This window comes from Klebsiella sp. C283 (assembly GCF_048822555.1).
Taxonomy (GTDB): Bacteria; Pseudomonadota; Gammaproteobacteria; order Enterobacterales; family Enterobacteriaceae; genus Klebsiella; species Klebsiella quasipneumoniae.
The window spans coordinates 56,249-111,082 of the sequence record NZ_JBMEZS010000004.1; the positions used below are offsets into that span (position 1 = coordinate 56,249).

Here is a 54,834-nt window from a genome sequence, read left to right on the forward strand (position 1 = left end):
CGCGCTGACCCAGCGGTAGGCCAGATGTTCGGTAAAGGTAATTTCCCGCTCATGAGGCAGCGCAAGACAGAACCAAAATTCCGTATTACGCTCCACTCCCGGCGCATAGCGATGACGCAAATGAGAAAATATCTCGAACTCCACCGTGCGCTGACAGTCGATTAAGGTCAGTTGCTCGCAGGCAACGTCAATGGCGACCTCTTCCTTTACTTCACGCGCGGCGGCCTGCAGCGCGGTCTCTCCTGCTTCCAGGCTGCCGGTGACCGACTGCCAGAACGCGGGATCGTCGCGCCGCTGCAACATCAGCACCCGTTTGGTATCTTCGGCGTAAATCACCACCAGCACCGAAACGGGCAGCTTAAATGACATATTACTTGTTCTCCAGAGACGCTTTTGCCTCTTTCTCCACAACCTGAATACCCAGTTCACTGAGCGCCGCCGGATTGGCGAAGCTTGGCGCTTCGGTCATCAGGCAGGCGGCCGCGGTGGTTTTCGGGAAAGCGATAACGTCGCGGATGTTATCGGTGCCGGTCAGCAGCATGGTCAGACGGTCAAGACCGAACGCCAGGCCCGCATGCGGCGGGGTACCGTATTTCAGCGCATCGAGCAGGAAGCCGAATTTCTCACGCTGTTCCTGTTCGTTAATGCCCAAAATACCAAATACCGTCTGCTGCATGTCGCCGCGGTGGATACGCACCGAACCGCCGCCAACTTCATAACCGTTAATGACCATATCGTAGGCGTTGGCCACGGCCTCTTCCGGCGCGGCTTTCAGCTCGTCCGCCGTCATATCTTTCGGCGAGGTGAACGGATGGTGCATCGCCGTCAGGCCGCCTTCGCCGTCGTCTTCGAACATCGGGAAGTCGATCACCCACAGCGGCGCCCACTTGCTCTCGTCAGTCAGGCTCAGATCTTTGCCCAGCTTCAGACGCAGCGCGCCCAGCGCGTCGGCCACCACTTTCTTGTTGTCGGCGCCGAAGAAGATCATGTCTCCGTCCTGCGCGCCGGTGCGGTCGAGGATCGCTTCCACGATTTCAGCGGTCAGGAATTTGGCCACCGGGCTGTTGATCCCGTCCATGCCTTTGGCACGTTCGGTCACTTTAATATAGGCCAGCCCTTTCGCGCCGTAGATCTTGACGAAGTTGCCGTATTCGTCAATCAGCTTGCGGGTCAGAGAAGCCCCGCCCGGCACGCGCAGCGCCGCCACGCGCCCTTTCGGATCGTTGGCCGGGCCGGCAAAGACCGCGAACTCCACTGATTTCAGCAGGTCGGCGACGTCCACCAGCTCCATCGGGTTACGCAGGTCCGGTTTATCGGAGCCGTAGCGACGTTCGGCTTCGGCGAAGGTCATGATCGGGAAATCGCCCAGATCGACGCCTTTAATCTCCAGCCACAGCTGACGCACCATCGCTTCCATGATCTCACGCACCTGCGGCGCGGTCATAAAGGAGGTTTCCACGTCGATCTGGGTAAATTCAGGCTGACGGTCGGCACGCAGGTCTTCATCGCGGAAGCATTTGACGATCTGATAGTAGCGGTCGAAGCCGGACATCATCAGCAGCTGTTTGAACAGCTGCGGCGACTGCGGCAGCGCGTAGAATTTGCCTTTATGCACGCGGGAAGGCACGAGGTAATCGCGGGCGCCTTCCGGGGTGGCTTTGGTCAGCATCGGGGTTTCGATGTCGAGGAAGCCATGGTCATCCATAAAGCGGCGCACAAAGCTGGTGATTTTCGCGCGGGTTTTCAGACGCTGCGCCATTTCCGGACGACGCAGGTCGAGGTAGCGGTATTTCAGACGCGCTTCTTCGGTGTTGACGTGATTGGAGTCCAGCGGCAGCGATTCTGAGCGGTTAATGATCGTCAGATCGGAAGCCAGCACTTCGATAGCGCCGGTGGCCATGTCCGCGTTGATGTTTTTCTCTTCACGCGCGCGAACGGTGCCAGTGACCTGAATGCAGAACTCATTACGCAGTTCAGAGGCTAACTTCAACGCATCCGCACGATCCGGATCGAAAAACACCTGAACGATGCCTTCGCGGTCGCGCATATCGATAAAAATGAGGCTACCGAGATCGCGACGGCGGTTGACCCAACCACACAGAGTCACCTGCTGCCCAACGTGGGACTGTCGAAGCTGTCCGCAATATTCTGTACGCATGAGATATCCCTTAACTTAGCCGTCGGCGGATTGTCGTCTGCCCTGCAGGCGACGAGGTCGCAGCTTTAGCTGATGTCACAACTGAATGAAAAAAGGCGGCTATTATACTGGAAATTCTGTCGTTCGATAAGTCCGACGCACGATGTACGCTGCTTTGCTGCGCGCTTAACGTCCACACTCACATAAATTAACAAAATTTGTTACCCTTTTGCTGAAGCCGCAAAGGTATTGTAGCCGCCTGACAACAGATGAAGATACGGGGATACCATGTTAGAACTCAATGCGAAAAACACGGCGCTGGTGGTGATCGATCTGCAGGAAGGCATTTTGCCTTTTGCCGGCGGCCCACATCGGGCTGACGAGGTGGTGGCGCGCGCCGCCCGCCTGGCAGACAAGTGCCGACAACAGGGTTCGCCGGTCATCATGGTCCGCGTCGGCTGGTCGGCCGATTTCGCCGAAGCGCTGAAACAGCCTGTCGACGCGCAGGCCGGGGCGCATACGCTGCCTGAGAACTGGTGGACCTATCCGGCCACGCTGGGTAAGCAGGAGAGCGATATCGAAGTGACCAAACGCCAGTGGGGCGCGTTCTATGGCACCGACCTTGAGCTTCAGCTGCGTCGCCGCGGTATCGACACCATTATTCTCTGCGGCATCGCCACCAACATCGGCGTCGAATCCACCGCCCGCAACGCCTGGGAGCTGGGTTTTAACCTGGTCATTGCCGAAGATGCCTGCAGCGCCGCCTCCGCCGAGCAGCATCAGGGCAGCATGACGCATATTTTCCCGCGCATCGGCCGCGTGCGCAGCACCGAGGAGATCCTCGCCGCGTTATGATTTATATTGGGCTTCCCCAGTGGTCGCACCCGAAATGGGTGCGCCTTGGCATCACCAGCCTTGAAGAGTACGCCCGCCACTTCAATTGCGTCGAGGGCAACACCACCCTGTATGCGCTACCGAAGCCGGAGATTGTCGCCCGCTGGTACGAGCAGACCCACGATGACTTCCGCTTCTGCTTTAAATTTCCGGCGACTATCTCGCACCAGTCCGCCCTGCGCCACTGCGACGATTTAAGCCGTGAATTCTTCACCCGCCTGGCGCCGCTGGCCTCGCGCATCGGCCAGTACTGGCTGCAACTGCCGGCGACCTTCGGCCCTCGCGATCTCCCGGCGCTATGGCATTTTCTCGACGCACTGCCGAAGGATTTCACCTACGGCGTCGAAGTTCGTCACCCCGAGTTCTTCGCCAAAGGGGAAGCGGAACAGCAGCTCAACCGCGGGCTGCACCAGCGCAACGTCAACCGCGTGATCCTCGACAGCCGCCCGGTCCATAGCGCCGCGGCCACCAGTCCGGCGATGATCGACGCGCAACAAAAGAAACCGAAGGTGCCGGTGCATGCGGTGATGACCGCCCGGCAGCCAATGGTGCGCTTTATCGGCGGCGACGATATGGTCCATAACCGGGAACTGTTTCGCGTCTGGCTGCAGACGCTGCCGAAATGGCATCAGTCAGGGACGCCGTGGCTGTTTCTGCATACTCCCGATATTGCCTACGCGCCGACGCTGGTAGATACCCTGTGGGGCGATCTGCGCGCCGCCCTGCCGGCGGCAGGAAATGCGCCGTCGATTCCGCAGCAATCTTCTCTTTTCTGATATCCTGCTATCATATCCGGAGCCATCTGCCAGAGTTAAAGGGAGTTTTCGTATGGTCAGCGCGCTGTATGCCGTTTTAGGTGCGTTATTGTTAGTGAAGTTCTCATTTGACGTGGTGCGTTTGCGCACCCAATACCATGTAGGCTACGGCGACGGCGGCTTCAGCGAGCTGCAGGTCGCCATCCGCGTTCACGGCAATGCCGTCGAATATGTGCCGATTGGCCTCATTTTACTGTTATTTATGGAGATGAACGGCGCCCAGACCTGGATGGTGCACGTTTGCGGCATTTTATTGATCGTCGGACGACTGATGCACTCCTGGGGTTTTCATCACCGCGTCTACCACTGGCGCCGCTCCGGCATGAGCGCCACCTGGTGCGCGTTGTTGCTGATGGTGCTGGCCAATCTCTGGTATATGCCCTGGGAGTTGGTTTTCTCCCTCCGTTAGCGCACAATACGCCGTTTTCGTTTTTTCGGGTTTAACGTTATGTCTCACCGCGATACGCTTTTTTCCGCGCCGATTGCCAGCCTCGGCGACTGGACCTTTGATGAACGGGTTGCTGAAGTCTTCCCCGATATGATCCAGCGTTCTGTGCCTGGCTACTCCAATATCATCTCGATGATCGGCATGCTGGCCGAGCGCTTCGTTCAGCCCCACACCCAGGTTTACGATCTTGGCTGTTCGCTGGGCGCCGCCACCCTCTCCGTGCGCCGCAATATTAGCCATCCGGGATGTCGCATTATCGCCATCGACAACTCCCCGGCGATGGTGGAGCGCTGCCGTCGCCATATTGACGCCTATAAAGCGCCGACGCCGGTCGAGGTGATTGAAGGGGATATCCGCGATGTGGCCATTGAAAACGCCTCGCTGGTGATCCTGAACTTTACCATTCAGTTCCTTGAGCCGGGCGATCGTCAGGCGATCCTGAATAAAGTCTATCAGGGGCTGAATCCCGGCGGCGCGCTGGTGCTCTCGGAGAAATTCAGCTTCGAAGACGCCCACGTCGGTGAGCTGCTGTTCAATATGCATCATGACTTTAAGCGCGCGAACGGCTACAGCGAGCTGGAGATTAGCCAGAAACGCAGCATGCTGGAAAACGTGATGCTGACCGACTCTGTGGAAACCCATAAAAAACGCCTGCGTCAGGCGGGGTTCGAACATGCTGAACTGTGGTTCCAGTGCTTTAACTTTGGCTCGCTGGTGGCAGTAAAATCCGGGGAGCAGGCATGATCGACTTCAGTAACTTTTATCAGCTGATCGCCAAAAGCCCGCTGTCTCACTGGCTGGAGACGCTGCCTGCCCAGGTAGCCGCCTGGCAGCGCGAGGCCCTGCACGGCAAGTTTCGCGAATGGGAGCGCGCCGTTGAGTTTCTTCCGGAATTAACGCCCTGGCGTCTGGACCTCCTGCACAGCGTCACCGCCGAAAGCGAAACGCCGCTCAGCGAAGGTCATCGGCTTCGGGTAGAAAACCTGCTTAAAAACCTGATGCCATGGCGCAAAGGCCCTTATTCGCTGTACGGCATCAACATCGATACCGAATGGCGCTCCGACTGGAAATGGGAGCGCGTCCTGCCGCATCTGTCCGATCTTAGCGGACGGACCATCCTCGACGTGGGCTGCGGCAGCGGCTATCACATGTGGCGGATGATCGGCGCGGGCGCGCATCTGGCGGTCGGCATCGATCCCACCCAGCTGTTCCTGTGCCAGTTTGAAGCGGTGCGTAAGCTGCTTGGCAACGACCAGCGGGCGCATCTCCTGCCGCTGGGCATCGAGCAGCTCCCGGCGCTGGAGGCCTTTGACACCGTGTTCTCGATGGGCGTGCTCTACCATCGCCGCTCACCGCTGGACCACCTGTGGCAGCTGAAAGATCAGCTGGCGCCGGGTGGCGAGCTGGTACTGGAGACGCTGGTGGTCGAAGGCGATGAAAATACGGTGCTGGTTCCGGGCGACCGCTATGCGCAGATGCGCAACGTCTATTTTATTCCCTCAGCGGCGGCCCTGAAAATGTGGCTGGAGAAGTGCGGGTTTATCGATGTGCGCATCGTCGACGCCTGCGTCACCTCGACGGAAGAGCAGCGGCGCACCGAATGGATGACCAGCGAATCGCTGGCCGATTTCCTCGACCCACAGGATCAGCGCAAAACCGTGGAAGGCTATCCGGCGCCGCTGCGCGCGGTGATTATCGCCACCAAACCGGAAACGCAGCAGTCGCTGGCGAAGAAAGCGAGATAAAAAAAGGCCCCTGTTTAATGGGCAGGGGCCTGGTACGGGCAATCATCATATTGGGCGACATGATGTGCAGCAAAAACCGTTTAACTTCTGTCAGCGGAAATTATCTTTTTCATCTCCGCCACCGCTGCGCCATTGACGGCGTAGCGTCTGTATTCGTCCGCATCGGGATCGGCTGACATCGAAACGCCTGGATGACGAAAGCGCATTTCCGATGGCAACCACTGGCCTGCAGAGCTATGAACCTCTTTCACCCCCGCCTGCAGAAACAGCGGCAGGTTCGCGGCGCGCACTCCCGCACCGGCCATAATGATTGGAGTATCCCCTGCGGCAATAAGTTCCGTAATTAATGAAATACCTTTCTCCGCCGAGGATTGCTGACCGGAAGTCAGGATACGTTTAACCCCCAGCTCACCCAGCGTCTCCCAGGCCTGACGCGGGTCGGCGCACAGATCGAACGCGCGATGAAAGGTCACCGCCAGCGGCCCGGCCGCGGCCATTATTTTTTTCATCCGCGGGATATCGACCTGACCATCGGCATTCAGCACGCCGGTCACCAGCCCGGGAAAGCCGAGCTCCCGCACCATGCGGATATCGCCAAGCATCGCGGCGAACTCCTCTTCGGTGTAGCAGAAATCGCCGCCGCGCGGGCGGATAATCGGATGCACCGGGAGGGTAATCGCCTCGCGGACCGAGACCAGCACCCCGTAAGAGGGTGTTAGTCCCCCTTCCTGCGGCGCGGCGCAGAGTTCAATACGATCGGCGCCGCAGCGCTCAGCCTCCCGGGCGCACGCCATGCTGTAACAACAAACTTCCAGTACCGCCATTGCTCACTCCCTGATCCAGACAACCTTCTCAGCATGTCATGATTTCACGCGGCAGACGCCGCGCGGCTTCACACTGTTACGTATCGGCTTGCTCGCTGGCGACGATTTGTTCAATAGACCATGGGTGAAATTTGACCGTCACGCTGCCGTCGGTGACCGCCAGGGTGGGATTCGGCAGACGCTCATGTTCCCCTTTCGGCGAGCTGGTTTTGACGACGATCCCCGGCTGGCTGAGTCCGTCATCGGCCAGCAGCGCCAGAGCGCGGGCATTTAAGGTAGCCGGATCGCCGGGCAGGACAATTTCGATATGCTCCCAGCCTTCATGGGGATAACGCTTTTCACCCGGCCACGGCAGCTCAACGATATGAAAGCGCCAGTGCGCCACGCAGACCGGCTCCGCCAGTTTAAACAGGCAGATAGGCCGACCGTTGATCATATTCTCCGACAGCAGGGTTCCGCACTGCGCCAGCCCACTGCGCCAGCGCTCCGCGGTGGCGTTCTGATGACAGCGCAGGGAGATATGGTCGGCGTCGAGTCCGCCGATCTCCAGTCCCAGTCGCGCAGCGAAGCGCTGTAGCGCATCGGAAAATCGCGGGAGATCCGCCGTAATATCGGCCAGTTGTTCAATCTGCTGCCAGTTCGCCATGGGTTTGCTCGTCACTTATGTTCATCATTAATAAAAAGGCTAATCTACCGTGTTTTAGGCCGCGGACCAACCGTCACCCTGCCGCTGCGTGACCGACCGACGATGGATTGCCCATGCCGCCGGGCCGCGCGCGATGCTGACGGACGGGGACAAATGCAGTATACTCCCGCCCTAATTTGTCCACATTCCGGCGCCGCCTCCCTCGGGGGCTGGCGCATTACACGTAAGGTATTCCGGTGAATATTCAGGCTCTTCTCTCAGAAAAAGTCAGCCAGGCCCTGATCGCGGCAGGCGCGCCTGCCGATTGCGAACCTCAGGTCCGCCAGTCAGCAAAAGTTCAGTTCGGTGACTATCAGGCCAACGGCGTGATGGCTGTCGCCAAAAAGCTGGGCATGGCGCCGCGACAACTTGCAGAGCAGGTACTGTCTCATCTTGACCTCAACGGCATTGCCAGCAAGGTTGAAATCGCCGGGCCGGGCTTTATCAATATTTTCCTCGACCCCGCGTTCCTGGCGGACAACGTCAACCGCGCGCTGCAGTCAGAACGCCTGGGCGTCGCCACGCCGCAGGTACAGACCATCGTCGTCGACTACTCGGCGCCAAACGTGGCGAAAGAGATGCACGTCGGCCATCTGCGTTCGACCATCATTGGCGATGCCTCGGTCCGTACCCTGGAGTTCCTGGGCCATAAGGTGATCCGCGCCAACCACGTCGGCGACTGGGGCACCCAGTTCGGCATGCTGATCGCGTATCTGGAAAAACAGCAGCAGGAAAACGCCGGCGAGATGGCCCTGGCCGACCTCGAAGGTTTTTATCGCGAAGCGAAAAAACACTACGACGAAGACGAAGCCTTCGCCGAGCGCGCGCGCAGCTACGTGGTTAAGCTGCAGGGCGGCGATGAGTACTTCCTGCAGATGTGGCGTAAGCTGGTGGACATCACCATGTCGCAGAACCAGATCACCTACGATCGCCTGAATGTGACGCTGACCCGCGATGACGTGATGGGCGAAAGCCTGTACAACCCGATGCTGCCGGGGATCGTCGCCGATCTGAAAGCCAAAGGGCTGGCCGTCGAGAGCGAAGGCGCCACCGTGGTGTTCCTTGATGAGTATAAAAACAAGGAAGGCGAACCGATGGGCGTCATCATCCAGAAAAAGGATGGCGGCTACCTCTATACCACCACCGATATCGCCTGTGCGAAGTATCGCTATGAAACACTGCACGCCGACCGAGTGCTCTACTACATCGACTCCCGTCAGCACCAGCACTTGATGCAGGCGTGGACCATCGTGCGTAAAGCAGGCTATGTGCCGGACTCCGTGCCGCTGGAACACCATATGTTCGGCATGATGCTGGGTAAAGACGGCAAGCCGTTTAAAACCCGCGCCGGCGGCACCGTGAAGCTGGCGGATCTGCTGGACGAAGCGCTGGAGCGCGCACGTCGCCTGGTGTCCGAGAAGAACCCGGAGATGTCCGCTGATGAGCTGGAAAATCTGGCGAAAGTGGTGGGTATCGGCGCGGTGAAATACGCCGACCTGTCGAAAAACCGCACCACCGACTACGTTTTCGACTGGGATAATATGCTGGCGTTCGAAGGCAACACCGCGCCGTATATGCAGTATGCCTATACCCGCGTGCTCTCCGTGTTCCGCAAAGCCGGCATTGACGAAAACGCCCTCACCGACGCGCCGGTGGTGATTGCGGAAGATCGCGAAGCCCAGCTGGCCGCGCGCCTGCTGCAGTTTGAAGAGACCCTCTCCGTGGTCGCTCGCGAAGGGACGCCGCACGTGATGTGCGCCTACCTCTACGATCTGGCGGGCCTGTTCTCCGGTTTCTACGAGCACTGCCCGATCCTCAGCGCGGAAAGCGAAGCGACCCGCAACAGCCGCCTGAAGCTGGCGCTGCTGACGGCGAAAACCCTCAAGCTGGGTCTTGATACCCTCGGTATTGAAACCGTCGAGCGTATGTAAAACCAACCCGGCGAAAGCCGGGTTAGTTTTTTCAGGCGCCGCGCCTGCGGGGTCTCCTGCTCAGAAATATTTGCGCAGATACTCGGTCAGACAGAGGATCGCCATCGCCTGGCCGTAGGGCATCGAGGTGAGCGGGATCTGGCGATAGAAATCGAGGTCTGACCCCATTCCTGTGCCAAAGGAAGTCTGCAGCAGTTCCCCCTGCGGCGAAATATTCTGCACAATTCCGCGAATCGCTTTTTCAGCCACCCCGGCATAGTGCTGCCCGACATATCGCTTGCGCACCGCTTTGAGTATGCCGTAGGCAAAGCCGGCGGTCGCCGAGGCCTCTGGATAAGAGTGCGGGTCGTCCAGCAGGGTATGCCACAGGCCGCTGTCGTCCTGACATTTCGCTAAGGCGGCAATTTGCGCGTTCAGCACCTCGGTCAGATAGCGCCGTACCGCATTCCCTTCCGGGAGATCCACTAACTCAAGAAAATCCGGGATCACCATAGTGAGCCAGCTGTTGCCCCGCGCCCAGCGCGCCCGGGCAAAATTATGCCGACCGTCATAGCTCCAGCCGTGAAACCACAGCCCGGTTTCCCGGTCCATCAGGTTCTGCACGTGGAGCAGGAACTGATAGGTCGCCTCCTCCACATACTGCGGACGGTGAAGCAGCTTGCCAATTTTGGCTAACGGCAACACGGTCATCATCAGGGTGTCATCCCACATTTGCTGGTGGTTTTCTTCCGCCAGGGTGATGTGCTGCATGCCGCCCTGCTCGGTACGCGGCATCTCATACATTGCCCACTCCGCCCAGCTCTCCAGCCACGGCAGATACGCCTTACATCCGGTCTCTTCAAAGCGACAGGCCAGGGTCAGGAACGGCGCCATGGTGTTGACGTTTTTGGTCGTTGCCCCCTCGGCGAAACGGTCGGCAAACCAGCGGTCAATGATATCGCGCATCTCGAGATCGCCGGTTTGCTGATAATACTGATAGATGCCATACAGCCCGACGCCGTGGGTCCACTCCCAGCCGGCCCAGCCTTTGGTATCAATAACGCGCCCGTCATCCAGGCGCAGTAAAAATTGCCCGCTCTCATCCTTAATATTCACCAGGTTTTGCGTCACGTTGCGGATGAGCGCCTGCAGTTCGCTACGGGCGATAAAACGCTCAGGCTGACAGAGTAATGGGCTATGTTTGACCGGCCAAACTTTCATGTTGTTAACCTCGGGTATATGTCGAATTCAAAGCGCCGCCCTGGGTGAGCGCCGGGGCAGCAGGTTTATGACGATTCAGGTAGCCAATATTGTTATTTCCCCACAGGCAGTCGTAGGGCATCCCCGCCAGCATCTCGACGACCGCGCGGTGTTCCGCACTGGTCAGTTCCGGCTGGGCGTGACCGCTTTCGCGCATTCTTAGGGTTTCGCTGCGCAGGACTCTGTGGGTATGCAGATTGAGTTTGAAGCGCAGCGAAACGAGGAAGCCGCAGGCTAAGACCACCAGCGTGCCGACGCTGAGGATCAGCAAAATGGTATGGCTGACCCCTTCAGGCTGTATTTTTTGCCCGGAGACAAACCCCGACAGCTGCATGATGATGCCCACCAGCATCACCGCCCCCGCCTGCGAGGCTTTGCGGGTCAGCGTCATGATGCCGGCAAAAATCCCCTCCCGGCGCTGGCCGGTGATCGCTTCGTCGACGTCGGCAATATAGGTGTAGGTATTCCACGGTACGTAGTTAATCCCGCCGCGTCCCAGTCCGGCGACAGCAGAGATGAGCAGCAATAACGAATAGACGTCGCTCAGTCCGGCGTAATAGAGCAGCGCATAGGAGAGCGAGCTCAGGCCAAAGAGGACCACCACCATGCGGTACGACGGCGCGGGGCCAAAGCGAATGCACAGCGGGATCATGGCGATCACGGCGATAAACTGGAAAATCGCCATCGTCCCCAGCAGATTCGAGGCGACAGAGGCCTCCTGCATCAGAACAAAGACCACGTAATAGGTGAACACGGCATTGAAGACGTCCTGGGCGATATAGCCCCCCAGATACATGCCGAGGTGCTGGCGGAAAATTTTTATCCGCAGCGTGGAGCTCAGCTCAATCACCAGGCGATTGAGGCTCTGGGCGAGGGTTAAGTTCTGTTTTTCCGCTTCCGCCCGCAGCGCCGCCTCTGACCAGGCCTCACGCGGACGCTCCCAGGTGAAACACCAGACGAAGGTCAGCATCACCGCGCACAGGACCGAGAACACCAGACTGGCATAAAAGAACGAGCTGGCATTGTCTTTGCCGAGCCAGGTAAGGAGGATCCCCGGCAGAAAGGAGGCTAAAATCGCCGACATTTGCGCCATTGAGATGCGCGCGCCGGAGAATTTGGTTTTCTGTTTAAAGTCATCGGTCATCTCCGGCACCAGCGTCTCGTAGGGCACCAGAATCATGGTGTAGACCATATCAAACAGCAGATAGGTGAGCAGGTAGTACCAGAAGCCCATCTCGCCAACCCACATCGCCGAGTAGCTGAATACGCACGGGATGCCGAGCAGAATAAAGAATTTTCTGCGGCCGAAGCGCTTGCCGAGCCAGGTGGTGCCGAAGTTATCGGTGAGAAAGCCCATCAGCGGGCTCACCACCGCATCCAGTACGCGGGCGGAAGCGAATATCAGCGTGGCTTCTATCGGAGAGAGTCCGCAGAAGGTGGTGTAAAAGTAGAGCAGCCATGCGGCGGTTAGCGCCGTGGTGCCGGCGCCGAGAAAATCGCCCGCGCCGTAGGCCAGGTAGTTAGCCAGTCCAATCTTTCGTGTTTTCATCGCCGTGATCCTGTGTCTTTTTTTAAGAGAACGCCGACAATCTTTCCGGATTTGCCACCGGAAGGGAGTGGGTACCTGGCTACACTAAAAGCAGCGAAACGACGTTACCTTTGTGCTTTTGCCACGCAACCGCCGCCGGTGGCAAAATGACAAAGAGATGACGTCTTCACTTCACTCATTTATAAAACAGCATTTCTTTTAAATCAAAAGACAGGTTCACCATTGTGATCTGGCCGGAAAAACACCGACTGGCGAAGAGGCTCGCAAATCCCGGGATCGGCCCTTGCGCAGCCGGGTAAACAGGAGTAAAGAAAGAAGGAAAGAAAGGGTTATTCCGCGTATCTCAAGGAGGCCAGATGCCTTATTCACATCTGCTGGTTGCCGTCGCGCCAACGCCGGAGAGTCAGGTATTAATTAAAAAAGCGGTGTCGATTGCCCGGCCCGTGAACGCGAAAGTGAGCTTTATCACCCTCGCCACGGATCCGGAGCTGTATAACCAGTTCGCTGCGCCGATGATGGAAAATCTGCGCGAGGTGATGCAGGAAGAGACGCGTGATTTTCTCAACGAGCTGGCGCGTCACGCGGACTACCCGATAGAGAAAATGACCATCGCCTGCGGCGAACTGGGCCATCATATTAAGGACTTCTGCCGGTCGCACCAGGTCGATCTGGTGATCTGCGGCAATCATAACCATTCCCTTTTTTCGCGCGCCACCTGCTCGGCGAAAAATATCGTCGGCAGCTGCGGCGTCGATGTCCTGCTGGTTTCCCTTGAAAAGGGCTAACGCCGGTTAGCCCTTTTCCTGAACTAGGCCAGTTTAGGGAACGTGGCTATCTTCCCCCGCAGGCGGCTCTCCTCACTGCGCGGTGAAATATGCTGCAGATCGTCGACAAAGCGCGCCTGCCAGTTATGAATATCATTTTCTCTGATCACGTCCAGCATCGCAGAATGACGGGCAATACGTTCCGCCAGCGGCATGCTAAGGGCGCGATCCAGCGCGGCGGCAACCTCGTCGCGATCGTAGGGGTTGACGATCAGGGCGCTGGTCAGCTCCTGCGCCGCGCCGGCAAACTGCGACAGGACCAGTACGCCAGGGTTATCCGGATCCTGCGCCGCCACGTACTCCTTCGCCACGAGGTTCATACCATCGCGCAGGGGCGTCACCAGGCCGACGTCAGAGTAGCGGAAGACCTTCATCAGCAGCTTACGGTCAAAATGCTGGTTCAGATAGTAGAGCGGAGTCCAGCCAAGCTGGCCAAACTGGCCGTTGATGCGCCCGGATGCGGTTTCCAGCTGGTGGCGGATATCCTGATAGGCCTGCACATCGCCGCGGGAGGTCGGTGCGATCTGGGTATAACGGATCTTGCCGTGATGCTGAGGATACTTTTCGAGCAGCGTCTCATAGGCGAGGAACCGCTCCGGCAATCCTTTCGAGTAGTCAAGCCGCTCCACCGAGAAGATATTCTTCACGTTTTTGAGCTCGTTTTTCAGCTGGACCAGCTTCGGCGGCAGCGGACCTTTGGCGTTGCGCGTAATCTCGTCCGGATCGATCCCTATCGGATAAACCTCGGTGCTGAACGCCTTACCCCACGCCTGATAGCGTTTGTCTCCGAGGTCGGAGAGTCGGGTCTGCATGGCAATGCTGTCAAGAAATGCGGTTCTGTCGCTTTCGGTCTGGAAGCCCAGCAGGTCGTAATCGCACAATTGCTCCAGCAGCTCAGCGTGCGGCGGTAGCGCGTTAAAAATCTCCGGCGTCGGGAACGGAATATGCAAAAAGAAGCCGATTCGGTTGTTGACCCCACGCTTGCGCAGTTCGCTGGCGAAGGGCAGCAGATGGTAATCATGGATCCACAGCGTATCGTCTGGTTCGATCAGCGGCAGAAGCTTGTCCGCCAGCATGGCGTTAACTCGCTGATATCCCTCCCAGGCTTCGCGCTGGAAGCTGACCAGATCAAGACGATAATGGAAGGCCGGCCACAGCACGGCATTAGAGAACTGGTTGTAGTATTCATCATGGTCACGTTCATTAAGGTTGAACGACGCCCATGAAATATTTCCGCGGGAGACCTGCTTCAGCGGTTGCTGGTCATCGCCAATTTCGCCGCTCCAGCCAAACCACAGACCCCCTGCCGCTTTCAGTGCCCCCAGGATGCCGACGGCCAGACCGCCAGCGCTCGATTTTTTATCGTCCGGTAAGGCGATACGGTTAGAGACTACGACTAAACGACTCATGGTCATCCCTCCTTTCGGTTTGCGCGTCATACGCCAGATGTTGCAACCACGTCCTTACGGCGGCGGCATCCGCCAACCGCCAGTGCGCCTGGGTTTCCCCGGCGCCCACTTTTATCGACATTCCCTGCAGTTGATTAACCACGCTGAATCCCGCTTCGTCGGTCAAATCATCGCCGACAAAAACCGGTTCGCGACCTGCAAACGGCGCTTCCTGCATGAAGGCGGTGATCGCCTCCCCTTTGTTGACACCGCGGGGTTTAATCTCCACTACGCACTTGCCAAGCTGTAGCGCCAGCAGCGGGTAGCGCTGAACGATGCGCTGCGCCAGCTCCAGCACCGCGCTCTGCTGCTGCGGCGCCTGGCGGTAGTGGAGCGCGAAGGCCATCTCTTTACTCTCCAGCTCGCACCCGGGGAGCGCCTGCAATGCCGAGGTCAGCTCAGCCGCGATTTCATCGCGCAGAGCCGACGGCAGAGAGACAATATAGGTTTTACCATTGATATCACGGCGTTCAGCCCCGTGAACACCGGCCAGCGGTAGCTGCCAGGGATGGGTTAGCGCGTCAAGTTCAGACATTGAGCGCCCTGAAATCAATGCCACCGCCCCGCCCTGCTGCCGGGCCAGCGCGTTGAGCGCCTGCAGCGTGTTGTCGGGTATCACCACCTGATCGGGGTGCGGCTGGATATCGGCAAGAGTACCGTCGAGGTCAAAGAAAAAAGCGTAGTTTCCGGTTAGCGCAGGCGGTACAGATATCTGGTTATCCACCCTGTTTCCTCCTTATCATGGCCAGCCGAAGCTGGTTGTTAATTATATGTTAGCCATGTAAGTATAGACAGTGTGACCAACCTCGCCATTTTTGATAGATACCGCCAGCGAAACGGGCGCTGGCGGTAATTACTCTGTAGACTTAAAAGTTATGCCTGAAATCAGGCCGCACGTTTGGCTTTTTGTTTGTAGCGGTCAAAAATTACCGCCGCCAGCAGGATGACCCCGCGCACGACGTATTGTGAGAACGGCGAGATGTTCAGCAGGTTCATCGCGTTCTCCACGGTCCCGAGGATCAGGATCCCGGCCACCACGTAGGAGATCTTGCCGATCCCGCCCTTCAGCGATACCCCGCCCAGCACACAGGCCGAAATAACAATCAGCTCATAGCCAATCGAGGTCATCGGCTGGCCGCTGGTCATCCGCGACGCCAGAATGATCCCCGCCGCGGCCGATACCAGACCGGAGAGCACAAAGATAATAATCTTGGTGCGCACCACCGGAACCCCGGCCAGACGCGCCGCCTCTTCATTGCCGCCTATAGCCAGCGTATTACGGCCAAAGGTGGTTTTGTTTAGTAATAATCCGAAAACCACCAGGCAGGCGACCGTCAGCCAGATCGGCGCCGGCAGACCAAACCAGTTAGCGTAACCGAGGGTGAAGAAGCGTTCATCTTCGATCCCCACCGCTTTACCGTCGGAGATAATGTAGGCCAGACCGCGGACAATCTGCATAGTGGCCAGCGTGGTGATCAGGGCGTTGATCTTCAGGCGGGCAATGACAAAGCCGTTGACCAGGCCACTGATCGCCCCCAGCAGCAGACCGGCGGCAATCCCCAGCCACAGGCTTTCGCTCAGGTTAATCACCACCGCGGTAGTGACCCCGGCACAGGCGATAACCGACGCCACCGACAGGTCGAAATCGCCGGAGGCCAGGCAGAAGAGCATACCGCAGGCCACCATCCCGGACATCGAGATCGCCAGCCCCAGCCCCTTCATATTGACGAATGAGGCAAAGTTAGGCACAAAAATTACGCAGCCGATAAACAGCACCGCAAACACCACCAGCATGCCAAACTGATCCCAGATACGGGCAAAGCTAAAGGCAGAGCGGGTAGCGCCGGACGTAGTCACTGATGACATCATTTACTCCTTACTCAGGCGACAGCCTGACTCACTTTTGGCATCGCAAGGCTTAACGCCTGCTGTTCATTGGCTTCTTCATGCAGCAGTTCGCCGGCGACTTGCCCTTCACGCATCACCACGATGCGGTCGGCGACGCCCAGCACTTCCGGCAGGTCGCTGGAGGCAAATACCACGGCGACACCGGAGGCGGCGAGGCCATATATCACGTTGTAAATTTCATGTTTGGCGCCGACATCGATACCGCGGGTGGGCTCATCGAGCAGGATCACCTTCATCTCTTCCGACAGCCAGCGGCCCAGGATCGCTTTCTGCTGGTTGCCGCCAGACAGGTTCATGATCAGCTGTTCCGGGCCCGGCGTTTTAATGTTTAACGACTGGATATGTTGATCGGCGTTGTCCGCCTCCCAGGCGTTGTTGATCAGGCACCCGGCGTGGATATGCTTGCGCCGGGCGCTGATATTGATGTTGTCGCGCACGGAGTGAACCGGAATAATCCCCTCCGCTTTCCGATCTTCCGGGCACAGCATCATCCCGGCCTGGATGGCCTGGGCCGGTTTGCGAATGTCGACGGGCTGGCCATCGATATACACCTGACCGCCGGTGATCCGCGTCCCGCCGAACAGACCTTTCATCAGTTCGCTGCGCCCGGCGCCCACCAGCCCAAACAGGCCGACGATTTCGCCACTGCGCACCGAGAGGCTGACCGGCGTGCGTACGCCCGGGGCCTTCACCTCCTCCAGACGCAGCCGCTCTTCGCCGTAGGGGCGAGGTTTCCAGCCGTAGATATCCCCCAGATTGCGTCCCACCATCGCCTGAACCAGCGCGTCGTGGCTGACGCTCGGCATATCATCAAAGGTGCAGACGTAGCGGCCATCTTTAAAGACGGTGATGGCATCGCTGAGGGCAAAAATTTCTTCCATCCGGTGTGAAACATAGATGATGACGCGCCCCTCCTCCCGTAGCTCGCGGATAACGCGAAACAGGTTGTCGATCTCCCGGGCGGAGAGCGAACTGGTCGGTTCATCGAAGGCGATAATTTTGGCGTTACGCGCCAGCGCTTTGGCAATCTCCACCATCTGCCACTGGCCAATGGAGAGATACTTCAGCGGCGTCTCCGGGTCGATATCCAGCCCCAGATGCTCAAGCTGCAGGCGGGCCTCGTAGTTGAGCAGCGAGCGGTTGACGATGCCGCCTCTGTGCGGCAGCTGGCCAAGATAGATATTTTCGGCGACGGTCATCTCCGGGATCAGATGCAGTTCCTGATAGATAATCGCCACGCCGGCGTTGAGCGCCGCCATCGTATTGGTGAACGCCATCTGCTGACCGCCGATCTGCAGGTGGCCCGCGGTGGGGATGTAGTTACCGCTGAGGATTTTCAGCAGCGTCGATTTGCCTGCGCCATTTTCGCCCATCAGCGCGTGGATCTGTCCTGGGTAGCAGTCAAAACTGATATCGGACAAGGCCTTTACGCCAGGGAACGTCATGGTGATGCCGCGAAATGAGAGATAAGGGGTAGACTGTTGCATAACGACTCCGCTCTTCTGCACTCAGCCCCCGCCGCGGCGGGGGCCAGTTCAACCGGGCTGTTACAGCCCTTTTTTCGCCAGCTCTTCTTTGAAGTTATCGCGGGTAATCAGCACCACATCGGTCACCGCAGTGAACTTCGGCGGCTCAACGCCCTTGGTGACCCAGTTGTAGAGCATTTCGCTGGTTTTATAGCCATGAATATCCGGGCTTGGCAGCAGGGAGCCATAGAAACCGGTTGGCTGCGCCTTCGACAGTTCGTTGACGGCATCCACACCGTTGATGCCAATGCCAATCACATCCGGCGCTTTAAAGCCCTGGCCTTCAGTGGCACGCACGCCGCCGAGCACGGTGTTGTCGTTCATCCCAACGATCAGCCAGTGTTTAACCTGCGGGTGCTGGACCAGCATTGAGTTACCGGCGTCAAACGCCCCCGGGATATCGTTAGATTTTGTCGGAACGCGGTAGATTTGCGCCTCCGGGAAACCGGCCGCCTTCAGGGCATCGATGGAACCAGTGGTACGACGGCGGGCGGTGTCCAGCTCATCGGCGGTGATGGCCATCACCGCGGTGTCTTTGACATCCCAGCCGCGTTTCTGCATCTCTTTATACAGCTCCTGCCCCTGGCGGGCGCCGATTTCGCTGGCCGCCATCATCACCAGCGGCACGCTCTCCATCGGTTTACCTTTGGCGTTGACGAACTGGTCATCGACGGTAATCACCTTCATGTCATAGCCGCGCGCCTTAGCGACAATCGCCGAGCCGAGCTTAGGATCGGGGGTACAGATGACAAAGCCCTTCGCGCCGCTGGCCGCCAGGCTATCGATGGCGTTCAGGGTTTTCTCACCATCCGGCACCGCAATTTTAATGACGTCAAAGCCTATATCTTTTCCTGCTTTATCAGCAAATTTCCACTCGGTCTGGAACCATGGCTCTTCCGGCTGTTTCACCAGAAAACCCAATTTCAGGTTTTCCGCCATAGCTGATTGTGACATAACCGCTGCAAGACCAATGGCCGCCAGCGCTTTAGTAAATTTGTGCATGGTAAACTCCAGCTTTAATTCGCTTTCATGTAGGGAAAAATCGGAATTAACTTTTTTATCAGCATCAAAACAAGGCATTAGAAAAATCACATTCCCTACTGCCGTTGTTAGAGTAGTAATACCCGGAAATTATTTCTCCATACGAGAGCATTATCACATCGCGGAATTACAGTAATTGCGTACATAGATTTAGCAAAAAAAGACATAAAAAAAGACATAATTATCATACAATTTAACCGGCGAATAGCAGGATCATCTATACCACCAGCAGGGTTATCCCTGTGATGTCAGAGGGTGTTTAACAGAGGGTTACGGCACTGTTATATCCAGTGGCTAACGGGGTCGCAGCGGCGGTCAACTGCCTGCCGGCGCTGAAGATCAGCAGACGCGCGTCGCCAGTCCGGCATCGGCCGTTTTATATCGCGATAAAACGGATCTTTTGCGTAATTTATTCCGAATTGAAAAAAGATATTCCGGCTACATAAAAAAGCCTGCAACAAAAAATAAAAATAATTATCATCACCATGAAACATTGCTCTCTGAAATAATTTATAGCTTTGCGTTATACGACGAATCTCGTAGTCAAATACCTATAACTTATACCTGGCACACCGCGCTAGCGCCCCGGTCTACGCCGCCAATCTCCAGCCAGTCGTCATTCAGGAATAATCGTGTAACAAAACGTAAATTATCCATCTTGAGAGTTTTCTTAATTCCATTCAGCGAGTATTCTAAAATTGTCGGCAAGAGAAAAAATTACCCGACTCATACGGAATGTGTAGAGTTTTATTATTCTGCAACAGTGCAGCGCGCCACTCTTTTATCCTGTTGTTTACCGCAGGAACCGCTGACGCGCACCAGTAACCCCTTCCCGGTTAATAAGGATATTTTTATGGCAGTTCCAGGAATGGCACAAAAGCTAAACACCCAGATGAACCTTGAGTTCCACGCCTCTAACGTTTACCTGAACTTAAGCGAGTGGTGTGCCCGGCATCGCTTCGACGGCGCCGCGACATTTTTGCGCAACCGCGCGCAATGCAGCATCACCCTCACCATGCGCGTATTTGACTATCTGAAAAAAGCCGGCAGCTGGCCGATAGTGAATCCCGACCGCGCCTGTAATCCCGAATGTACCTCGCTGGAAGATCTCTTTACCCAAACCCTGGTCGATTACCGCCAGCGTAGCAGTATGCTGAGCGGTCTCGCCGAGGAAGCCAAAGCGCAGAGCGATGACAACACCTGGCGTTTTCTGACCCGGCTGGCGGAAGAGCAGCAGCAGGATGGGCTGCTGCTGCAAAGCGTGCTCGAGGAAATTCGCAACGCCGACAAAGCCGGGATCGGTATGGAACAGACCGATCGCCGTCTGATGGCCCTCGTCGGAGCGTCACAGAAACCCCATTAATCAGAGGTGTCGGGCCTTTCTCGGCCGATCAGGGGGAGCGCGTTCGCGCTGCCCCACCCTGTTTATTAATCCGTTATCGCTATACTCCCCTGCCATTTATTCCTCAAAAGAATAAAAAAGTTTTAACTCGATCCCATTCCCTCCTCACCGTTACCCCTTTGGGGGGATTAGTGAGCGCGGTCACTTTTTGTTGAGCCACAAAGAAATATAAAAACAGTGTTTCAAAAATATAAAACACGAGGTTTATTTTTTATGGCTCGATACACGGCTTCAGCCTCTGAAGGGCTGCAGGGAAGACCGATCTTGTTACGCCATCAGTTAGCCTACGGCGGCGGTAATCTGTTAGGGAGTGGCGCACTGGCGATAAGCGGGGCATGGCTACTCTATTTTTATACGACCTTTTGCGGCCTGACGCTGATCGAGGCCTCATTTATCTTCTCCGTCGCCAGCATCATCGACGCCATCAGCAACCCGCTGATGGGCTATCTGACGGATAACTTTGGCAAAACGCGGTTAGGCAAACGCTTTGGCCGTCGGCGCTTCTTTTTGCTGATCGGCATTCCTCTGATGCTGTTCTACCCGCTGCTGTGGGTAGAGGGCCTGAGTTTCTGGTACTACCTGTGCACCTACGTGGTGTTTGAGATCATCTACACCTCCATCATGGTGCCCTATGAAACGCTGGCGACAGAGATGACCGATGATTTCTCGCTACGCTCAAAGCTCACCGGCTATAAAGCCATCTTCGGCAAACTGGCCAACTTCCTCGCCGCGTTTATTCCCGGACAGTTCATTCTGCTGTACGGCAAAGATTCCGCCACCCCTTTCTTCCTCACCGGGCTGACCTACGGCGCGATCCTGATCGTCGCGATTACCTGCCTGTGGCTGTGCAGCTGGGAGCGCGAGCGTGCGGAAGCCGTGGATACCAGCGCGAAAAAGGGGCTGCTGAGCACCCTGCTGTCGCTGGCGAAAGACATGCGTTCCACCTTTTATCTGCGCGTGTTCCGCAAACATCTCGGTATGTACCTGTGCGGGTTTGGCGCGGAATGGCTGTTTGCCTCCATCTTCACCTATTTCGTGATATTCGTTCTGCAGCACGATCCGGCAATGGTGGCCGGGCTGAACAGCCTGAACTCGATTCTGCAGCTGATCTCCACCGCGCTGTTTATCGGCCTGTGTGTGAAAAAGGGCTTCAGCAAACCCTATATCCTCGCGCTGGGGATCGTGATTTTCGCAGTCCTGCTGTATACCTCGCTGTGGTTCTTCCATCTGCCGTCAGGCCTGGCGACCGTGCTGATGTTCGGTATTACCGTGCTGTTCGGCCTGGGGACCGGCGGGGTTTACTATATTCCCTGGACCGTTTACACCTTCCTCGCCGATGTCGACGAGATCTACACCGGACGCCGCCGGGAAGGGATCTATGCCGGCGCTATGACCTTCTCAGGGAAAATTCTGCGCTCGATTGTGGTGTTTTCGATGGGGGCCATCCTGAGCTTTTACGGTTTCCAGTCAAAAGCGCACAGCCAACCGGAAAGCGCCGTGACCGCCATCGCGGTGGTATTCTGCGTCGGTGTCGTCGCCTTAGCCCTGGCCGCCATCGTCTTCAGTAAGCAGATGAAACTGGACCGTAAAGCCCATCTGGTGGTCCTGCAGGAAGTCGCGCGGATTAAAGCGGGCGGTAAAATCAGTGATATTGCGCCGGAGGTGCGGGCAATCGTTGAGGATCTGGTTGGCCATCGCTACGAAGAGTGCTGGGGCAACAGCAAATTGTTTAAAACCGCTGAGGCTGCGCCAACGCAGACCGTGGTTTCCCATTAAAGGAAAAGGCCCCGTCGGTCACCCGCGGGGCCGGTTATTAATGCGTTTCTTCCTGCGGGGTAAACTTCAGCTCAATCAGGGCAATCGCTTTTTGCACCGCGCGAAGCGTCACCGGATCGGCAGAGGCCGGGTGGCTGGCGAAGTCGATGGCTTTCAGCTGACTGGTCATTTTTTCACGCACTTCCACCGGCGCGATGACGTCAATCACGTCGAGGATCTGCTTGATAACCAGCTGGCAGGCAACCACATCGGAAACCAGCTCGTCGTGTTCGGTAAGATGTTGAGACATTAATTACTCCTTTTTTCAGGAGCGTAATAGTACCCTAAATCGTTAACGATAATAAAACCTGCCGTGGCAGGTTTTTTTCGCCACCCGAGTGGCTGGCGGCACCTTTGCTGCCGCTTTGCAGAGGATCCCCTTGATGGCAGCGACAACATGAATACCGCGATCTCTTCCGGGAACGAACGTGCTTTTTCAGCCCCGGCGCTGCTGGTGGCTGGCGCCTTTTTTATGGAGTTTCTCGACGGGACGGTGATCGCTACCGCCCTGCCCGACATGGCGAGAGATTTTGGCGTTACCGCCGTCGAGCTGAATATCGGCATCAGCGCCTATCTGATTACCCTCGCGGTGCTGATCCCCGCCAGCGGCTGGATCGCCGATCGCTTCGGCGCCCGGGCTATCTTCACCCTCGCCCTGGCCATTTTTACCCTTGCCTCGATCTTTTGCGGCCTCTCCAGCGATATGCATATCTTTGTCGCCATGCGTATCCTGCAGGGGATCGGCGGCGCGCTGATGGTCCCCGTCGGTCGTCTGGCGGTACTGCGCACCACGCCGAAACACCTGCTGATAAAGGCCATCGCCACCCTCACCTGGCCGGCGCTGGTGGCCCCTATTATCGGCCCGCCTTTGGGAGGCTTTATTACCCGCTACGCCAGCTGGCACTGGATCTTCTTTATCAATGTCCCGCTGGGCGTCGCGGCGATTATCCTGTCGCTGCGCATCATTCCTGATATCCGCGAAGCAGAGCGGCGCGCCTTTGATATGACAGGGTTTATCACGACCACGGTGGCGATGGTCAGCCTGGTCACGGCGATGGAACGGCTCGGCGATCGTCAGCCGCAGATCTGGCCGACGCTGGCCCTCGCCGCGCTTGGCTTCGGCTGTCTGGCGTATGCTATCCGCCACTTCCGCCGGGCGACAGCGCCTATGGTTCGTCTGACGGCGTTGCAGGTGCCGACGTTCCGCGTGACGATGTACGGCGGCTCGCTGTTCCGGGCCTCCATCAGCGCGGTCCCCTTTCTCCTGCCGCTGCTGTTTCAGGTGGGGTTCGGCATGGATCCCTTTCACTCTGGTCTGCTGGTGCTGGCGGTATTTGTCGGCAATTTAACGATTAAACCCGCCACCACGCCGCTGATCCGCTGGCTGGGCTTTCGTCGCCTGCTGTTGATCAACGGCGCGCTGAACGTCTGTTCGCTGCTGGCCTGCGCGCTGCTCACGCCGCAAACTCCGGTCTGGGCGATCATGCTGATCCTTTATCTCGGCGGGGTGTTTCGCTCAGTCCAGTTCACGGGCGTGAGCACGCTGGCCTTTGCCGATGTCCCCACCGCGCAGATGAGTGATGCCAATACTCTGTTCAGTACCGCGTCGCAGCTGGCGGTGGGGCTGGGTATCACGCTTGGGGCAATCGGCATTCGCCTGGGTGAACAGGTCGGCGACTGGCTGCACCTTTCCGCCGTGCCGGGGATCAGCTTTCGCCTGGCGTTTGTGTTTATCGCGGTGATCTGTCTGGTGGGGATGTTCGACAGCCTGCATCTGGCCAAAACGGCAGGCAGCAGCGTGTCGGCGAAGAAATCGTAGAGGATGGAAGGGCCAGCGGCGCTGGCCCTGATAACGATTACCCGACGATCTGGCGGACAAACGCTTCGATCGCTTTATCCTGGCAGTTTTCGAAGAAGCACTGCTGGAAGCGAGGGCCAGAGACCGCGGTTTTCACCAGTTCCGGATCGATGGCGCGCAGGGTATCGAGATAATTTTCTTTGACTACCGCCGCTTTGACCTGGTTGAGGATCCCGGCATTACGCACCTGCGGTTCTTTGCGCTCCGGCGGATAGCCTTCGCCGTTACGACCGGTAAAGGCTTTTTCAAAGATAAACCGCACGTTCAGCTCGGCACCCCAGCCGAAACCTTTGGCAAACGGCAGCGACAGCGCGTTACCGTTGTTGATCTGGGCAAACAGGAACGCATCCGCCGGGTCGATACAGTAGCCGCAGACCACGCCAGGATGGATGTTCAGCGACATCAGCGCTCCCTGGCCGGTACCGCATCCTGTGACCACGAAGTCGACCGCCTTCGAATTCAGCAGGATGCTGGCCATGATCCCGAGGTGAATATAGGTCAGATGATGATCGTTCTCATCGCTCATACCGACGTTATAGACCGGAAATCCTTTTTCGTCGGCAACCGCGTTAAGCTCCTTGAGGATGATGGCGTTTTTGTTCGCCTGGCTGTTCTCCATCATCAGTGCAATCTTCATGGTTTACTCTCCTGAATGCTGTGCGGGCCTGCCCGCAGAATGTCATTGGCGTTGACTGCACTCTACTACCTGGAAAACAAACTTTCAAATTTTATGAAAAGTTGTTTTAAAAATTACGCAGCGCTTCACACTTTCGCCGCCTCTGCCGCTCAGGTTAGGGTGTCGCCCCCTCATCAGGACGACTCCGCCTGGCGCTCCCCGCCTCGCAATCCGCAGAGGCAGTCATTTCGCCTCCGCAAAAAACCAATAATAAATTAAAACCATTCTCATTTATTATTAAACTGCCAATGCGTGTTATTCCCATTAGCATTTTAAATAAAATCTTTTTAAATTTACTTTTTGCAAATAATTAAATAACAAATTATAGTGGCAGCCGATAACATCTATATTTTAATTCCAGGAGCGCGACGATGCTGAAAACGGAAATGATCGACAAACTGAATGAACAGATGAATCTTGAACTCTATTCTTCTCTTCTTTATCAGCAGATGAGCGCCTGGTGCAGTTACCATAGTTTTGAAGGGGCTGCGGCCTTCCTGCGTCGCCATGCCCAGGAAGAGATGACCCATATGCAGCGCCTGTTCGACTACCTGACCGACACCGGCAGCCTGCCGCGCATCAACGCTATCGCCTCCCCGTTTGCCGAGTATGCGTCACTGGATGAACTGTTCCGCCAGACCTATGAGCACGAGCAGCTGATCACGCAAAAAATTAATGAACTGGCGCACGCGGCTATGACCAGTCAGGATTACCCGACCTTTAATTTCCTGCAGTGGTATGTCGCCGAACAGCATGAAGAAGAGAAATTATTTAAATCGGTAATTGATAAACTGACCCTCGCCGGGAAAAGCGGTGAAGGTCTGTACTTTATCGACAAAGAGCTGGCCACCCTCGATACGCAGAATTAATTGCCCGCGCCGCGACGCTTCTCCGTCGCGGCATTTTCAATGCTGACAAATCTTGTTTTCTGCGGTGGTAAATCCTGCCTCTCTGGCAATAAATTTGCCTTTCTGCTCTAAAAACGCCACCAGCTCCGCAGCGCTCAGATTTTCCGCCGAACAGGTGTGAAAGCGCGCCTCTGCGCCAAAGCGACGGTGAATGGCCGCCTCCAGCGAAGCCACCGTCCAGCACTCCTTCGACGCCAGCATCATCTGCAGCACTTCATGACCATGAATAGAAGACATAACCCCTCCGGAAAAAAACGCCAGCTTAGGCCAGACCGACGGCCCGCGCCTTGCGCCAGCGCAGGCTTTCATCCTTTCGACCTTGTAAAGTTTTAATTACAGAGCTTGTAACCCTGATTTGACGAAAGACGCATTATCCCCTACTCTGCGCGGCATAAATTATTGTGATTTGCTGTAGGGATAGCGAAAAGCGTGAAGAACCGCACTCTGGGCAGTATTTTAATCGTAGCCGGCACCACAATCGGTGCCGGAATGTTGGCGATGCCATTGGCCGCCGCAGGCGTCGGCTTTACCGTCACGCTGGGTTTACTTTTCACCCTGTGGGCATTGATGTGCTATACCGCCCTTTTGCTGCTGGAAGTCTACCAGCATGTCCCTGCCGATATGGGGCTCGGTTCCCTGGCGGCGCGCTATCTGGGCCGTTATGGACAATGGATCACCGGGTTCTGCATGCTGTTTCTGCTGTATGCCCTCACGGCGGCCTACATCAGTGGCGCCGGCGAATTACTCGCTTCCAGCCTCAACCAGTGGCTGGACTGGCAGCTGCCGCCGGCCGCCGGCGTACTGATCTTCACCCTGCTCGGCGGGGCGGTGGTGTGCATTGGCACCGCGCTGGTCGACCTTTTCAATCGCTTCCTGTTTAGCGCCAAAATCGTCTTCCTGGTGATTATGCTGGCTCTGCTGATGCCGCACATTCATCAGGTGAACCTGCTCACGCTGCCGGTTGAGCAAGGCCTGGCTCTGTCGGCCATTCCGGTGATCTTTACCTCTTTTGGCTTTCACGGCAGCGTGCCGAGCGTCGTCAGCTATCTGGGGGGCGATATCCGTAAGCTGCGCCGGGTGTTTATTATCGGCAGTTTTATTCCGCTGGTGGCCTATATTTTCTGGCAGCTGGCGACGCTGGGCAGTATCGACGCTCCGGCCTTTACCGCCCTGCTGGCGCAACATGCTGGTCTGAACGGTCTGCTGGAGGCGATCCGCGAAGTGGTAGCGTCACCGCACGTGGAGCTGGCCGTACACCTGTTTGCCGACCTTGCGCTGGCGACCTCCTTCCTCGGCGTCTCGCTCGGGCTGTTTGATTATCTGGCCGATATGTTTCAGCGCAAAAACAGCGTCAGCGGGCGTTTGCAGAGCGGGATGATCACCTTTCTGCCGCCGCTGGCGTTCGCCCTGTTCTATCCCCGCGGTTTCGTCATGGCCCTGGGCTACGCCGGGGTGGCGTTGGCCGTGCTGGCCCTGATGTTACCGGCCATGCTGGTCATGAAGAGCCGCCGACTGCATCCGCAGGCCGCCTGGCGGGTGGCCGGCGGCGCCCCGGCGCTGTGGCTGGTCCTGCTGTGCGGGATCGGCATCGTAGCGATCCAGTTCTGCATCGTCGCCGGGCTGTTACCGGCGGTGGGATAAAAGAAGGGGCCAGCTGGCCCCTTTTTCATTTCGCTAAGCAACACTGCTTATACTTTTTACCGCTGCCGCACGGACAGGGATCGTTACGTCCGACTTTCGTCTCATTTCTTACCGGCTGCGGGACCACCTCCGGCTGTGGATTCGCCATCCAGTACTGGTAAAGCGCCAGCGCCGCCGGGGTGATGCGCTCGATGCTGGCGATAAATTCATCCGCCGTCAGATTATCCAGCGCGGAAAACTGTTCTTCGCTACCGTGGAGCGCAATCGCCTCCAGCTCAGGCTGAAGTTCAGCAGGCAGCGTCGACCAGTCGCTCAGCGCCACGCCGCGCAGATAGCCAAAACACCACTCTTCAACGATGGTCAGCTCCTGACCTTCCGCTTCACGGGTGCCGAACAGCGGTTCGAACTGATCGGGATAAGACTCCAGCCGTTCGGCGATATCGCTCATATGCTGCAGCGTCAGATTGACAAAGCGATCGCGCTCGCGGTCGTTGGCCCAGCGTGGCACATTATCGGCACCACCCCAGATAGCCAGCAGCCACTGGGCGGGTTCGATAGCGTTGGGCGCCGAGAGGATCGCCGTCAACAGGCCATCCAGTTCAGAGACATCCAGAATAGCGCCTTCGGTGGCGTATTTCGCCAGCGTCTCGTCCAGCCATTCCAGTTCGTTTTCGTTTAAAGGTCCGGTATTCATTCACAGGCTCGCATGGTAAAAATCGGGCCTACAGTAGCCGAAATGCCGGCAGAAAGCCACCCGGCAGCGCCCATTGCGCCTGCGTCGACCCGACACAATCAGGCCAGCCCGTGCAGCGCCGCCGCCACGTCGCGACAGGCCTCCTCCCCTAACGGCAGCAAGGGGCGGGGAAGCGAGTCAGGATCACACAATCCCAGAATGGCCGCAGCGGCGACCACCACCCGCAGGCTGCCGCCGTAGCGGTCAAAGCACCGCCAGAGGGGCGCAAGTTGCTTATTCAGCGCCGCCACCTGTGCCGCATCGCCGTGACGGATGGCTTTCACCAGCGCCAGAGAGATACGTGGAAAGAGGCCGCCGCAGACCGAGTACCAGACCTCGCAGCCGGCCTGCAAGCCCGCTGTCGCGCGAACGTCACCGCTAACGCCAAGCGTCACGCCGCCAGGCAGATGACGACGCAGAGCCGCCACCCGTTCGCTCGCCTGCGGCGCGGGCAGACCGGGAATTTTTATCGAGGCGATGGCCGGTAAGGCAGCAATCTGCCCCTGCAGCTCATCCGATAACGTCACGTGGGTGGTACGGGGGTTGTCATACAGGCAAACCGGCACCGAGGCATGCCGGCAGACCTCCTCGTAAAAAGCGTAGATCTCCTCCGCAAAGAGCGGCTGATAGGACATCATCGGCAGGAGCAATGCATCCGCCCCGGCCTGCTGGGCATCCTCCACCAGCCGGAGCACCTCGCTGGTGGCGATGGCGCCGACGCCGACCATTATCGGGGTCGACCCGGCATGCGCCTTCGCCACCTGCACCACCCGCTTGCGCTGTTCACGACTGAGATAGGCGTAGCTGCCGGTTGAGCCTAAGATGCCCAGGGAGTCGACTCCGGCATCGGTAAGACGAGCAAGAAGACGAATAAACGCTTTTTCATCGATAGTTTGCTGATGCAGCGGCGTCAGCGGAAATGCGCAAAGCCCTGTGAACATGATGCCTCCGGCAGGCTGGATGAAGTGTCCGGTCGATAGTAGCAGGGAGAGTTCGTTTTGTCCTGGGACAAATGAGCGATTGCCGGTGACAATGGATTGTTTCCCACTACGTGGTGATCCCGTTCGCGAGATTGCCGCCGTCAGCCCAGGCATCGATAGCCACCAGATCCTGCCGAGGATATTCAACGACGCCGTGCCCTGCAGTCGCTATTTTTTGCTGGATTACCAATCTTAAATCAACTTGTCATAATCCCACGCACTTTTATGGCTATATATTTAAGCAGCAATTAAATAAAGCAACACTATGGCTTCAAGCGGATAAAAAATAGCAGATGACATCCAGAAAAAATATCTCAAAATATTATTAATAAAGTCTACGTATAAAACATTACTGGGTCGCCCCGCAGATCCTGACGGTCTTAAAAATTATTACCATGCAATTTCTGACAAGTCGCTTGCAGAATCAGCACAACTTCTTAACGCATCGCTGATGAATAGTGACGAGTTCAAGGGATTAACACCACCCAGAATGGCATTCGAGAATGTATGTATCCCGCCACATCCTGTATCAGGGATTGAAACTCAAGGACAATGGGCTGTGAAGCACATTGTGTCATTAGGAAGCCATTGTTTAACGTCGTGGACACTGAAAAAATTTAATCTGAAAAAAATCTCTCTGCCTTTTGACTGGATTTTTTCCTGCCCGGCGATGGTCATCGATTGCCTGAGGGACGATTTTCAGACTTTTTTAGACAAAAACGAATATAGCTCATTCATATCTTTTGATGCAAAAGGAATATTTACCTTTTGCAAAAAGGTTTTCTTATTCCCTGAAGTCCGTACCAGTACGATAACGCACTGGCCTACGCCCTGGTGATCAAGATAGCGATATGTAAGTCATGTATTTATAAGTTAAAAGAGCAACTGAGAGCTTACGCTCCTCGCTAACAGCGGACCTCACACTCAGTGAGTAAGTCCGCTCCTTGTTAGAAATGAACTATTTTAAGATGGCCATTCAATCTTCCAGCAAGCTCATTTCTTCAGAGAGCCACTGTCTCAGAATGCGTATTTTAAATGAATCCTGATTATCCGAGCGATAAACTAAATCGTATCCCCGCTCAGCCTTAAGTTTATATTGCGGAAACGGAACAACAAGCCTTCCGGCTGCTACATCATCTGCAACCAGAACACTGCGTCCCAGAGCCACACCTTCGCCACGTATAGCGGCCTCAGTCGCCATGCTGCCAAGGGTCCATAAGGGGCCGTGATGGCAGCAAAATTTTTTTTCTCCGGCCATTTCAAACCATGCCTCCCAGTTCGCCAGCATTCTATATTCATGAAGAAGAACGCAGTTTGAAAGATCCTTAATTTCTGTCAGACCATTTTGTTCTTTAAGAAAACCCGGACTACAGACGGGGGTAACAGTTTCATCGAAGATACGCTCATACGAAACGTCGCGGTAATGGCCAAGACCGTAACGAATGGCTGCATCTACCTGACCATCATTCAGATCCACATTACTGTCAGTAACATCCAGCTGAATATCAACGTCAGGATATCTCTGCCTGAACCGGCTCAGACGCGGTGCCAGCCACTTGCTGGCAAATGAAACCGTTGTACTGACACGTAAACTTTTTGCAGGATTCCTTTCGCGCAGACGCTCAGATTCCATCATTAACTCACTCAGAAGGCGGGTAACAATGCGATGATATTCAGCCCCTTCCTGAGTCAGTATTATCTGTCGGGTCAGCCTGAAAAATAGTTTTAACCCCAGATGCTCTTCAAGCTTCCGGATTTGCCGGCTTATCGCGCCATGCGTTACGTGAAGCTCTGTTGCAGCCAGTGTCATACTTGAGAGACGGGCTGTTGCTTCAAAAGCACGCAGAGTCTGCAATGGGGGGAGGCGATCAAATATCATACACGTGATAATAATTCACACGTACTGTGAGAACAAATGATTTGTCAGGCCAGAGTCCGAAAATCAAAATTAGCGCATAAAACATTCACATTGGCTTTATGATAATCGGAGGAATGATGGAAAGCTTGTTTGTCTACGGAACCTTGGGTCCTGGCCGACCTAATGCTCATATTCTTGAAAAGATTGGGGGGACATGGCAGGAAGGCCACGTTGGTGGTTCTTTATTAGATAAAGGCTGGGGTGCAAAGATGGGATATCCGGGGATCGTATTGGATGATTCCGGTAATCGTGTACAGGGTTTTCTCTTTACGTCAGAGAATTTACATAATCACTGGCACATACTCGATGAGTTCGAAGGTCCTGAGTATGAACGGGTTCCGGTAGAGGTAACCACATCTACTGGTCAGACAGTGCAATCATGTCTCTATATGCTCAAAGCATAAACTATGAGGCTTGTAGTGAGCAGGTTACACAATGGCCAGGGCACTAAAAATAAGTCGATTTGATGGGGAATTAAGTGACAGTACAACGAAAACAGGTTGACACATATGCCACACTAGTCATGACCTCACTGTGTATAGTTTGGGGAATACAGCAGGTCGCAATTAAAGGCGTAGCCGATGAAATTTCTCCAGCTCTACAAGTAGCAATCAGAAGTGGGGCTGCTGCTGGCCTTATATATTTATTAATTATTCTTAAAAAAACGTCCCTAGAAAATTTTGCTAATTACTTAATTCCAGGGGGAGCAGTGGGCATACTTTTTGGTTTTCAATTCCTGTTTGTTGCTGAAGGCCTGCGATATACGTCGGCATCGCACATGTCAGTATTCCTCTACACCGCGCCAATTTTTGCTGCTCTGGGACTACAGTTTTTTAGACCCGATGAACGGCTGTGTGCACCACAATGGATAGGGATAGCAATTGCTTTTGCAGGGATTTGTGTCGCGTTTCTGTCAGGTAAGGCTCCAGATGATAACTCCAGTAAGACTCTGGCAGGAGACATAATGGGGTTATTTGCAGGCCTATCATGGGGGGCCACTACCGTACTCGTCCGATGTTCCTCCCTTAGTGGGGCGCCGGCTTCTCTTACTCTTTTTTATCAACTTACAGGAGGTTTTTTACTTTTATCAGCCTATTCATATTTCTCCGACCAGAATCACTTTGAACCTGGCGCCGTCGGGATTGCTAGTTTAATCTTTCAAAGCGCAATAGTTGGTTTTTTGAGTTATTTAGCCTGGTACAGTTTAATGCACAAATACATGGCATCACAGCTCGGTATTCTCTCATTCATGACGCCTGTATTTGGGGTCATTACGGCAGTATTTTTTTTGAGTGAACAGCTACAGTCAGGGTTTATTTCAGGATCGATACTAATCCTAAGTGGCATAGGTGTTGTTAGCGGCTGGCCCTGGTTCAGGTTGAGATTTTTAACTGGTTCAGTCAACAAATAAAGATGACTGTCGGCCGGTTACAGGTAATCTAACAATGTCAGCGAGCCAGTTAATATGTGGCTGATTTAACTACCAATTTTGCTAAAATGCTTTATAGGTTCTCATACAGAAAATAAATCATCCTTAATGCATCATGCACAAGCTTTAGCCCTATCTATGTCTGCTTCTCGCTCGCAGCGGACCTTCAACATGGACAATTAGTCCGCGTCGTGCCAGGAGCGGACGTTGTTAAGCTTATGCTGTATGGATTAATGAAGAACAGACATTATATTTTGTCCTGATTGACTCGGGATGAAAGCTCCTGATGGCTCTCTTTTCGCTCGCTGTAGCGATCCGCAAGATAACCGGTTTGTCCCTTAAGCAGCAGCGTGATTTTAAACAGCTCCTCGGCTACATCGACGATGCGGTCATACCATGACGAAGGTTTCATTCGTCCGTTTTCGTCGAACTCTTGCCATGTCTTGGCTACGGAGGGCTGGTTGGGGATCGTAAACATCCGCATCCAGCGGCCCAGAATACGCATCTGGCTCACTGCATTGAAGGATTGCGAACCACCGCAGACCTGCATTACCGCAAGTGTTTTGCCCTGCGAAGGACGAACCGCGCCTTCTCATAATGGTATCCAGTCAATCTGCGCCTTCATAACCCCATGTCGCTCCGGAGAACTCCACACCATCCCGTCACACCATCTGACCAGACTACGCAACTCAGTGACTTTAGGATGCGTGCCCGGCGCATCATCCGGCAGGGGTAAACCGGAGGGGTTAAAGAATTTTACCTCCGCGCCCATCGCCATCAGCAGGCGACCAGCTTCTTCGGCGGCAAAGCGGCTGTAGGAGCGCTCTCTTACTGAGCCATAAGGAACGGAGTGAAAAATGCTACAACCTGTTCAGCTTTTCAAAATCTTGTCTGATGAAACACGGTTCGCCATCGTCATGCTTCTCCGGGAGTCAGGAGAACTGTGCGTCTGCGAAATCTGCGCGGCTATTTCCGAATCGCAGCCCAAAATCTCACGACATATGACTATCCTTCGCATGGCTGGGCTGGTTCAGGACCGTCGTGAAGGCAAATGGATCCACTATCGTCTGTCACCTCACATACCGGCTTGGGCTGCTGAGACAATCACGACGTCCTGGCAGTGAATGCGGGAGGATGTGCGTGACTGGCTTGATAAATCAGTCTGTACATCCTGCTGAGAAAGAAAAACACATTTATATAATCATATATAACGAAGTCTGAAATGCTTTTAGCAGGCAGTATATTTTTACTGACGCTGGTACTTGTGATCCGGCAACCCAGTGGCCTGAGTATTGGCTGGAGCTCGAGTATCTGACCTTCAGGGCAATCTGTACGAGAAACAGGTAATATCAGGGCACAAGAACGTTGAGCAAACTGCCCGGTATGACAGAAAAATCGCGGTAGTTCCGGTTGTAGATGGACAGGTGGAAAGGAAAAATATTTTGAAGTGATATGATGGAATGGGTGGTTTTGAAACAAAAAAACCACCCGTAGGTGGTTTCACGACACTGCTTATTGCTTTGATTATTCTGCTTTTATCCCAATGGTACCCGGAGTGGGACTTGAACCCACACAGCGCGAACGCCGAGGGATTTTAAATCCCTTGTGTCTACCGATTCCACCATCCGGGCTCGGGATATAAAGTGGAGGCGCGTTCCGGAGTCGAACCGGACTAGACGGATTTGCAATCCGCTACATAACCGCTTTGCTAACGCGCCTTTAATTCTGAAGCACCCGCTACTGCCGATGCTGTTAATCTGGAGCGGGAAACGAGACTCGAACTCGCGACCCCGACCTTGGCAAGGTCGTGCTCTACCAACTGAGCTATTCCCGCATCATCAAGTTATTTGCTAATCACTTGATTTTGTTATCGTCTGGAAGACTGTGCCGCCGTTCGATGCGTTGCATTCTACTTATCTCTCGCGGTGAGTCAACGGTATTTTTCGCAACTTTGCATCGTTTGCTGAAAATAACGGCGAAACGATCACTGATCAAGCAAATCGCCGCGCGCCGCGTTCAAATATTGCAGCATCGACCACAGCGTCAGCACCGCCGCCACGAGGAAAAGCGCGATCCCGGCCCATTCCACCCACGGATAAGGACGCCACAGCATCCACACCAGGGCAGTCATCTGTGCGGTGGTTTTCACTTTACCAATCCACGAGACCGCCACGCTGCTGCGTTTTCCCAGCTCCGCCATCCACTCGCGCAGCGCGGAGATAATAATTTCACGGGCAATCATCGTCGCCGCCGGCAGCGTAACCCACCAGGTGTGATAGTGCTCAGCGACCAGCACCATGGCGATAGCCACCATGACTTTATCGGCCACCGGATCGAGGAAGGCGCCGAACCGGGTACTCTGGTTCCAGCGACGGGCGAGGAAACCATCAAACCAGTCGGTCACGGCGGCAACAAAGAAAATCAGCGCGCAGGCAAACGGCGCCCAGCTAAAGGGCAGATAAAACGCCAGCACAAAGAACGGGATCAGGATGACGCGGAACAGAGTAAGCAACGTAGGGATATTAAATTGCATAGTGACGGGTAACTATCTGTTGTAAGTAAAAATTAGCCCTATGTTGCTACAGAGCCCCTAATGTTTCAACGAGTAGAAGATCTTTTCTGCCAGAGCGTGAGAGATGCCCGGTACTTTGGCAATTTCTTCGACGCTGGCCTGCTGCAGCCCCTGCAGCCCCCCCATGTACTTCAGCAGCATCTGGCGACGCTTCGGCCCCACCCCCTCGATAGTCTCAAGCGAGCTGGTGCTCTTCACTTTCGCCCGTTTTTTGCGATGTCCGGAGATCGCATGATCGTGCGATTCATCGCGGATATGCTGGATCACGTGCAGGGCCGGCGAATCCGGCGGCAGGCTAAACCCCTCGCCCTCTGGTTCAAAGAATAACGTTTCCAGGCCGGCTTTACGATCGCTACCTTTCGCCACGCCCAGCAGCAGCGGATGATGTTTATCCCAGGGGACGTCCAGCTCGGCAAACACCGCTTTCGCCTGCGCCAGCTGCCCCTTGCCGCCGTCTATCAGGATCACATCCGGAATCTTGTTGTCATCAATCGCTTTACCATAGCGACGGCGCAGGACCTGATTCATCGCCGCATAGTCATCGCCCGGGGTGATGCCGGCGATATTGTAGCGCCGGTACTCCGCGCGCAGGGGGCCATTGCTGTCAAATACCACGCAGGAGGCGACGGTCTGTTCGCCCATGGTGTGGCTGATATCAAAGCACTCCATCCGCTTCACGGTCGGCAGCTCCAGCACGGAGGCCAGCGCCTGCAGACGCTGATGAATGGTCGATTGCTGAGACAATTTCGTGGTTAACGCCGTGGCGGCATTGGTGCGCGCCAGCTTAAGGTAACGCGCCCGGTCGCCGCGCGGTTTAGTCTGCACATGAATTCGGCGCCCCGCCAGCTCCGACAACGACTCGGCCAGCAGCGTCTTATCCCCGAGGTTGAAGTCGAGCAAAATCTCTCCCGGCAGCGTGCGCATCTGGCTGCCCTGCAGGTAGAACTGGCCGACAAAGGTCTCCACGACCTCGCCCAGCTCGGTGCCGCCCGGCACTTTCGGGAAGTAGCTGCGGCTGCCCAGCACTTTTCCCTGGCGGATAAACAGCACATGGACGCAGGCCATTCCGGCATCGAAGGCAACCCCGATCACGTCAAGATCGTCGCCGGTGTTAGAGACAAACTGTTTCTCCGTCACGCGGCGGACGGCCTGAATCTGGTCGCGAATGCGCGCCGCCTCTTCAAACTCGAGGTTCTGACTCGCCTTCTCCATCCTCGCGATGAGCTGAGTCAGCACCTGATCATCTTTGCCGGCGAGAAACAGCCGCACATACTCCACCTGCTGAGCATACTCGTCTTCACTGACCAGCCCCGCCACGCACGGCCCCAGGCAGCGGCCAATCTGATACTGTAGACAGGGACGGGAGCGATTGCGGTAGACGCTGTTTTCACACTGACGGATGGGAAAGATTTTCTGCAGCAGCGCCAGGGTCTCGCGCACGGCATAGCCGTTGGGAAAAGGACCAAAATACTCGCCCTTCGCATGTTTGGCGCCACGATGCATCGCCAGACGCGGATGGGTATCGCCGCTGAGGAAGATAAAAGGATACGACTTATCGTCGCGCAACAGCACGTTGTACCGCGGCTGGTACAGCTTGATATAGTTGTGTTCAAGCAGCAGCGCTTCCGTCTCAGTATGGGTGACGGTCACGTCGATTTGCGCGATCAGCGCCACCAGCGCTTCCGTTTTACGCGACGCGAGGTTGCTGCGGAAGTAGCTGCTGAGCCGCTTTTTCAAATCTTTGGCTTTGCCAACATAGATGACGGTTCCGCCAGCATCATACATCCGATACACACCGGGCTGGCTGGTTACCGTTTTCAGGAAAGCTTTTGCGTCAAAAACATCACTCACTGGCTTGCTAACGACTCCGCATTACACAGGCCATGGCGAATTGCCAGGTGGGTCAGCTCGACATCGCCATGAATGTTCAATTTGCTGAACATCCGATAGCGATAGCTGTTAACCGTTTTAGGACTCAGATTCAGCTGCTCTGAGATCTCATTCACCTTCTGACCTTTGGTGATCATCAGCATAATCTGCAATTCGCGTTCAGACAAACTGGCAAAAGGCGATTCTGTTTTTTCCGGTTCAATCTGACTTAACGCCATTTGCTGAGCAATATCGGAGGCAATGTAACGTTGCCCGGACGCGACGCAGCGAATCGCATTCACCACTTCCTGTGGCGCAGCGCCCTTACTGAGATACCCTGCCGCCCCTGCCTGCATGACCTTGGCAGGTAAAGGATTCTCGGTATGCACGGTCAACATGATCACTTTCGTGCCCGCTACCGAGCGCGCGATTTTGCGCGTCGCTTCCAGACCACCGATCCCGGGCATGTTCATGTCCATCAGGACGACATCAGCGGAATTAGCCCGGCACCACTTGACGGCGTCTTCGCCGCAGCAGGCTTCGCCAGCGACTTTAATCCCTTTTATATCTTCCAGAATGCGTCGTATCCCTGCGCGCACCAGTTCGTGGTCATCAACAAGAAGAACGTTGATCAAAGGAATAATCTCCAGAATGAGGGATAACGCTACTGATACTTTATCTCCCACATATTACCGGGTTTTATTGCTAATTTAAAAGGCAAAAAAATGCCGTCTCCTCGATTTGGCTCTCATTTATGGCAATGTCTGTGCACACTGAGTGGAAAGTCATTGCGAACAATCAGTTGCCCGAGGCTTATTTTTTAACAATCCTCATACAGAAGGCACAAAAAACACAACAGATTACGTAGCGCATAAATACGAGGCAAAATATGTAACAATTATTAACGTGCTAAATAATTGGGGGAAATTATTGCGCTGCTGACAGCTATTACGTCTTATCTGATGCATAAAATCATTCACAACTCAGATGAGAGAACAGAAATTAAGCACTCCTTTTTTTTCTGTCGCTTGTGGTATACTGCGCGGCCTTCACATTCAGACAGGCGCAATAGCGCAGCGAGCAAACGAGGATATCGATGAGCACACCAGATTTTTCCACTGCAGAAAATAATCAAGAACTGGCGCAGGAAGTCACCTGCCTGAAAGCGCTGATGACGCTAATGCTGCAGGCGATGGGTCAGGCAGACGCGGGTCGCGTGATTATTAAAATGGAAAAGCAGATCGCGCAGATGGAAGATGAGGCTCAGGCCGCCGTATTCTCCAGCACCGTTAAGCAAATTAAACAAGCATACCGGCAGTAATCTTGTACCGGCTGAAAGTATGACTGACAGCCGGTATCACGTCTGGCACGCAGAACGGCAGGCGCATTCAGATTAGCCCTGTCGCCACGGCGTAACAGGCAATTTGCGTTTTATTCGGCGCGTTAAATTTCCGTTGCATATTCTTCTGATGGAAATTAACCGTATTTTCCGAAATCGAGAGAATCATCGCCACCTCCGCCGAGGTCTTTCCTTCCGCGGTCCATTTGAGGATCTCCAGTTCGCGCCGGCTGAACTTCATCTCCGGCGGCATCACCATCTCATCTTCCAGACGCAAGAGCGTCAACAGGCTCAACTCCGTCAGCGTTCGCAGGCGCAGCTCCAGTTCATCATCAGGATAAGCGTTCGGCAAACGGTTGTTCGCGGAGACGGAGAGAAAACCCTGAGCATGATTCGGCAACGTCAGACATTGTGTCACCCCTTTTTGCAAACCATGGTCGCGCGCCCCGTCCCATAATGCCTGCGCATCGCGAAACAGCCCATCTTCCCATGGCAGATGGCCACGCATAAAATTCTCCGGGCGTAACACGGGATCTATCGTGAAATAATTCTCTGCCTGGTAATGAGACATCCATGCGCGGGGATAGGTCGACTGAAACGTGACGCGGGGGCGAGTGAAAGGCACCGGGTGACGCACACAAAGCGTGTAGTAATCATATTCCAGCGTTTCTGTTTCTCGTTGCAGGAGATTATAAACCTCCTCACCGGCGGCCATGGACTGAAATTGATGCAGCATATCCCGCCGCCAGCTGAAAAAATCATTGTCCCTCATAGCTGTGCAAATAACTCCTGATTGATAATCATTATTATAAATACAGAAAACTAACACATAAATCTTATTTATATGTATAAAATATCGTAGCTGTCGCATTTATTAGCCTGAAGGCTTGCCTTTTTTCCGCTCGCTGCGCTGAAACTAAGGCCCTCCCTTCATTTTCTACACCCTACACGGGGGGATGGGAAGCGGTGTATACGGCCAGGGGAGTCAATAGCACGAAAATTTGATGATGGGGCGTTCCCCCGGCGTGGAAGCGGGCTGAACGCGGCGGCCCTCGCGATGGAGCGCCGCCGCGCCAGCGCCTGCTCTACTGCATCAGGAATTTTTCGAGGAACTGGCGGGTACGCGGCTGCTGAGGCGAGGCGAACAGCGCTTTGGCCTCGCCTTGTTCAACGATGCGTCCCTGATCCATAAAAATCGCCCGATCGGCAACGTCGCGAGCGAAGCTCATTTCATGGGTCACGATAACCATGGTGCGTTTCTCCTGCGCCAGCTGGCGGATGGTATTGAGCACCTCCCCTACCAGCTCAGGATCAAGGGCCGAGGTCGGTTCATCAAACAGGATCACGTCCGGACGCATGGCCAGCGCGCGAGCAATGGCGACCCGCTGCTGCTGACCGCCGGAGAGGCGGCGCGGATAGCTGTTCTCTTTGCCGCTGAGGCCTACCTTCGCCAGCAGATCGCGCGCCCGCGCCATCGACTCCTGCTTGTCTTCGCCTTTTACGATGACCGGCCCTTCAATAATGTTCTCCAGCACCGTCCGGTGGGGAAACAGGTTAAAGTTCTGGAAGACAAAACCCACGTGCTGGCGCAGCCGCCGAATAAGCCCTTTTTGCGGCCCGAGGCTGCGACCGGCGTCGATCGTCACATCGCCGACGCGGATAGTGCCGCTCTCCGGTTGCTCCAGCAGATTAATGCTGCGCAGCAGGGTAGTCTTCCCCGAGCCGCTGGGACCGATGATCGCCACCACTTCGCCTTCCTGCACCTCCAGGTCGATACCGTGGAGCACCGTCTGGCCATGGAATTTTTTCACCAGGCTTTTTACTTCAATCGCACTCATTTCGGATCACGCTCCTGGCGGTTCAGCTGGTTTTCAAAATAGTTCTGCAGCGAGGAGAGTACCGTCGCCATCACCCAGTAGATCAGAGAGGCTGCCAGATACATGGTGAAGACCTCCAGCGTACGCGAGGTGATAAGCTGCGCCTGACGGAACAGCTCCGGCACCTGGATCGTCGCCGCCAGCGAGGTATCTTTTACCAGGCTGATAAAACTGTTAGAGAGCGGCGGCAAAGCGACCCGCGCCGCCTGGGGTAAAATAGCCCGACGCATTGTCTGCCACGGGGTCATACCGATACTGGCCGCCGCTTCCCATTGCCCTTTGTCAATCGAGGCGATGGCCGCGCGCAGGGTTTCCGCCGCGTAGGCCGCCGTGTTCAGCGACAGGCCGATCATCGCCGCCGGGATCGGGTCAAGTTCAATGCCAAACTGCGGCAAACCGTAGTAAATCATGAACAGCTGGGCGATTAGCGGTGTCCCGCGAAAAATGGAGATATACATGCGCGCCAGCCATTTTACCGGCCAGAGGGGCGACATGCGCATCAGCGCCAGGATAAAGCCCAGCACCAGGCCGAAAAACATCCCGCCAATGCTCAGCTGCAGCGTAAAGACGGCGCCTTTCAGCAGAAAAGGCGCGGAATCGATGACCAGTTGGATACTTTCTTGCATGCTGTGGTTTCTATATTAGACGTGAGGATGATAGGCAAACAGCGCCGGCGCTCCGCCGGTGTGGACGAACAAAATCGGCCCTTCATCCTTAAAGCGCTTCTGCGTAATGCCATCGATAAGTCCGGCCATCGCTTTGCCGGTATAGACCGGGTCAAGCAAAATACCTTCCAGTTGCGCCAGCAGCTTCACGGCGGCCATCCCTTCCTCGTTTGGCGTCCCGTAGCCCGGTGCAAAGTAATCATCCCACAGGATGATCTCGGCTTTCGCCTGCAGCTCAAGGCTGTTGGCCACGGCCTGCTGCAGCGCCACCACTTTCGGCAGCTGGTCGGCAACAGCGCGCGACACCGTCACCCCGATCAGTTCCGCCTGCGGCATCAGCTGTTCAAGGCCGACCGCCAGTCCGGCATGGGTGCCGGCGCTCCCGGAGGCAACCACCACCGACGAAATCTCCACTGCGTCTTCGCACTGCTGGGCGATTTCCAGCGCGCTTTCCACATAGCCTAGCGCCCCAAGGGCGTTAGAGCCGCCGACCGGAATGACATACGGGCGGTACCCCTGCGCTTCGATACGGGTCGCCAGCTCGTCGAGCTGGGCCGCGGGATCGGTCAGGGCATCGCACATCTCAATCTGGGTATTAAACAGATCCAGCAGCAGGCGGTTGCCATTGCTCAGATAGTTCTCCGCCCGGGTGCCGATGGGATTTTCCAGCAGCGCTACGCAGTGCAGGCCCAGTTTGGCGGCGACCGCCGCCGTCTGGCGCACATGGTTAGACTGGATCGCGCCGGCGGTGATTAAGGTATCCGCCCCTTCGCGCAGCGCATCGGCGGCGAGAAACTCCAGCTTACGCAGTTTGTTGCCCCCCATCGCCAGCGGCGTCGTATCATCACGTTTGATAAAAATTTCGCGCCCGAGGTGATCGGACAGACGCGGAAGATACTCCAGCGGCGTCGGCGCGCCGATCAGTTCCAGACGCGGAAAGCGGGTTAAATTTTGCAGTGACATGGCCCCTCCTGACTCAGTTATGCTTCATTATGCACACAGTTACGCGCTAAATAAAAAAAGGCGCTTCCAGGAGCGCCTTTTTTCACCGCTGGCCGTTATTTTGTCACGTCAGCGCCAAACCATTTCTCGGACAGAGCCTTCAGGCTGCCATCTTTCTGCATATCCGCAATCGCACCATCTACCGCTTTCAGCAGGTCATCGTTGCCTTTACGCAGCGCAACGCCAGCTTCCTGACGGGAGAACGCTTCGCCGGTGACCGCCAGCGTATTGTTGGTTTTCTTCACCAGATCCAGCGCCGCCAGACGGTCAACCAGAATGGCGTCAATACGGCCTACGCGCAGATCCTGGTATTTGGTCGGGTCGTCGTCATAGGTGCGGACATCCACGCCCTGGACGTTCTGACGCAGCCACTCTTCATAGTTAGTGCCCAGCCCGACGCCCACTTTCTTGCCTTTCAGATCCGCCGCGGTTTTAATCGCGCCTTCGTTGCCTTTCTTCACCAGCGCCTGCACACCGGAGATCGTGTACGGGGTAGAGAAATCGTATTTCTTCTTACGCTCATCGGAGATAGTGACCTGGTTAATCACCACGTCAATGCGTTTGGAGTCCAGCGAGGCCAGCATACCGTCCCACTTGGTCGGTTTGAGGTCGGCCTTCACGCCCAGATGTTTCGCCAGCTCGTTGGCGAACTCCACTTCAAAGCCGGTCAGCTTGCCGTCATCGCCCTGGAAGCTAAAGGGAGGATAGGTGCCTTCGAGGCCCACGCGCAGCGTGCCGCGCTCTTTAATCTGATTGAGCAGGTTTTCCGCCGCAAAAGTTTTCACGCTAACGCCAGCCATCAAAACAACGGCCATTGCGCCCATCAGCGCCTGACGACCCAGAAGTGCTAATTTCATAGATACCCCGAAGATTAGGATTTTCCTGTAGTGTAAGGCGCTTAACAGCCCGACACCAACATCGTTACGCTACATCTTATGCAAATTTATTATATATGATCCGCTTTAGGGTATAGCGAAATTCAGGGCTTTCCTCACCCGTTTTGCGGGATATCTCCCATACTGCAAAGGTCAGCCTGTTGACGTCTGGAGCATGGAAGATGAAAAACCCCACCTTGTTGCAATGTTTTCACTGGTACTACCCCGCCGGCGGCGAACTGTGGCGTGAAGTCGAAGCGCTGGCCCCCAGTCTTAACGAAATCGGCATCAATATGGTCTGGTTGCCACCCGCCTACAAAGGCGCCTCGGGCGGTTATTCCGTCGGCTATGACACCTACGATCTCTTCGACCTCGGCGAGTTCGATCAAAAGGGCTCTGTCGCCACCAAATATGGCGATAAAACCCAACTGCTGGCGGCGGTCAACGCCCTGAAGGAGCACGACATCGCCGTGCTGCTGGACGTGGTGGTGAACCATAAAATGGGCGCCGATGAAAAAGAGGCCTTGCGCGTGCAGCGCGTCGATGAGCAGGATCGCACGCAAATTGACGAGACGATCATAGAGTGCGAGGCATGGACTCGCTATACCTTCCCGGTGCGCGCCGGGCAGTATTCGCAGTTTGTCTGGGACTACAAGTGTTTTAGCGGCATTGACCACATCGAGAATCCGACGGAAGACGGTGTATTTAAAATCGTCAACGACTACACCGGCGAAGGCTGGAATGAGCAGGTCGATGATGAGCTTGGCAACTTCGACTACCTGATGGGCGCCAATATCGATTTTCGTAATCACGCCGTCACCGAAGAGATCAAATACTGGGCGCGCTGGGTGATGGAGCAGACCGGCTGCGACGGTTTTCGTCTTGACGCCGTGAAGCATATCCCCGCCTGGTTTTACAAAGCATGGATCGAACATGTTCAGGAGGTGGCCCCGCAGCCGCTGTTTATTGTCGCGGAATACTGGTCCCATGAAGTGGAAAAGCTCCAGCAGTATATCGACCTCGTCGAGGGCAAAACGATGCTGTTCGATGCCCCGCTGCAGATGAAATTTCATGAAGCGTCCCGCCAGGGGCGCGATTACGACATGAGCCAGATTTTCAGCGGGACGCTGGTGGAAGCCGACCCCTTCCATGCCGTCACCCTGGTCACCAACCATGATACCCAGCCGCTGCAGGCGCTCGAGGCGCCGGTTGAGCCATGGTTTAAACCGCTGGCCTATGCGCTGATCCTGTTGCGTGAAAATGGCGTGCCCTCGGTCTTCTATGCCGATCTCTTCGGCGCTTCCTATGAAGATACCGGCGGCGACGGACAAACCTACGCCATAGAAATGCCCGTCATCGAGCAGCTACACGAACTGATCGACGCCCGTCAGCGCTTTGCCCACGGCGTGCAGACTCTCTGGTTCGATCACCCCAACTGCATTGCCTTCAGCCGCAGCGGCACCGACGAGGATCCCGGCTGCGTGGTGGTGATGTCCAATGGTGATGAGGGAGAAAAGACCCTGACGCTGGGCGAGAACTATGGCAACAAACGCTGGCGGGATTTCCTGGGCAACCGGGAAGAGATTGTCGAAACCGACGACGAAGGCTGCGCAACCTTTACCTGTAACGGGGGAAGCGTCAGCGTGTGGGTGCTGGAGGCGGTGCTGTAGTCATCTGACGCCGGACGGGCCAGCAGTGGCCCGCCGGAACCTTAGCGCGCGGTGGTCGGCGCGCTGACTGGAGCGGCGGCACGCGCTTTAGCCCACGCCTTCTCGCACTCCGGGGTGAGACGTTCAACGCGGGTCAACGTCATACGATCGTAGGAAAGGGTGTTGCCCTCGCGCTCGATCGGGTAGATATCCAGGGAAGCGGTCACGTTGTAGATATCGCTATCGCGGTTCATCAGTTTCCCCGGCTGGGCGATCACACGCTGCCACTGGCGGCAGTCGAAGGTGTCCCCTTCTTTGGTGACGATCAGGCTGGCGATGGCGTCCGGACTCATCATCTCGCTCTGCGGCCCTTTCGTCTGCCAGTAGCCTTCCAGGCCTGCCGGCGCTGGCGCTTTAACAACCTCTTCGTAACGATCAACCTGCACGCATCCGGCCAGCGCCACCACCATGCCAGCAAAAACTAACTGTTTCATCATTCATCCCACAAGCTGATAAAAAAGTATTGTGGCATTAAAGCGTTAAGCCTTCCACCCCCGCCGCAGGCGGAGAAGCCGGGCAAAACACGGCCAGGCATCGCAGCCTTCATTTGAAATAAGGAAATTCTGAAAGTAAAAGAATGTTTGGGGCCTAACCATAGCATCCGTGGGCACTTTTTGTTTTTAATTCGCTCACACTACCGGTTCTTGACTTTACTTTAAGAGTTTTCCTGGCAAATTATATACAGAGATGCGGAATAGTTTAATGGAACTAATGGGTTCTTTCTTAAACCTACTATTATCACCGCCCGCAAGGACTGCTTCGCACAGCCAGTGTGAAGTGTATATCGTTACGTGTTGATTGAGGATGGGTCATGTCAACGATGATTATGGATTTGTGCAGTTATACCCGGTTGGGACTAACGGGATATCTGACCAGTCGGGGAATTAAAAAACAGGAAATCGTTGAGGTCAACTGCGCTGAGGATCTGCACAGGCATTGTGCGTCATGTTGCCCGGCGGTGGTGTTTCTGAATGAAGATTGCTTTGTGCATGATGATGAAAGTAATGGCATTATTCGCCAGATCATCACGCAAAACCCGGCGACGTTGTTTGTGATTTTTATGTCGCTGGCGAACATCCATTTTGACCGCTATCTACGGGTGCGTAAGAACCTGCTAATCAGTTCAAAATCGATCACTCCAAAAGACCTTGATGTCATTCTGGTTAATTATCTTAAATACAAGAACACGAGTCTGGGGCAGTTAAATTTACCGACGTTGTCGCTGAGCAAAACAGAATCAAATATGCTGCAAATGTGGATGGCCGGGCATGGTACTTCGCAAATTTCAACGCAAATGAACATCAAAGCGAAAACGGTATCATCGCATAAAGGCAATATTAAAAAGAAAATACAGACGCATAATAAGCAGGTGATTTACCACATCGTTCGGCTGACCGAAAACATTACCAGCGGTATTCAGGTGAATCTACGCTGAAACAAACTGGCGGTGGTCCCGCCAGTTCGGTTTTACGAGATTTCTTTTTCCACGAAGATCCCATCCGGGTGCCCTATTTCATTGAAAAACCAGATCCCCAGGGGATAGTCTTCCAGCGAAACCAGATACATCGTCCCTTCACTAAACGACTCAATTGCCAGCACTACGCCCGATCGACGTGGGCCACCGTCGGTCTTCACCGTGACACGATCGTTCACCTGCATAATCCATCTCCTCTCTATTTCCAGCCAGTGTAGAACAAAACCACGCCGCTCGCAGCGTCGCGGGCAGTGACTGGCGTTTTTTTAGACCGACTATACTTAAAGAGGCTTGAGCGACGCTCAGCGAGGGGGGGTAATGATGAAGAACCGATTGACAGACCAGACCGGGAACGACGTTGATGTCAACGTTGATGCTCTGCTGGCGGCGATTAATGAGATCAGCGAAAGCGAAGTCCATCGCATCCTCGATGACCCACAGCGCGCCAGTATCGATGGCCGCGGGGCGCATACCTGGCGTGAACTGGCGGAGGCATTTGAACTCGATATTCATGATTTCAGCGCCAGTGAAGCCAACCGCTAGCGATGGGCGAAAAAAATCCCGACTCGCAGGAGTCGGGATCAAACTTGCTAATGCAAGAAGCACTTGAAAATTCGTTACACCGGGAAATCCGATGCGTTGAAACATTATCCTCAATTATTTTGCATGACAAGCGATATTCATGGCGCAAAATATTGAGAAAGTTGGCGCTTCGCAGCAGAAAGGGCTGCAGGGCTGATGCGATAAGGCTTAGCCGCAAACCGGTTTCATTCGATAGCGCGATCCCCGTCGAACACTTTAAGAAAAATCTCATTTTGCCTGATTCGGGCGAAACGTTTTGCTCACGCTTCGCTGCGATACCAGACTTGGTTGCGGCCATTTTGCTTGGCCAGATACAATCGACCATCGGCGACCGACTGCAGGGCTTCAAAGTGATACTCCCCCCGCTCTTCGCTGCCGCTCACCCCTAACGACGCGCTGACCCGCAGCGTCACGTTGTTATGCAAAAAGACCTCCCGGCCATGAATACGCAGGCGTAGCCGCTCCGCTACCGCCGCCGCTTCCTGCAGCGTGGTATTCGGCAGCACGACACAAAACTCCTCTCCGCCCACGCGGCCCAGCAAATCACCGTCCCGGACGGTGCCGGCAAGCGTACTGGCCACCATCGACAGCACTCTGTCACCCGCCTGATGGCCATAGCGATCGTTAATGCCCTTAAAGTGATCCAAATCGAGCTGGATGACCGCCAGCGGTCGTCCGCTGCGCTGGCAGTCGCTGGCTACCGCCATCGCCTTCTCAAACAGCGCCCCGCGATTGAGCAGGCGGGTTAAGGCATCGTGCCAGGCCTGCCACTCCAGGGAGGTCTGGAGAACGCTCATATTGCGGACCATACGGCGGATCACCAGCCAGGAGAGCAGCAGCATTAAGGTGAAGAGGATCCACATCAGGGTCAGGGCGATAGTGATGGTGCCAAAGTTGCCGCGTACGCCTTCCCGCAGAGTATGGATCCGCAGCAGCACGCCATCAAAATTGCGCAGTTTGGCCCAGCTGATATAGCGCGTCAGCAGACGCAGACCGCCCTGATTATCATGGGCAAACGCGCGGCTGAGCAGTTCCTGTTCGCGCGGCGACAGCAGCGTCAGGACATTCCCCGGCGCAGAAGAGGCCAGCAGGCTAAGATGGCTGTCGTAAAGCTGATATTCCCCCTCCTGCCCGCCCTGCATCGCGCTGATTAAAAATGCTTTTATTTCGCTGACTGAGAAATCCATCGCCAGCACGCCGCGCCAGTAACCGGCAAAATCCAGCGGTATCGAGGCGGTGACCACCTGCTCTTCCAGCTGCGGGTCATCGTCAGGAAAGGTTTGCCAGATAACGCCGCGGTGCGGATTGTTCCGCTGGGTCTGCCGGGTAAACCAGAGGGCGCTGATGGCGCGCGAATAGTAGGTCTTCACCTGCGATTCATCGCGCAGCGGCAGGGTCGAGGTGAAAAAACCGCTGCGGGAGATATATTGCATCCGCTCGGCAAAATCGCGGTCATGCTGCGTCAGGTTTAACAGATAACCCAGCTCCAGCGTCGCCATCAGTTCATTGACCACCAGCGGATCGTCCGGCAAGAGCAGCGGGTGATCCCTGACGACGCCCTCCGAGACGCCAAACACCGGCAGCGTCCGGCGGTTGGGGAGCGCCACCCGCCAGGTCTCCTGGTGGCGTTGGCTCAGATAGCGCTGGCTGGCTTCGTGCAACACATCGACGTCGAGCGGGCGTTCAAGCGCGGACTGCATACCGTGGCGAAAAAACATCATCCTGTCGATGTTGAACTGCAGCAGGCCATCCATTTCATGCGCGACGTTAGCCAGATTATTGCGCTGGTTCGCCACGTAGGCCTCTTCCAGGACATTGATTTCGCGCCAGATCAGCAGCGTGGAGAAAAACAGCACCACGATAAAACAAATGTTAACCACATGCGCCGGGCGAGTCAGGTGGTAGAGTTTTTTCAACTTCAACCGTAGTGGCTTTTCCATCTTTCTCTCGCAGTACGTTGCGCAAATCTGACGTCGTCAGCACGCCCGGTCTCTGCCGATACCGGAGGTGCTTTTAGCGTAGACCACGCGGCGCCGTCATGCGGCGCCGCACCTGACTACTTCACCGCGCCACGCAGGCGACTGACCGCCTTGACGCCCGCCAGCACCACCGCGCCGATGATAAAACCCAGCACCAGATTAGCCACCATCGGCAGCAAGGCGGCCAACATGCCGCCCAGCCCCGCGCTCCAGTGCTCAATGGCATGGTGTAGCGGCGCAATACCGTGAACCACAATCCCGCCGCCCACGAGGAACATGGCCAGCGTTCCGACGATAGAGAGCACTTTCATCAGCCAGGGGGCCACGGTCAATAACCCTTTGCCCAGCCACTGCGCCAGGGTACTGCGTTTCTCCGCCAGCCAGTAGCCCATGTCATCCAGTTTGACGATCACCCCCACCAGGCCATAGACCCCGACGGTGACCAGAATCGCGATCCCCGACAGAATGAGGATCTGATTCAGCAGCGGCGCTTCCGCGACAATGCCGAGGGTGATGGCGACAATTTCCGCGGACAAAATAAAGTCGGTGCGGATCGCCCCTTTGACTTTGTCACGCTCAAAGGCCAGCGGATCACGATCCGCCAGCGCCTGAAGACGCTGCTGCCGTTGCGCTGGGTCCTCTTTGTGCTTACGCGCTTCCAGGCTGTGGAGCACCTTTTCCACCCCTTCAAAACAGAGAAACGCGCCGCCCAACATCAGCAGCGGCGTAATCGCCCAGGGAATGAAGGCGCTGATTAGCAGGGCCAGCGGCACGAGGATGATTTTATTGACGAACGACCCTTTCGCCACGCCCCAGACCACAGGCAGCTCACGATTTGCCCGCACGCCGGTCACCTGTTGGGCGTTGAGGGAGAGATCGTCGCCCAGTACCCCGGCTGTTTTTTTCGCCGCCAGCTTGCCCATCATGGAAATATCGTCCAGCAGCGTGGCGATATCATCGAGTAATGTTAAAAGACTACTTCCTGCCAAAATGATTTTCCTTCTCTTTTCATCAATGTCTCCCTCGAGTATGCGTTAAAAAACGGCCGCTGCCCAAGGTACAATTAGTCAATATAAATTTAACAACCTGGCGCAAATTAAGCGCTCGCCAGCGGGATAGTTTTCACGTTTACTATATGTCCCCTTTCTATCTCTGCACCGTCGTGAGGAAGTATGTCTACCCGTCAGCTGTTACCGCTTATCGGGGCGCTGTTTGCGCTGTATATCATTTGGGGCTCTACCTATTTCGCCATCGCCGTCGGCGTCGCCAGCTGGCCGCCGCTGATGATGGCCGGAATTCGCTTTCTCTCTGCCGGCGTGCTGCTGCTGGGATGGCTGTTGGCCACCGGCCATAAACTGCCGGCCCGCGGACCGTTGCTTAACGCCGCGCTGATCGGGGTTTTGCTGCTGGCCGTCGGCAACGGCTTTGTCACCCTGGCCGAACATCAGCACGTTCCCTCCGGGATCGCCGCGGTCATGGTCGCCACCGTTCCGCTGTTCACCCTGTGCTTCAGCCGCTTTTTCGGCATCGCCACTCGTAAACTGGAATGGCTGGGGATTGCCATTGGCCTCGCGGGTATTGTGATGCTTAACAGCGGAGGCAACCTGAACGGCAACCCCTGGGGCGCGCTGCTGATCCTGATTGGCTCCCTGAGCTGGGCCTTCGGCTCGGTTTACGGCTCGCGGATCGAGCTGCCGACCGGCATGATGGCGGGGGCAATCGAGATGCTCGCCGCCGGGATCGTCCTGCTGGCCGCGTCATGGCTGAGCGGCGAAACCTTAACCCGTGTTCCGTCGTGGTCCGGGATCGCCGCTGTGGCCTACCTGGCTATCTTTGGCTCGCTGATTGCCATCAACGCCTACATGTTTTTGATCCGCAATGTCACCCCGGCAGTGGCCACCAGCTACGCCTATGTTAACCCGGTGGTGGCGGTTCTGCTTGGTACCGGATTCGGTGGCGAAAGCCTGTCCCTGATCGAGTGGCTGGCGCTGGCGGTGATTATTTTCGCCGTCGTGCTGGTGACGCTGGGGAAATACCTCTTCCCGGTTCGCAGCGAAGCTACCCCTTGTAAGGCGTCGAAATAAGCGCCAGTTCGCGGATCCCCTGGGTGTCGATCTGCGCGTCGTGTCCGGCGCCGCAGATCCACTCTTCCAGACGCTCGGTGAGCGCCTCGTCATTCAGCTTCAGCCGACCGCGCAGGGCGCATTCCCAGACGATAAGCACCCGCCAGCCCTGCTCGGCCAGCTTTTGCCGGTCACGGGCATCGCGCGCCACGTTGCCGGCGATCTTGTCCAGCCAGAACGCCGTCCGGGTGGCCGGCACCTTAAACAGGTAACAGTCATGGTGATGCCAGAAACAGCCGTGGGTAAAGATGACGCAACGGTAATCGGGTAAAGCGAAATCAGGGCGTCCCGGCAGCTCGCGATCCTGGGCAACAAAGGTGAATCCCGCCTGAGTCAACAGCGCCGCTATCCGCTTCTCGATCGCCGTATCGCGCGTGGCGATAGCCCGCATATTTTTACTGCGCGTGGCTTTATCGTGAACATCCGCCATCGTTATCACCCGCTTCGCGACGCGCCACCGCCTGAGCGATGCGCGGGGCCAGGAGCTTCGCCACCGCGGCGAAGACCGGAACCACCACCGAGTTGCCGAACTGACGATAGGCCTGGGTATCCGACACCGGGATGCGGAAACGCGCCCCCTGAGGCGATTCGAAACCCATCAACCGGGCGCACTCCCGCGGCGTCAACCGACGAGGACGCCGCTGTTGATTCTGCGGATCGTCAAAATGCGTCTCGCCCAGCGGCCGATCCCAGCCGCGATCGACGAGAATTTCGGCGCCATCTTTATAGTAGCGGGCGGAGAGCGTCCGGGCCACGCTGTGGGGATTGGCGGGGTCCACCAGGCCATAACCAAAGCCATTGCCCCGCGCCTGATGCTTGCGGGCATATCGATAAAGATATTTCCACAGTACCGGCGTGAGGATAAATTTGGCATCCACCGTCGGCTCCAGCAGCTCGCCAAATGTTGGCCGAACCGCCGGGTATAGCGCCGCGATATCGCGCAGCGTAAACCCCTCGTGCAGCTGCAGATCGCGACGGAAGCCCACCAGCACGATGCGCTCCCGGTGCTGCGGTAAGAAATGGCGCCCGTCGATCACCTTCGGATCGTCCGGCCCGCTATGCGCGGCGTCAGCGACCTCATACCCCAGCTCATCCAGCGTCTGCATGATGATGCGGAAGGTCCGCCCCTGATCGTGGCTTTTGAGATTTTTAACATTCTCCAGCACAAAGATCGCCGGCTGACGGGCGGCGATAATTCTCACTACATCAAAAAACAGCGTCCCCTGGGTTTCGCAGGCAAAGCCGTGGGCGCGGCCCATGGCATTTTTTTTCGACACGCCGGCGAGTGAGAAAGGCTGGCAGGGAAAGCCGGCCAGCAGCACATCATGCTGCGGGATAGTCTCGCGGATATGCTGCGCCGCCTCGTCATCGCTAACGTCGGGGCGATGGCTGAGGGTGATATCGCGAATATCTTCATTGAAACGGTGTTGCTGCGGATCACAATACCAGTTGGCCTTATAGGTGCGCACCGCATGCTTGTTCCACTCGCTGGTAAAGACGCACTGCCCGCCGATAGCTTCAAAACCGCTGCGGATCCCGCCGATACCGGCAAACAGATCGACAAAGCGGAATCCATAGTGCGGATGATGGGCCGGCGGCGACGGCAGCAGCGTCGCCAGATGAGCGACCTCCTGCGGACGCAAACGCGCTGCCGCGCGGCTGAGGGCCGCCACGCGCTTGAGGATCGCCGCGCTCCAGTGCTGCTCCCCGACGCTCACCAGTTCGGCGACCAGCGTTTTCACATCGTAGATCGTCATCAGCTGGCGCAGCAGCGCCTGAGCCTCTTCACCGGCCTGTTCCGTCAATGACAACGACCTGTTTTCCTTGCTTAACTTTTGTGGCATATCCTCAACCAGCGCGGACGATTTTTGCAGAGAGTACCATAAATCACTGGTCGGTTGACGGCTGCGGTGCAAAGCGGCGTAAAACCGCCTCATCCAGCGCCAGGGGTTCCCCCTTCAGCTCCGCGCTGATCTTGGCCATAAACTCGACGAGGAAGCGCGCATTATGCTGCGCCATAGCCCTTCCTCCAGCGGTCTGCATGGTTTCCGGCAGGCGCAGGAGCTTGCACTGGAAATGGTCGAGGGCATATTTTCTGTCATCCAGCGCTCGCCGGTCGGCGAAAGGATCGTCGGCATCAAACAGAATGGTGTTCAGGGCGCCGGCGACGGCGAAGACCCGCGCCAGGCCTATCGCCCCCAGCGACTCGAGACGGTCGGCGTCCTGGACGATTTTCGCCTCCAGCGTGCGCGGCGGGATCGCCGCGCTGAAGCTGTGCGCCTCAATAGCGTGGCAGACCGCCGCATACCGGTCTGCGGGAAAATCGGCAAACGACGACTGCAAAATAGCCAGGGTTTTCTCGGCAGCCATCATCGAGGAGCGGCTTCGCTCCGGATGATTTTTAGGCAGACTGACAATGTCATGAAAATAGCAGGCCGTGAGAAGCACCAGTCCGTCGACCTCCTCCTCCCCGGCGGCCAGCCGGGTGGCGGTGGCCCAGACGCGACGAAAATGGGACAGATCGTGCGCCGCATCCTCCCGGGCGTGATGCGTCAATATCCAGTGCTCAAATCGCTGCTGCCAGTCAACCAGGTTCATAGGCGTTCCTTTATCTGTAGTCAGCCTCGAGCATAGCAACTTTACGACCGATGATCCCGCCTGCTTCCGGAGGGCCGTGTATACCAGACGACAGCGCCGAGGATCGCGCCAATGCCGGCGAGCACCAGCATTCCCAACAGGGCGCCAAGCCATTTCCCTGCCATGGTGCCAAAGTCGCCCTCCGCGCTGGCGCCGGGGGCGCTGTGAATTTTTCCCACCACCCACCAGTAACGCACAATAACCCAGACACAATATCCGCAAAAGGCATACAACGCCCATAGCGCGAGTTTGCCGCCCGGGCTGCGTTTTGCCTGCTCTTCCATCTCATTCCTCTCCGTGACAAATCATACTACCGCCACTCAAAAACGTGACGCTCATCACATTATACCGCCATACTGCGCCACAGGCAGCAGTTTCATCCTTGTCTTCTGCACCCACTTATCACTTATTCTGCCAATGGAAATACGCAGGGGTGGTTTTTTTATTCTTTACCCACGGGCTTAAACATTAACGACACCCAGTCATGCCGTGTATTTAAATTATCCCTCCGCCGGCGGAATTGACTAATAAATTATATTTAAAGGCTGAATAACCAATTCACTGTAAATTAATACAAATAATTTCATTCAGTTAACCACGAACGCAACACAGCAACATAACCTATTGTTATACAACAAAATAATCATTAAAACAGATTCATTTAAATTTAATATAATGAACCACATAGAAATATTTTGTAATATCTTACATTATTTATTTACATATTTTATTTTAAATAAAAATGAACTTAGTCGTTAGTATCTTACAGGCATTCCGGAGGGATTGTCATAATTCACAGAAATTATTATTAAAAGGGAATATATAATGAAAAGAAAAGTACTGGCACTCATGGTACCGGCATTACTCATGGTCAATGCCGTTAATGCTGCAGAAATTTATAACAACAACGCCAACAAACTGGACCTTTATGGGAAAGTCGCCGGCCTGCGTTACTTCTCTGACGACACCAGCGAGGACGGCGACCAGACCTATGCTCGCTTAGGCATCAAAGGCGAAACGCAGATCGCTTCCGAGTTAACCGGCTACGGTCAGTGGGAATACAATGTCAAAGCGAACACCAGCGAAGGGGAAGGCGCGAATTCATGGACTCGTCTGGCCTTCGCCGGTCTGAAGTTTGCTGACTATGGCTCACTGGACTATGGCCGTAACTACGGCGTGGTGTACGACATCGAATCCTGGACTGATATGCTGCCGGAATTCGGCGGCGATACCTACACCCAGACCGACGTTTACATGACCGGCCGCACCAACGGGGTGGCCACCTACCGTAACAGCGATTTCTTCGGCCTCGTCGACGGCCTGCATTTCGCCCTGCAGTATCAGGGGAATAATGAAAACGCCGGTTCTGGCGAAGGCACTAACAACGGCGGCGCTCGTAAACTGGCGCGGGAAAATGGCGACGGGTTTGGTATCTCCAGCTACTACGATCTCGATACGGGCATCAGCTTCGGGGCCGCCTACTCGGCTTCCGACCGTACCCATAACCAGCTGGCGGCAGCACGCAGCAGCCATATTTACGCTAACGGTGATAAAGCCGAGGCCTGGACCGTCGGCGCAAAATATGACGCCAACAACATCTATCTGGCCGCCATGTATGCGGAAACCCGCAACATGACCTTCTACGGCAACGGCGCTATTGCCAACAAGACGCAGAACTTTGAAGTCGTCGCCCAGTACCAGTTCGATGAGTATAATTTACCGCTGCGTCCATCCGTGGCCTATCTGCAATCGAAGGG

Annotated in this window: 56 protein-coding genes, 3 tRNA genes and 4 pseudogenes (2 of these 63 only partly in view); 25 read left to right on the forward strand and 38 right to left on the reverse strand. The window is 55.8% G+C overall.

What is annotated here, in order from left to right; genetic code table 11:
- Positions 1–369, reverse strand: the 5' portion of a protein-coding gene (nudB, locus tag ACOI7Z_RS08500; RefSeq protein WP_002911477.1) for a dihydroneopterin triphosphate diphosphatase. It extends 75 nt beyond the left edge of the window; the window shows 369 of its 444 coding nt (coding positions 1–369); the start codon lies at positions 367–369; the stop codon falls past the left edge of the window.
- A gap of 1 nt (position 370) precedes the next feature.
- On the reverse strand, positions 371–2,158 hold the full coding sequence (aspS, locus tag ACOI7Z_RS08505) for an aspartate--tRNA ligase (RefSeq protein WP_023290254.1): 1,788 nt from the start codon (positions 2,156–2,158) through the stop codon (positions 371–373).
- 267 nt (positions 2,159–2,425) lie between these two features.
- Here aspS and ACOI7Z_RS08510 point away from each other — a divergent pair, with 267 nt between their 5' ends.
- From ACOI7Z_RS08510 to cmoB, 5 genes are read left to right on the forward strand one after another with little or no spacing between them, the layout of a single operon-like run.
- Positions 2,426–2,992 (forward strand): hydrolase, encoded by a 567-nt coding sequence (locus ACOI7Z_RS08510; RefSeq protein ID WP_032453393.1) that lies wholly within the window; start codon positions 2,426–2,428, stop codon positions 2,990–2,992.
- Positions 2,989–3,807 carry a DUF72 domain-containing protein gene (locus tag ACOI7Z_RS08515; RefSeq protein WP_087849347.1) on the forward strand — a complete coding sequence of 273 codons (819 nt, stop codon included), beginning with the start codon at positions 2,989–2,991 and terminating at the stop codon, positions 3,805–3,807. The genes ACOI7Z_RS08510 and ACOI7Z_RS08515 overlap by 4 nt, the downstream gene beginning before the upstream one ends.
- Positions 3,808–3,859: 52 nt before the next feature.
- Complete coding sequence (locus ACOI7Z_RS08520) at positions 3,860–4,255, forward strand: MAPEG family protein (protein ID WP_008804243.1); 396 nt, start codon at positions 3,860–3,862, stop codon at positions 4,253–4,255.
- A 39-nt stretch (positions 4,256–4,294) separates the two neighbouring features.
- Positions 4,295–5,038 (forward strand): carboxy-S-adenosyl-L-methionine synthase CmoA, encoded by a 744-nt coding sequence (gene cmoA, locus ACOI7Z_RS08525; RefSeq protein WP_004203422.1) that lies wholly within the window; start codon positions 4,295–4,297, stop codon positions 5,036–5,038.
- Positions 5,035–6,039, forward strand: coding sequence for a tRNA 5-methoxyuridine(34)/uridine 5-oxyacetic acid(34) synthase CmoB (cmoB, locus tag ACOI7Z_RS08530; RefSeq protein ID WP_023290258.1), 1,005 nt, complete (start codon positions 5,035–5,037; stop codon positions 6,037–6,039). The genes cmoA and cmoB overlap by 4 nt, the downstream gene beginning before the upstream one ends.
- Positions 6,040–6,119: 80 nt before the next feature.
- On the opposite strand, the gene cutC is transcribed toward cmoB, so the two are convergent.
- Together cutC and ACOI7Z_RS08540 are read right to left on the reverse strand one after the other, a co-directional pair.
- Entirely contained in the window at positions 6,120–6,863 is a 744-nt protein-coding gene (gene cutC / locus ACOI7Z_RS08535; protein ID WP_023290259.1) for a copper homeostasis protein CutC, read from the reverse strand.
- A gap of 76 nt (positions 6,864–6,939) precedes the next feature.
- The gene (locus ACOI7Z_RS08540; RefSeq protein WP_023290260.1) at positions 6,940–7,509 is read right to left on the reverse strand and encodes a VOC family protein; all 570 of its coding nucleotides are present in this window, start codon (positions 7,507–7,509) and stop codon (positions 6,940–6,942) included.
- A gap of 236 nt (positions 7,510–7,745) precedes the next feature.
- Between ACOI7Z_RS08540 and argS the strand changes: the two genes are divergently transcribed.
- Positions 7,746–9,479, forward strand: a complete 1,734-nt coding sequence (gene argS / locus ACOI7Z_RS08545) for an arginine--tRNA ligase (RefSeq protein ID WP_087849348.1) — start codon at positions 7,746–7,748, stop codon at positions 9,477–9,479.
- 60 nt (positions 9,480–9,539) lie between these two features.
- Here argS and ACOI7Z_RS08550 read toward each other — a convergent pair whose 3' ends face one another.
- Together ACOI7Z_RS08550 and ACOI7Z_RS08555 are read right to left on the reverse strand one after the other, a co-directional pair.
- Complete coding sequence (locus ACOI7Z_RS08550) at positions 9,540–10,679, reverse strand: glycoside hydrolase family 88/105 protein (protein WP_044523994.1); 1,140 nt, start codon at positions 10,677–10,679, stop codon at positions 9,540–9,542.
- Positions 10,680–10,683: 4 nt separating this feature from the next.
- Entirely contained in the window at positions 10,684–12,267 is a 1,584-nt protein-coding gene (locus ACOI7Z_RS08555; protein WP_087849349.1) for an MFS transporter, read from the reverse strand.
- A 356-nt stretch (positions 12,268–12,623) separates the two neighbouring features.
- On the opposite strand from ACOI7Z_RS08555, the gene uspC reads away from it, so the two are divergent.
- Positions 12,624–13,052: a universal stress protein UspC gene (gene uspC, locus ACOI7Z_RS08560; RefSeq protein ID WP_004203433.1), complete on the forward strand. Its 429-nt coding sequence runs from the start codon at positions 12,624–12,626 to the stop codon at positions 13,050–13,052.
- A gap of 23 nt (positions 13,053–13,075) precedes the next feature.
- On the opposite strand, the gene otsA is transcribed toward uspC, so the two are convergent.
- The 5 genes from otsA to ACOI7Z_RS08585 form a co-directional block, all read right to left on the reverse strand.
- A complete protein-coding gene (otsA, locus tag ACOI7Z_RS08565) occupies positions 13,076–14,500 on the reverse strand; it encodes an alpha,alpha-trehalose-phosphate synthase (RefSeq protein ID WP_032453397.1) in 1,425 nt (474 codons plus the stop codon).
- Positions 14,475–15,263: a trehalose-phosphatase gene (otsB, locus tag ACOI7Z_RS08570; protein ID WP_086075582.1), complete on the reverse strand. Its 789-nt coding sequence runs from the start codon at positions 15,261–15,263 to the stop codon at positions 14,475–14,477. The genes otsA and otsB overlap by 26 nt, the downstream gene beginning before the upstream one ends.
- 161 nt (positions 15,264–15,424) lie before the next feature.
- Positions 15,425–16,405 carry an L-arabinose ABC transporter permease AraH gene (gene araH / locus ACOI7Z_RS08575; protein ID WP_023290266.1) on the reverse strand — a complete coding sequence of 327 codons (981 nt, stop codon included), beginning with the start codon at positions 16,403–16,405 and terminating at the stop codon, positions 15,425–15,427.
- A 14-nt stretch (positions 16,406–16,419) separates the two neighbouring features.
- A complete protein-coding gene (gene araG, locus ACOI7Z_RS08580) occupies positions 16,420–17,934 on the reverse strand; it encodes an L-arabinose ABC transporter ATP-binding protein AraG (protein ID WP_032453398.1) in 1,515 nt (504 codons plus the stop codon).
- 60 nt (positions 17,935–17,994) lie between these two features.
- Positions 17,995–18,975 (reverse strand): arabinose ABC transporter substrate-binding protein, encoded by a 981-nt coding sequence (locus ACOI7Z_RS08585; protein WP_087849354.1) that lies wholly within the window; start codon positions 18,973–18,975, stop codon positions 17,995–17,997.
- 892 nt (positions 18,976–19,867) lie between these two features.
- Between ACOI7Z_RS08585 and ACOI7Z_RS08590 the strand changes: the two genes are divergently transcribed.
- Positions 19,868–20,377: a non-heme ferritin-like protein gene (locus ACOI7Z_RS08590; RefSeq protein ID WP_032453399.1), complete on the forward strand. Its 510-nt coding sequence runs from the start codon at positions 19,868–19,870 to the stop codon at positions 20,375–20,377.
- A gap of 103 nt (positions 20,378–20,480) precedes the next feature.
- On the opposite strand, the gene ACOI7Z_RS08595 is transcribed toward ACOI7Z_RS08590, so the two are convergent.
- Positions 20,481–20,615, reverse strand: coding sequence for a succinate dehydrogenase (locus tag ACOI7Z_RS08595; RefSeq protein WP_065805780.1), 135 nt, complete (start codon positions 20,613–20,615; stop codon positions 20,481–20,483).
- A gap of 65 nt (positions 20,616–20,680) precedes the next feature.
- Here ACOI7Z_RS08595 and ACOI7Z_RS08600 point away from each other — a divergent pair, with 65 nt between their 5' ends.
- The gene (locus tag ACOI7Z_RS08600; protein ID WP_032453400.1) at positions 20,681–22,192 is read left to right on the forward strand and encodes an MFS transporter; all 1,512 of its coding nucleotides are present in this window, start codon (positions 20,681–20,683) and stop codon (positions 22,190–22,192) included.
- A 37-nt stretch (positions 22,193–22,229) separates the two neighbouring features.
- Here ACOI7Z_RS08600 and ACOI7Z_RS08605 read toward each other — a convergent pair whose 3' ends face one another.
- The gene (locus tag ACOI7Z_RS08605) at positions 22,230–22,481 is read right to left on the reverse strand and encodes a DUF2766 family protein (protein ID WP_004203448.1); all 252 of its coding nucleotides are present in this window, start codon (positions 22,479–22,481) and stop codon (positions 22,230–22,232) included.
- A gap of 147 nt (positions 22,482–22,628) precedes the next feature.
- On the opposite strand from ACOI7Z_RS08605, the gene ACOI7Z_RS08610 reads away from it, so the two are divergent.
- Positions 22,629–24,050: an MFS transporter gene (locus ACOI7Z_RS08610; RefSeq protein WP_087849350.1), complete on the forward strand. Its 1,422-nt coding sequence runs from the start codon at positions 22,629–22,631 to the stop codon at positions 24,048–24,050.
- A 37-nt stretch (positions 24,051–24,087) separates the two neighbouring features.
- Here ACOI7Z_RS08610 and ACOI7Z_RS08615 read toward each other — a convergent pair whose 3' ends face one another.
- Positions 24,088–24,726: an RpiB/LacA/LacB family sugar-phosphate isomerase gene (locus ACOI7Z_RS08615; RefSeq protein ID WP_023290273.1), complete on the reverse strand. Its 639-nt coding sequence runs from the start codon at positions 24,724–24,726 to the stop codon at positions 24,088–24,090.
- A gap of 242 nt (positions 24,727–24,968) precedes the next feature.
- Here ACOI7Z_RS08615 and ACOI7Z_RS08620 point away from each other — a divergent pair.
- Together ACOI7Z_RS08620 and ftnA are read left to right on the forward strand one after the other, a co-directional pair.
- A pseudogene (locus ACOI7Z_RS08620) lies at positions 24,969–25,079 on the forward strand (hypothetical protein); the annotation flags it as partial.
- Between the two features lie 57 nt (positions 25,080–25,136).
- On the forward strand, positions 25,137–25,634 hold the full coding sequence (ftnA, locus tag ACOI7Z_RS08625) for a non-heme ferritin (protein ID WP_004203451.1): 498 nt from the start codon (positions 25,137–25,139) through the stop codon (positions 25,632–25,634).
- 36 nt (positions 25,635–25,670) lie between these two features.
- Here the strand turns inward: ftnA and ACOI7Z_RS08630 are convergent, their stop codons facing one another.
- A complete protein-coding gene (locus ACOI7Z_RS08630; protein ID WP_023290274.1) occupies positions 25,671–25,910 on the reverse strand; it encodes a YecH family metal-binding protein in 240 nt (79 codons plus the stop codon).
- A 192-nt stretch (positions 25,911–26,102) separates the two neighbouring features.
- Between ACOI7Z_RS08630 and tyrP the strand changes: the two genes are divergently transcribed.
- Complete coding sequence (tyrP, locus tag ACOI7Z_RS08635) at positions 26,103–27,314, forward strand: tyrosine transporter TyrP (RefSeq protein ID WP_032428925.1); 1,212 nt, start codon at positions 26,103–26,105, stop codon at positions 27,312–27,314.
- A 25-nt stretch (positions 27,315–27,339) separates the two neighbouring features.
- On the opposite strand, the gene ACOI7Z_RS08640 is transcribed toward tyrP, so the two are convergent.
- Positions 27,340–28,008: a YecA family protein gene (locus ACOI7Z_RS08640; protein WP_087849351.1), complete on the reverse strand. Its 669-nt coding sequence runs from the start codon at positions 28,006–28,008 to the stop codon at positions 27,340–27,342.
- A 98-nt stretch (positions 28,009–28,106) separates the two neighbouring features.
- On the reverse strand, positions 28,107–28,988 hold the full coding sequence (locus tag ACOI7Z_RS08645; RefSeq protein WP_087849352.1) for a dihydrodipicolinate synthase family protein: 882 nt from the start codon (positions 28,986–28,988) through the stop codon (positions 28,107–28,109).
- A 529-nt stretch (positions 28,989–29,517) separates the two neighbouring features.
- Here ACOI7Z_RS08645 and ACOI7Z_RS08650 point away from each other — a divergent pair.
- On the forward strand, positions 29,518–29,865 hold the full coding sequence (locus tag ACOI7Z_RS08650; RefSeq protein ID WP_087849353.1) for a DUF1796 family putative cysteine peptidase: 348 nt from the start codon (positions 29,518–29,520) through the stop codon (positions 29,863–29,865).
- 138 nt (positions 29,866–30,003) lie between these two features.
- On the opposite strand, the gene gcvA is transcribed toward ACOI7Z_RS08650, so the two are convergent.
- The gene (gene gcvA / locus ACOI7Z_RS08655; protein WP_205837371.1) at positions 30,004–30,906 is read right to left on the reverse strand and encodes a transcriptional regulator GcvA; all 903 of its coding nucleotides are present in this window, start codon (positions 30,904–30,906) and stop codon (positions 30,004–30,006) included.
- Between the two features lie 116 nt (positions 30,907–31,022).
- Here gcvA and ACOI7Z_RS08660 point away from each other — a divergent pair, with 116 nt between their 5' ends.
- Positions 31,023–31,349 (forward strand): gamma-glutamylcyclotransferase family protein, encoded by a 327-nt coding sequence (locus tag ACOI7Z_RS08660; protein WP_074442534.1) that lies wholly within the window; start codon positions 31,023–31,025, stop codon positions 31,347–31,349.
- A gap of 74 nt (positions 31,350–31,423) precedes the next feature.
- Positions 31,424–32,356, forward strand: coding sequence for a DMT family transporter (locus ACOI7Z_RS08665; protein WP_137916232.1), 933 nt, complete (start codon positions 31,424–31,426; stop codon positions 32,354–32,356).
- Positions 32,357–32,621: 265 nt separating this feature from the next.
- Here ACOI7Z_RS08665 and arsH read toward each other — a convergent pair.
- Positions 32,622–33,215 (reverse strand): annotated as a pseudogene (arsH, locus tag ACOI7Z_RS08670) (arsenical resistance protein ArsH); the annotation flags it as partial.
- A 16-nt stretch (positions 33,216–33,231) separates the two neighbouring features.
- Between arsH and ACOI7Z_RS08675 the strand changes: the two are divergent.
- The 3 genes and pseudogenes from ACOI7Z_RS08675 to ACOI7Z_RS08685 form a co-directional block, all read left to right on the forward strand.
- Positions 33,232–33,498, forward strand: a complete 267-nt coding sequence (locus ACOI7Z_RS08675; protein ID WP_065881114.1) for a metalloregulator ArsR/SmtB family transcription factor — start codon at positions 33,232–33,234, stop codon at positions 33,496–33,498.
- A gap of 98 nt (positions 33,499–33,596) precedes the next feature.
- Positions 33,597–33,683: pseudogene (locus ACOI7Z_RS08680) on the forward strand (ArsB/NhaD family transporter); the annotation flags it as partial.
- A pseudogene (locus ACOI7Z_RS08685) lies at positions 33,682–33,825 on the forward strand (integrase); the annotation flags it as partial. The pseudogenes ACOI7Z_RS08680 and ACOI7Z_RS08685, both read left to right, overlap by 2 nt.
- 93 nt (positions 33,826–33,918) lie before the next feature.
- Here ACOI7Z_RS08685 and ACOI7Z_RS08690 read toward each other — a convergent pair.
- From ACOI7Z_RS08690 to uvrY, 6 genes are all read right to left on the reverse strand, one after another.
- A tRNA-Leu gene (locus ACOI7Z_RS08690) sits at positions 33,919–34,005 on the reverse strand.
- A gap of 13 nt (positions 34,006–34,018) precedes the next feature.
- Positions 34,019–34,092: transfer RNA gene (locus ACOI7Z_RS08695), tRNA-Cys, on the reverse strand.
- Between the two features lie 40 nt (positions 34,093–34,132).
- Positions 34,133–34,208: transfer RNA gene (locus ACOI7Z_RS08700), tRNA-Gly, on the reverse strand.
- Between the two features lie 150 nt (positions 34,209–34,358).
- Entirely contained in the window at positions 34,359–34,907 is a 549-nt protein-coding gene (pgsA, locus tag ACOI7Z_RS08705) for a CDP-diacylglycerol--glycerol-3-phosphate 3-phosphatidyltransferase (RefSeq protein ID WP_004141115.1), read from the reverse strand.
- 57 nt (positions 34,908–34,964) lie between these two features.
- Complete coding sequence (gene uvrC / locus ACOI7Z_RS08710) at positions 34,965–36,797, reverse strand: excinuclease ABC subunit UvrC (RefSeq protein WP_087848905.1); 1,833 nt, start codon at positions 36,795–36,797, stop codon at positions 34,965–34,967.
- A complete protein-coding gene (gene uvrY / locus ACOI7Z_RS08715) occupies positions 36,794–37,450 on the reverse strand; it encodes a UvrY/SirA/GacA family response regulator transcription factor (RefSeq protein ID WP_002911539.1) in 657 nt (218 codons plus the stop codon). Before uvrY ends, uvrC begins: the two co-directional genes overlap by 4 nt.
- Positions 37,451–37,911: 461 nt before the next feature.
- Between uvrY and ACOI7Z_RS08720 the strand changes: the two genes are divergently transcribed.
- The gene (locus ACOI7Z_RS08720) at positions 37,912–38,136 is read left to right on the forward strand and encodes a DUF2594 family protein (RefSeq protein ID WP_032453405.1); all 225 of its coding nucleotides are present in this window, start codon (positions 37,912–37,914) and stop codon (positions 38,134–38,136) included.
- 67 nt (positions 38,137–38,203) lie between these two features.
- Here the strand turns inward: ACOI7Z_RS08720 and sdiA are convergent, their stop codons facing one another.
- The 5 genes from sdiA to tcyJ all read right to left on the reverse strand — a co-directional run bounded on the left by sdiA (position 38,204) and on the right by tcyJ (position 42,555).
- Positions 38,204–38,926, reverse strand: coding sequence for a transcriptional regulator SdiA (gene sdiA, locus ACOI7Z_RS08725; protein WP_044524003.1), 723 nt, complete (start codon positions 38,924–38,926; stop codon positions 38,204–38,206).
- Between the two features lie 313 nt (positions 38,927–39,239).
- Positions 39,240–39,992, reverse strand: coding sequence for an L-cystine ABC transporter ATP-binding protein TcyN (gene tcyN, locus ACOI7Z_RS08730; protein WP_004203465.1), 753 nt, complete (start codon positions 39,990–39,992; stop codon positions 39,240–39,242).
- A complete protein-coding gene (tcyL, locus tag ACOI7Z_RS08735; protein ID WP_008804215.1) occupies positions 39,989–40,657 on the reverse strand; it encodes a cystine ABC transporter permease in 669 nt (222 codons plus the stop codon). The genes tcyN and tcyL overlap by 4 nt, the downstream gene beginning before the upstream one ends.
- 15 nt (positions 40,658–40,672) lie before the next feature.
- The gene (gene dcyD, locus ACOI7Z_RS08740; RefSeq protein WP_023290282.1) at positions 40,673–41,659 is read right to left on the reverse strand and encodes a D-cysteine desulfhydrase; all 987 of its coding nucleotides are present in this window, start codon (positions 41,657–41,659) and stop codon (positions 40,673–40,675) included.
- Positions 41,660–41,754: 95 nt separating this feature from the next.
- Positions 41,755–42,555, reverse strand: a complete 801-nt coding sequence (gene tcyJ, locus ACOI7Z_RS08745) for a cystine ABC transporter substrate-binding protein (protein WP_004203468.1) — start codon at positions 42,553–42,555, stop codon at positions 41,755–41,757.
- Between the two features lie 200 nt (positions 42,556–42,755).
- Between tcyJ and amyA the strand changes: the two genes are divergently transcribed.
- Positions 42,756–44,243: an alpha-amylase gene (gene amyA / locus ACOI7Z_RS08750; RefSeq protein WP_044524008.1), complete on the forward strand. Its 1,488-nt coding sequence runs from the start codon at positions 42,756–42,758 to the stop codon at positions 44,241–44,243.
- A gap of 41 nt (positions 44,244–44,284) precedes the next feature.
- Here the strand turns inward: amyA and yedD are convergent, their stop codons facing one another.
- Entirely contained in the window at positions 44,285–44,719 is a 435-nt protein-coding gene (yedD, locus tag ACOI7Z_RS08755; protein ID WP_074442530.1) for a lipoprotein YedD, read from the reverse strand.
- Between the two features lie 374 nt (positions 44,720–45,093).
- Here yedD and rcsA point away from each other — a divergent pair, with 374 nt between their 5' ends.
- The gene (gene rcsA, locus ACOI7Z_RS08760; RefSeq protein ID WP_023290286.1) at positions 45,094–45,717 is read left to right on the forward strand and encodes a transcriptional regulator RcsA; all 624 of its coding nucleotides are present in this window, start codon (positions 45,094–45,096) and stop codon (positions 45,715–45,717) included.
- Positions 45,718–45,749: 32 nt separating this feature from the next.
- Here the strand turns inward: rcsA and dsrB are convergent, their stop codons facing one another.
- Positions 45,750–45,941, reverse strand: coding sequence for a protein DsrB (gene dsrB, locus ACOI7Z_RS08765; RefSeq protein WP_004203477.1), 192 nt, complete (start codon positions 45,939–45,941; stop codon positions 45,750–45,752).
- A 136-nt stretch (positions 45,942–46,077) separates the two neighbouring features.
- On the opposite strand from dsrB, the gene yodD reads away from it, so the two are divergent.
- On the forward strand, positions 46,078–46,299 hold the full coding sequence (gene yodD / locus ACOI7Z_RS08770) for a YodD family peroxide/acid resistance protein (RefSeq protein WP_004203478.1): 222 nt from the start codon (positions 46,078–46,080) through the stop codon (positions 46,297–46,299).
- A 299-nt stretch (positions 46,300–46,598) separates the two neighbouring features.
- Here the strand turns inward: yodD and dgcQ are convergent, their stop codons facing one another.
- On the reverse strand, positions 46,599–48,278 hold the full coding sequence (gene dgcQ / locus ACOI7Z_RS08775; RefSeq protein ID WP_023290287.1) for a cellulose biosynthesis regulator diguanylate cyclase DgcQ: 1,680 nt from the start codon (positions 48,276–48,278) through the stop codon (positions 46,599–46,601).
- 116 nt (positions 48,279–48,394) lie between these two features.
- Positions 48,395–49,306 (reverse strand): DUF808 domain-containing protein, encoded by a 912-nt coding sequence (locus ACOI7Z_RS08780; RefSeq protein ID WP_044524012.1) that lies wholly within the window; start codon positions 49,304–49,306, stop codon positions 48,395–48,397.
- A gap of 183 nt (positions 49,307–49,489) precedes the next feature.
- On the opposite strand from ACOI7Z_RS08780, the gene yedA reads away from it, so the two are divergent.
- A complete protein-coding gene (gene yedA, locus ACOI7Z_RS08785; protein ID WP_023290289.1) occupies positions 49,490–50,401 on the forward strand; it encodes a drug/metabolite exporter YedA in 912 nt (303 codons plus the stop codon).
- On the opposite strand, the gene ACOI7Z_RS08790 is transcribed toward yedA, so the two are convergent.
- The 4 genes from ACOI7Z_RS08790 to drpB all read right to left on the reverse strand — a co-directional run bounded on the left by ACOI7Z_RS08790 (position 50,376) and on the right by drpB (position 53,361).
- On the reverse strand, positions 50,376–50,870 hold the full coding sequence (locus ACOI7Z_RS08790; protein WP_050533831.1) for a very short patch repair endonuclease: 495 nt from the start codon (positions 50,868–50,870) through the stop codon (positions 50,376–50,378). The genes yedA and ACOI7Z_RS08790 overlap by 26 nt on opposite strands.
- A complete protein-coding gene (locus tag ACOI7Z_RS08795; protein WP_165457778.1) occupies positions 50,851–52,251 on the reverse strand; it encodes a DNA cytosine methyltransferase in 1,401 nt (466 codons plus the stop codon). The genes ACOI7Z_RS08790 and ACOI7Z_RS08795 overlap by 20 nt, the downstream gene beginning before the upstream one ends.
- Before the next feature lie 76 nt (positions 52,252–52,327).
- Positions 52,328–53,038 carry a phosphohydrolase gene (locus ACOI7Z_RS08800; protein ID WP_086075594.1) on the reverse strand — a complete coding sequence of 237 codons (711 nt, stop codon included), beginning with the start codon at positions 53,036–53,038 and terminating at the stop codon, positions 52,328–52,330.
- Between the two features lie 41 nt (positions 53,039–53,079).
- Positions 53,080–53,361 carry a cell division protein DrpB gene (drpB, locus tag ACOI7Z_RS08805; protein WP_087848906.1) on the reverse strand — a complete coding sequence of 94 codons (282 nt, stop codon included), beginning with the start codon at positions 53,359–53,361 and terminating at the stop codon, positions 53,080–53,082.
- A 541-nt stretch (positions 53,362–53,902) separates the two neighbouring features.
- Between drpB and ompC the strand changes: the two genes are divergently transcribed.
- Positions 53,903–54,834, forward strand: the 5' portion of a protein-coding gene (ompC, locus tag ACOI7Z_RS08810; RefSeq protein ID WP_087848907.1) for a porin OmpC. Its footprint extends 205 nt past the window's final position; 932 of the gene's 1,137 nt are visible here — the first part of the coding sequence; the start codon lies at positions 53,903–53,905; the stop codon falls past the right edge of the window.

What these genes read in the sequence shown, in the direction of transcription:
- aspS (WP_023290254.1), bottom strand. Translation starts at nt 2,158, where the DNA reads ATGCGTACAGAATATTGCGGACAGCTTCGACAGTCCCACGTTGGGCAG.
- ACOI7Z_RS08510 (WP_032453393.1), top strand. Translation starts at nt 2,426, where the DNA reads ATGTTAGAACTCAATGCGAAAAACACGGCGCTGGTGGTGATCGATCTG.
- ACOI7Z_RS08515 (WP_087849347.1), top strand. Translation starts at nt 2,989, where the DNA reads ATGATTTATATTGGGCTTCCCCAGTGGTCGCACCCGAAATGGGTGCGC.
- ACOI7Z_RS08520 (WP_008804243.1), top strand. Translation starts at nt 3,860, where the DNA reads ATGGTCAGCGCGCTGTATGCCGTTTTAGGTGCGTTATTGTTAGTGAAG.
- cmoA (WP_004203422.1), top strand. Translation starts at nt 4,295, where the DNA reads ATGTCTCACCGCGATACGCTTTTTTCCGCGCCGATTGCCAGCCTCGGC.
- cmoB (WP_023290258.1), top strand. Translation starts at nt 5,035, where the DNA reads ATGATCGACTTCAGTAACTTTTATCAGCTGATCGCCAAAAGCCCGCTG.
- cutC (WP_023290259.1), bottom strand. Translation starts at nt 6,863, where the DNA reads ATGGCGGTACTGGAAGTTTGTTGTTACAGCATGGCGTGCGCCCGGGAG.
- ACOI7Z_RS08540 (WP_023290260.1), bottom strand. Translation starts at nt 7,509, where the DNA reads ATGGCGAACTGGCAGCAGATTGAACAACTGGCCGATATTACGGCGGAT.
- ACOI7Z_RS08550 (WP_044523994.1), bottom strand. Translation starts at nt 10,679, where the DNA reads ATGAAAGTTTGGCCGGTCAAACATAGCCCATTACTCTGTCAGCCTGAG.
- ACOI7Z_RS08555 (WP_087849349.1), bottom strand. Translation starts at nt 12,267, where the DNA reads ATGAAAACACGAAAGATTGGACTGGCTAACTACCTGGCCTACGGCGCG.
- uspC (WP_004203433.1), top strand. Translation starts at nt 12,624, where the DNA reads ATGCCTTATTCACATCTGCTGGTTGCCGTCGCGCCAACGCCGGAGAGT.
- otsA (WP_032453397.1), bottom strand. Translation starts at nt 14,500, where the DNA reads ATGAGTCGTTTAGTCGTAGTCTCTAACCGTATCGCCTTACCGGACGAT.
- araH (WP_023290266.1), bottom strand. Translation starts at nt 16,405, where the DNA reads ATGTCATCAGTGACTACGTCCGGCGCTACCCGCTCTGCCTTTAGCTTT.
- araG (WP_032453398.1), bottom strand. Translation starts at nt 17,934, where the DNA reads ATGCAACAGTCTACCCCTTATCTCTCATTTCGCGGCATCACCATGACG.
- ACOI7Z_RS08585 (WP_087849354.1), bottom strand. Translation starts at nt 18,975, where the DNA reads ATGCACAAATTTACTAAAGCGCTGGCGGCCATTGGTCTTGCAGCGGTT.
- ACOI7Z_RS08590 (WP_032453399.1), top strand. Translation starts at nt 19,868, where the DNA reads ATGGCAGTTCCAGGAATGGCACAAAAGCTAAACACCCAGATGAACCTT.
- ACOI7Z_RS08605 (WP_004203448.1), bottom strand. Translation starts at nt 22,481, where the DNA reads ATGTCTCAACATCTTACCGAACACGACGAGCTGGTTTCCGATGTGGTT.
- ACOI7Z_RS08610 (WP_087849350.1), top strand. Translation starts at nt 22,629, where the DNA reads ATGAATACCGCGATCTCTTCCGGGAACGAACGTGCTTTTTCAGCCCCG.
- ACOI7Z_RS08615 (WP_023290273.1), bottom strand. Translation starts at nt 24,726, where the DNA reads ATGAAGATTGCACTGATGATGGAGAACAGCCAGGCGAACAAAAACGCC.
- ftnA (WP_004203451.1), top strand. Translation starts at nt 25,137, where the DNA reads ATGCTGAAAACGGAAATGATCGACAAACTGAATGAACAGATGAATCTT.
- ACOI7Z_RS08630 (WP_023290274.1), bottom strand. Translation starts at nt 25,910, where the DNA reads ATGTCTTCTATTCATGGTCATGAAGTGCTGCAGATGATGCTGGCGTCG.
- ACOI7Z_RS08640 (WP_087849351.1), bottom strand. Translation starts at nt 28,008, where the DNA reads ATGAATACCGGACCTTTAAACGAAAACGAACTGGAATGGCTGGACGAG.
- ACOI7Z_RS08645 (WP_087849352.1), bottom strand. Translation starts at nt 28,988, where the DNA reads ATGTTCACAGGGCTTTGCGCATTTCCGCTGACGCCGCTGCATCAGCAA.
- ACOI7Z_RS08650 (WP_087849353.1), top strand. Translation starts at nt 29,518, where the DNA reads ATGGCATTCGAGAATGTATGTATCCCGCCACATCCTGTATCAGGGATT.
- gcvA (WP_205837371.1), bottom strand. Translation starts at nt 30,906, where the DNA reads ATGATATTTGATCGCCTCCCCCCATTGCAGACTCTGCGTGCTTTTGAA.
- ACOI7Z_RS08660 (WP_074442534.1), top strand. Translation starts at nt 31,023, where the DNA reads ATGGAAAGCTTGTTTGTCTACGGAACCTTGGGTCCTGGCCGACCTAAT.
- ACOI7Z_RS08675 (WP_065881114.1), top strand. Translation starts at nt 33,232, where the DNA reads ATGCTACAACCTGTTCAGCTTTTCAAAATCTTGTCTGATGAAACACGG.
- pgsA (WP_004141115.1), bottom strand. Translation starts at nt 34,907, where the DNA reads ATGCAATTTAATATCCCTACGTTGCTTACTCTGTTCCGCGTCATCCTG.
- ACOI7Z_RS08720 (WP_032453405.1), top strand. Translation starts at nt 37,912, where the DNA reads ATGAGCACACCAGATTTTTCCACTGCAGAAAATAATCAAGAACTGGCG.
- sdiA (WP_044524003.1), bottom strand. Translation starts at nt 38,926, where the DNA reads ATGAGGGACAATGATTTTTTCAGCTGGCGGCGGGATATGCTGCATCAA.
- tcyN (WP_004203465.1), bottom strand. Translation starts at nt 39,992, where the DNA reads ATGAGTGCGATTGAAGTAAAAAGCCTGGTGAAAAAATTCCATGGCCAG.
- tcyL (WP_008804215.1), bottom strand. Translation starts at nt 40,657, where the DNA reads ATGCAAGAAAGTATCCAACTGGTCATCGATTCCGCGCCTTTTCTGCTG.
- dcyD (WP_023290282.1), bottom strand. Translation starts at nt 41,659, where the DNA reads ATGTCACTGCAAAATTTAACCCGCTTTCCGCGTCTGGAACTGATCGGC.
- tcyJ (WP_004203468.1), bottom strand. Translation starts at nt 42,555, where the DNA reads ATGAAATTAGCACTTCTGGGTCGTCAGGCGCTGATGGGCGCAATGGCC.
- amyA (WP_044524008.1), top strand. Translation starts at nt 42,756, where the DNA reads ATGAAAAACCCCACCTTGTTGCAATGTTTTCACTGGTACTACCCCGCC.
- yedD (WP_074442530.1), bottom strand. Translation starts at nt 44,719, where the DNA reads ATGATGAAACAGTTAGTTTTTGCTGGCATGGTGGTGGCGCTGGCCGGA.
- rcsA (WP_023290286.1), top strand. Translation starts at nt 45,094, where the DNA reads ATGTCAACGATGATTATGGATTTGTGCAGTTATACCCGGTTGGGACTA.
- dsrB (WP_004203477.1), bottom strand. Translation starts at nt 45,941, where the DNA reads ATGCAGGTGAACGATCGTGTCACGGTGAAGACCGACGGTGGCCCACGT.
- yodD (WP_004203478.1), top strand. Translation starts at nt 46,078, where the DNA reads ATGAAGAACCGATTGACAGACCAGACCGGGAACGACGTTGATGTCAAC.
- dgcQ (WP_023290287.1), bottom strand. Translation starts at nt 48,278, where the DNA reads ATGGAAAAGCCACTACGGTTGAAGTTGAAAAAACTCTACCACCTGACT.
- yedA (WP_023290289.1), top strand. Translation starts at nt 49,490, where the DNA reads ATGTCTACCCGTCAGCTGTTACCGCTTATCGGGGCGCTGTTTGCGCTG.
- ACOI7Z_RS08790 (WP_050533831.1), bottom strand. Translation starts at nt 50,870, where the DNA reads ATGGCGGATGTTCACGATAAAGCCACGCGCAGTAAAAATATGCGGGCT.
- ACOI7Z_RS08800 (WP_086075594.1), bottom strand. Translation starts at nt 53,038, where the DNA reads ATGAACCTGGTTGACTGGCAGCAGCGATTTGAGCACTGGATATTGACG.
- drpB (WP_087848906.1), bottom strand. Translation starts at nt 53,361, where the DNA reads ATGGAAGAGCAGGCAAAACGCAGCCCGGGCGGCAAACTCGCGCTATGG.